The sequence below is a fragment of the Bradyrhizobium sp. CCBAU 21365 genome (assembly GCF_015291305.1).
Lineage (GTDB): Bacteria > Pseudomonadota > Alphaproteobacteria > Rhizobiales > Xanthobacteraceae > Bradyrhizobium > Bradyrhizobium elkanii.
This window is the reverse complement of sequence record NZ_CP030036.1, coordinates 7,996,414-8,050,185: the sequence shown is the minus strand read 5'-3', so window position 1 is coordinate 8,050,185 and position 53,772 is coordinate 7,996,414. Positions and strand designations below refer to the sequence as shown.

General features: G+C 64.7%; 58 protein-coding genes and 1 pseudogene (1 of these 59 only partly in view). 28 read left to right on the top strand and 31 right to left on the bottom strand.

What is annotated here, in order from left to right:
* Positions 1 to 15: 15 nt before the first annotated feature.
* A complete protein-coding gene (locus tag XI02_RS37960; protein ID WP_016841361.1) occupies positions 16 to 162 on the bottom strand; it encodes a hypothetical protein in 147 nt (48 codons plus the stop codon).
* A gap of 149 nt (positions 163 to 311) precedes the next feature.
* Positions 312 to 608: a DUF4282 domain-containing protein gene (locus XI02_RS37955; protein WP_026193358.1), complete on the bottom strand. Its 297-nt coding sequence runs from the start codon at positions 606 to 608 to the stop codon at positions 312 to 314.
* A gap of 322 nt (positions 609 to 930) precedes the next feature.
* On the opposite strand from XI02_RS37955, the gene XI02_RS37950 reads away from it, so the two are divergent.
* The 3 genes from XI02_RS37950 to XI02_RS37940 all read left to right on the top strand — a co-directional run bounded on the left by XI02_RS37950 (position 931) and on the right by XI02_RS37940 (position 2,196).
* Entirely contained in the window at positions 931 to 1,389 is a 459-nt protein-coding gene (locus tag XI02_RS37950) for a MaoC family dehydratase (RefSeq protein ID WP_016841366.1), read from the top strand.
* A gap of 8 nt (positions 1,390 to 1,397) precedes the next feature.
* Positions 1,398 to 1,880: a MaoC family dehydratase gene (locus XI02_RS37945; protein WP_016841368.1), complete on the top strand. Its 483-nt coding sequence runs from the start codon at positions 1,398 to 1,400 to the stop codon at positions 1,878 to 1,880.
* Positions 1,881 to 2,052: 172 nt separating this feature from the next.
* A complete protein-coding gene (locus XI02_RS37940) occupies positions 2,053 to 2,196 on the top strand; it encodes a hypothetical protein (protein WP_016841369.1) in 144 nt (47 codons plus the stop codon).
* 264 nt (positions 2,197 to 2,460) lie between these two features.
* Here the strand turns inward: XI02_RS37940 and XI02_RS37935 are convergent, their stop codons facing one another.
* The 6 genes from XI02_RS37935 to XI02_RS37910 all read right to left on the bottom strand — a co-directional run bounded on the left by XI02_RS37935 (position 2,461) and on the right by XI02_RS37910 (position 5,717).
* A complete protein-coding gene (locus tag XI02_RS37935; RefSeq protein ID WP_069276589.1) occupies positions 2,461 to 2,883 on the bottom strand; it encodes a hypothetical protein in 423 nt (140 codons plus the stop codon).
* A gap of 155 nt (positions 2,884 to 3,038) precedes the next feature.
* Positions 3,039 to 3,980 (bottom strand): hypothetical protein, encoded by a 942-nt coding sequence (locus XI02_RS37930; RefSeq protein WP_172646831.1) that lies wholly within the window; start codon positions 3,978 to 3,980, stop codon positions 3,039 to 3,041.
* Positions 3,981 to 4,206: 226 nt separating this feature from the next.
* Positions 4,207 to 4,641 (bottom strand): nuclear transport factor 2 family protein, encoded by a 435-nt coding sequence (locus XI02_RS37925; RefSeq protein ID WP_026193357.1) that lies wholly within the window; start codon positions 4,639 to 4,641, stop codon positions 4,207 to 4,209.
* An 86-nt stretch (positions 4,642 to 4,727) separates the two neighbouring features.
* A complete protein-coding gene (locus tag XI02_RS37920) occupies positions 4,728 to 4,868 on the bottom strand; it encodes a hypothetical protein (protein ID WP_172646832.1) in 141 nt (46 codons plus the stop codon).
* 57 nt (positions 4,869 to 4,925) lie between these two features.
* Positions 4,926 to 5,186 (bottom strand): hypothetical protein, encoded by a 261-nt coding sequence (locus tag XI02_RS37915; RefSeq protein WP_137479000.1) that lies wholly within the window; start codon positions 5,184 to 5,186, stop codon positions 4,926 to 4,928.
* A 60-nt stretch (positions 5,187 to 5,246) separates the two neighbouring features.
* Positions 5,247 to 5,717, bottom strand: a complete 471-nt coding sequence (locus XI02_RS37910) for a nuclear transport factor 2 family protein (RefSeq protein WP_172646833.1) — start codon at positions 5,715 to 5,717, stop codon at positions 5,247 to 5,249.
* Positions 5,718 to 6,023: 306 nt separating this feature from the next.
* On the opposite strand from XI02_RS37910, the gene XI02_RS37905 reads away from it, so the two are divergent.
* From XI02_RS37905 to XI02_RS37895, 3 genes are all read left to right on the top strand, one after another.
* Positions 6,024 to 7,145, top strand: a complete 1,122-nt coding sequence (locus XI02_RS37905; RefSeq protein WP_172646834.1) for an alpha/beta fold hydrolase — start codon at positions 6,024 to 6,026, stop codon at positions 7,143 to 7,145.
* Between the two features lie 411 nt (positions 7,146 to 7,556).
* Positions 7,557 to 7,796: a hypothetical protein gene (locus tag XI02_RS37900; protein WP_016841378.1), complete on the top strand. Its 240-nt coding sequence runs from the start codon at positions 7,557 to 7,559 to the stop codon at positions 7,794 to 7,796.
* 85 nt (positions 7,797 to 7,881) lie between these two features.
* The gene (locus XI02_RS37895; protein WP_172646835.1) at positions 7,882 to 8,073 is read left to right on the top strand and encodes a hypothetical protein; all 192 of its coding nucleotides are present in this window, start codon (positions 7,882 to 7,884) and stop codon (positions 8,071 to 8,073) included.
* A gap of 146 nt (positions 8,074 to 8,219) precedes the next feature.
* On the opposite strand, the gene XI02_RS37890 is transcribed toward XI02_RS37895, so the two are convergent.
* Positions 8,220 to 9,545, bottom strand: coding sequence for a TAXI family TRAP transporter solute-binding subunit (locus XI02_RS37890; RefSeq protein ID WP_172646836.1), 1,326 nt, complete (start codon positions 9,543 to 9,545; stop codon positions 8,220 to 8,222).
* Between the two features lie 344 nt (positions 9,546 to 9,889).
* Here XI02_RS37890 and XI02_RS37885 point away from each other — a divergent pair, with 344 nt between their 5' ends.
* Entirely contained in the window at positions 9,890 to 10,390 is a 501-nt protein-coding gene (locus XI02_RS37885; RefSeq protein WP_172646837.1) for a GNAT family N-acetyltransferase, read from the top strand.
* A gap of 27 nt (positions 10,391 to 10,417) precedes the next feature.
* Here the strand turns inward: XI02_RS37885 and XI02_RS37880 are convergent, their stop codons facing one another.
* The 7 genes from XI02_RS37880 to XI02_RS37850 form a co-directional block, all read right to left on the bottom strand.
* Positions 10,418 to 10,834, bottom strand: a complete 417-nt coding sequence (locus tag XI02_RS37880; RefSeq protein WP_172646838.1) for a pyridoxamine 5'-phosphate oxidase family protein — start codon at positions 10,832 to 10,834, stop codon at positions 10,418 to 10,420.
* Positions 10,835 to 10,837: 3 nt separating this feature from the next.
* Positions 10,838 to 13,750, bottom strand: coding sequence for an excinuclease ABC subunit UvrB (uvrB, locus tag XI02_RS37875; protein ID WP_194483273.1), 2,913 nt, complete (start codon positions 13,748 to 13,750; stop codon positions 10,838 to 10,840).
* Positions 13,751 to 13,864: 114 nt separating this feature from the next.
* On the bottom strand, positions 13,865 to 14,071 hold the full coding sequence (locus XI02_RS37870) for a zf-TFIIB domain-containing protein (RefSeq protein WP_370142560.1): 207 nt from the start codon (positions 14,069 to 14,071) through the stop codon (positions 13,865 to 13,867).
* The gene (locus XI02_RS37865) at positions 14,068 to 14,304 is read right to left on the bottom strand and encodes a hypothetical protein (RefSeq protein WP_172646840.1); all 237 of its coding nucleotides are present in this window, start codon (positions 14,302 to 14,304) and stop codon (positions 14,068 to 14,070) included. Before XI02_RS37865 ends, XI02_RS37870 begins: the two co-directional genes overlap by 4 nt.
* Before the next feature lie 454 nt (positions 14,305 to 14,758).
* The gene (locus XI02_RS37860; RefSeq protein WP_172646841.1) at positions 14,759 to 15,799 is read right to left on the bottom strand and encodes an acyltransferase; all 1,041 of its coding nucleotides are present in this window, start codon (positions 15,797 to 15,799) and stop codon (positions 14,759 to 14,761) included.
* Between the two features lie 167 nt (positions 15,800 to 15,966).
* Positions 15,967 to 17,187 (bottom strand): NAD(P)-binding domain-containing protein, encoded by a 1,221-nt coding sequence (locus tag XI02_RS37855; protein ID WP_172646842.1) that lies wholly within the window; start codon positions 17,185 to 17,187, stop codon positions 15,967 to 15,969.
* Positions 17,180 to 18,082: a LysR substrate-binding domain-containing protein gene (locus XI02_RS37850; RefSeq protein WP_069276582.1), complete on the bottom strand. Its 903-nt coding sequence runs from the start codon at positions 18,080 to 18,082 to the stop codon at positions 17,180 to 17,182. Before XI02_RS37850 ends, XI02_RS37855 begins: the two co-directional genes overlap by 8 nt.
* A 145-nt stretch (positions 18,083 to 18,227) precedes the next feature.
* On the opposite strand from XI02_RS37850, the gene XI02_RS37845 reads away from it, so the two are divergent.
* A complete protein-coding gene (locus XI02_RS37845) occupies positions 18,228 to 18,461 on the top strand; it encodes a hypothetical protein (RefSeq protein WP_172646843.1) in 234 nt (77 codons plus the stop codon).
* A gap of 81 nt (positions 18,462 to 18,542) precedes the next feature.
* Here the strand turns inward: XI02_RS37845 and XI02_RS37840 are convergent, their stop codons facing one another.
* The 3 genes from XI02_RS37840 to XI02_RS37830 are packed head-to-tail and all read right to left on the bottom strand — an operon-like array spanning position 18,543 to position 20,529.
* A complete protein-coding gene (locus tag XI02_RS37840) occupies positions 18,543 to 19,190 on the bottom strand; it encodes an SCO family protein (RefSeq protein WP_018273587.1) in 648 nt (215 codons plus the stop codon).
* Positions 19,187 to 20,302 carry an MBL fold metallo-hydrolase gene (locus XI02_RS37835; RefSeq protein WP_172646844.1) on the bottom strand — a complete coding sequence of 372 codons (1,116 nt, stop codon included), beginning with the start codon at positions 20,300 to 20,302 and terminating at the stop codon, positions 19,187 to 19,189. Before XI02_RS37835 ends, XI02_RS37840 begins: the two co-directional genes overlap by 4 nt.
* Before the next feature lie 47 nt (positions 20,303 to 20,349).
* On the bottom strand, positions 20,350 to 20,529 hold the full coding sequence (locus XI02_RS37830) for a hypothetical protein (protein ID WP_172646845.1): 180 nt from the start codon (positions 20,527 to 20,529) through the stop codon (positions 20,350 to 20,352).
* On the opposite strand from XI02_RS37830, the gene XI02_RS37825 reads away from it, so the two are divergent.
* Entirely contained in the window at positions 20,528 to 21,235 is a 708-nt protein-coding gene (locus tag XI02_RS37825) for a glutathione binding-like protein (RefSeq protein ID WP_172646846.1), read from the top strand. The two genes, XI02_RS37830 and XI02_RS37825, sit on opposite strands and share 2 nt — an antisense overlap.
* A gap of 113 nt (positions 21,236 to 21,348) precedes the next feature.
* Here the strand turns inward: XI02_RS37825 and XI02_RS37820 are convergent, their stop codons facing one another.
* The gene (locus XI02_RS37820; RefSeq protein WP_016846708.1) at positions 21,349 to 22,140 is read right to left on the bottom strand and encodes a crotonase/enoyl-CoA hydratase family protein; all 792 of its coding nucleotides are present in this window, start codon (positions 22,138 to 22,140) and stop codon (positions 21,349 to 21,351) included.
* 93 nt (positions 22,141 to 22,233) lie between these two features.
* Here XI02_RS37820 and XI02_RS37815 point away from each other — a divergent pair, with 93 nt between their 5' ends.
* On the top strand, positions 22,234 to 22,830 hold the full coding sequence (locus XI02_RS37815; protein WP_370142566.1) for a TetR/AcrR family transcriptional regulator: 597 nt from the start codon (positions 22,234 to 22,236) through the stop codon (positions 22,828 to 22,830).
* Between the two features lie 134 nt (positions 22,831 to 22,964).
* Here the strand turns inward: XI02_RS37815 and XI02_RS37810 are convergent, their stop codons facing one another.
* Together XI02_RS37810 and XI02_RS37805 are read right to left on the bottom strand one after the other, a co-directional pair.
* Complete coding sequence (locus XI02_RS37810; RefSeq protein ID WP_370143887.1) at positions 22,965 to 24,605, bottom strand: arylsulfatase; 1,641 nt, start codon at positions 24,603 to 24,605, stop codon at positions 22,965 to 22,967.
* 19 nt (positions 24,606 to 24,624) lie between these two features.
* Positions 24,625 to 25,546: pseudogene (locus XI02_RS37805) on the bottom strand (formylglycine-generating enzyme family protein).
* Positions 25,547 to 26,080: 534 nt separating this feature from the next.
* On the opposite strand from XI02_RS37805, the gene XI02_RS37800 reads away from it, so the two are divergent.
* Together XI02_RS37800 and XI02_RS37795 are read left to right on the top strand one after the other, a co-directional pair.
* Entirely contained in the window at positions 26,081 to 27,517 is a 1,437-nt protein-coding gene (locus XI02_RS37800) for an outer membrane protein (RefSeq protein ID WP_244980995.1), read from the top strand.
* A gap of 84 nt (positions 27,518 to 27,601) precedes the next feature.
* Positions 27,602 to 28,687: a transporter gene (locus XI02_RS37795; RefSeq protein ID WP_244980996.1), complete on the top strand. Its 1,086-nt coding sequence runs from the start codon at positions 27,602 to 27,604 to the stop codon at positions 28,685 to 28,687.
* Between the two features lie 155 nt (positions 28,688 to 28,842).
* On the opposite strand, the gene XI02_RS37790 is transcribed toward XI02_RS37795, so the two are convergent.
* A complete protein-coding gene (locus XI02_RS37790) occupies positions 28,843 to 29,517 on the bottom strand; it encodes an HAD family phosphatase (protein WP_016846703.1) in 675 nt (224 codons plus the stop codon).
* 339 nt (positions 29,518 to 29,856) lie between these two features.
* Between XI02_RS37790 and XI02_RS37785 the strand changes: the two genes are divergently transcribed.
* Positions 29,857 to 31,425, top strand: a complete 1,569-nt coding sequence (locus XI02_RS37785; RefSeq protein ID WP_172646848.1) for a DUF1800 family protein — start codon at positions 29,857 to 29,859, stop codon at positions 31,423 to 31,425.
* On the top strand, positions 31,422 to 32,651 hold the full coding sequence (locus tag XI02_RS37780) for a DUF1501 domain-containing protein (RefSeq protein WP_172646849.1): 1,230 nt from the start codon (positions 31,422 to 31,424) through the stop codon (positions 32,649 to 32,651). Before XI02_RS37785 ends, XI02_RS37780 begins: the two co-directional genes overlap by 4 nt.
* A 166-nt stretch (positions 32,652 to 32,817) precedes the next feature.
* Here XI02_RS37780 and XI02_RS37775 read toward each other — a convergent pair whose 3' ends face one another.
* The 3 genes from XI02_RS37775 to XI02_RS37765 form a co-directional block, all read right to left on the bottom strand.
* Positions 32,818 to 33,759, bottom strand: coding sequence for an aldo/keto reductase (locus tag XI02_RS37775; protein ID WP_172646850.1), 942 nt, complete (start codon positions 33,757 to 33,759; stop codon positions 32,818 to 32,820).
* 272 nt (positions 33,760 to 34,031) lie between these two features.
* Positions 34,032 to 34,493: a GNAT family N-acetyltransferase gene (locus XI02_RS37770; protein WP_172649052.1), complete on the bottom strand. Its 462-nt coding sequence runs from the start codon at positions 34,491 to 34,493 to the stop codon at positions 34,032 to 34,034.
* 103 nt (positions 34,494 to 34,596) lie between these two features.
* Positions 34,597 to 35,412, bottom strand: a complete 816-nt coding sequence (locus XI02_RS37765; protein ID WP_194483272.1) for a PAS-domain containing protein — start codon at positions 35,410 to 35,412, stop codon at positions 34,597 to 34,599.
* A gap of 212 nt (positions 35,413 to 35,624) precedes the next feature.
* Here XI02_RS37765 and XI02_RS37760 point away from each other — a divergent pair, with 212 nt between their 5' ends.
* On the top strand, positions 35,625 to 35,978 hold the full coding sequence (locus tag XI02_RS37760) for a DMT family protein (RefSeq protein ID WP_016846696.1): 354 nt from the start codon (positions 35,625 to 35,627) through the stop codon (positions 35,976 to 35,978).
* Between the two features lie 17 nt (positions 35,979 to 35,995).
* Here the strand turns inward: XI02_RS37760 and XI02_RS37755 are convergent, their stop codons facing one another.
* From XI02_RS37755 to XI02_RS37745, 3 genes are all read right to left on the bottom strand, one after another.
* Positions 35,996 to 36,148 carry a hypothetical protein gene (locus XI02_RS37755; RefSeq protein WP_210339758.1) on the bottom strand — a complete coding sequence of 51 codons (153 nt, stop codon included), beginning with the start codon at positions 36,146 to 36,148 and terminating at the stop codon, positions 35,996 to 35,998.
* A 63-nt stretch (positions 36,149 to 36,211) separates the two neighbouring features.
* Complete coding sequence (locus XI02_RS37750; RefSeq protein ID WP_016846694.1) at positions 36,212 to 36,388, bottom strand: hypothetical protein; 177 nt, start codon at positions 36,386 to 36,388, stop codon at positions 36,212 to 36,214.
* Between the two features lie 176 nt (positions 36,389 to 36,564).
* Positions 36,565 to 37,218, bottom strand: a complete 654-nt coding sequence (locus XI02_RS37745; RefSeq protein ID WP_026193353.1) for a glutathione S-transferase family protein — start codon at positions 37,216 to 37,218, stop codon at positions 36,565 to 36,567.
* 625 nt (positions 37,219 to 37,843) lie between these two features.
* Here XI02_RS37745 and XI02_RS37740 point away from each other — a divergent pair.
* From XI02_RS37740 to XI02_RS37730, 3 genes are all read left to right on the top strand, one after another.
* A complete protein-coding gene (locus tag XI02_RS37740) occupies positions 37,844 to 39,046 on the top strand; it encodes a pyridoxal phosphate-dependent aminotransferase (protein ID WP_018273579.1) in 1,203 nt (400 codons plus the stop codon).
* A gap of 244 nt (positions 39,047 to 39,290) precedes the next feature.
* Positions 39,291 to 39,812, top strand: coding sequence for a DUF992 domain-containing protein (locus XI02_RS37735; protein WP_016846689.1), 522 nt, complete (start codon positions 39,291 to 39,293; stop codon positions 39,810 to 39,812).
* 259 nt (positions 39,813 to 40,071) lie between these two features.
* The gene (locus tag XI02_RS37730; RefSeq protein ID WP_194483271.1) at positions 40,072 to 40,554 is read left to right on the top strand and encodes a DUF992 domain-containing protein; all 483 of its coding nucleotides are present in this window, start codon (positions 40,072 to 40,074) and stop codon (positions 40,552 to 40,554) included.
* Here XI02_RS37730 and XI02_RS37725 read toward each other — a convergent pair.
* On the bottom strand, positions 40,551 to 41,483 hold the full coding sequence (locus XI02_RS37725; RefSeq protein WP_172646853.1) for an alpha/beta fold hydrolase: 933 nt from the start codon (positions 41,481 to 41,483) through the stop codon (positions 40,551 to 40,553). The genes XI02_RS37730 and XI02_RS37725 overlap by 4 nt on opposite strands.
* Before the next feature lie 124 nt (positions 41,484 to 41,607).
* On the opposite strand from XI02_RS37725, the gene XI02_RS37720 reads away from it, so the two are divergent.
* The 6 genes from XI02_RS37720 to XI02_RS37695 all read left to right on the top strand — a co-directional run bounded on the left by XI02_RS37720 (position 41,608) and on the right by XI02_RS37695 (position 47,936).
* On the top strand, positions 41,608 to 42,522 hold the full coding sequence (locus XI02_RS37720) for a LysR substrate-binding domain-containing protein (RefSeq protein ID WP_069276574.1): 915 nt from the start codon (positions 41,608 to 41,610) through the stop codon (positions 42,520 to 42,522).
* Positions 42,523 to 42,681: 159 nt separating this feature from the next.
* The gene (locus XI02_RS37715) at positions 42,682 to 44,730 is read left to right on the top strand and encodes an elongation factor G (protein WP_069276573.1); all 2,049 of its coding nucleotides are present in this window, start codon (positions 42,682 to 42,684) and stop codon (positions 44,728 to 44,730) included.
* Between the two features lie 199 nt (positions 44,731 to 44,929).
* Entirely contained in the window at positions 44,930 to 45,571 is a 642-nt protein-coding gene (locus XI02_RS37710; protein ID WP_016846684.1) for a YoaK family protein, read from the top strand.
* A gap of 31 nt (positions 45,572 to 45,602) precedes the next feature.
* The gene (locus XI02_RS37705; protein ID WP_069276667.1) at positions 45,603 to 46,445 is read left to right on the top strand and encodes a shikimate dehydrogenase; all 843 of its coding nucleotides are present in this window, start codon (positions 45,603 to 45,605) and stop codon (positions 46,443 to 46,445) included.
* Positions 46,446 to 46,560: 115 nt separating this feature from the next.
* A complete protein-coding gene (locus tag XI02_RS37700) occupies positions 46,561 to 47,139 on the top strand; it encodes a hypothetical protein (protein WP_172649054.1) in 579 nt (192 codons plus the stop codon).
* A gap of 188 nt (positions 47,140 to 47,327) precedes the next feature.
* Positions 47,328 to 47,936 carry a hypothetical protein gene (locus XI02_RS37695; RefSeq protein ID WP_172646854.1) on the top strand — a complete coding sequence of 203 codons (609 nt, stop codon included), beginning with the start codon at positions 47,328 to 47,330 and terminating at the stop codon, positions 47,934 to 47,936.
* A 167-nt stretch (positions 47,937 to 48,103) separates the two neighbouring features.
* Here the strand turns inward: XI02_RS37695 and XI02_RS37690 are convergent, their stop codons facing one another.
* Positions 48,104 to 49,240, bottom strand: a complete 1,137-nt coding sequence (locus XI02_RS37690; protein ID WP_016846679.1) for an alpha-hydroxy acid oxidase — start codon at positions 49,238 to 49,240, stop codon at positions 48,104 to 48,106.
* A gap of 142 nt (positions 49,241 to 49,382) precedes the next feature.
* On the opposite strand from XI02_RS37690, the gene XI02_RS37685 reads away from it, so the two are divergent.
* The 4 genes from XI02_RS37685 to XI02_RS37670 all read left to right on the top strand — a co-directional run.
* A complete protein-coding gene (locus XI02_RS37685; RefSeq protein ID WP_170991523.1) occupies positions 49,383 to 49,556 on the top strand; it encodes a hypothetical protein in 174 nt (57 codons plus the stop codon).
* 216 nt (positions 49,557 to 49,772) lie between these two features.
* Positions 49,773 to 51,119, top strand: a complete 1,347-nt coding sequence (glmM, locus tag XI02_RS37680; protein WP_016846677.1) for a phosphoglucosamine mutase — start codon at positions 49,773 to 49,775, stop codon at positions 51,117 to 51,119.
* Positions 51,120 to 51,401: 282 nt separating this feature from the next.
* Positions 51,402 to 52,655 (top strand): MFS transporter, encoded by a 1,254-nt coding sequence (locus XI02_RS37675; protein ID WP_018273575.1) that lies wholly within the window; start codon positions 51,402 to 51,404, stop codon positions 52,653 to 52,655.
* A gap of 301 nt (positions 52,656 to 52,956) precedes the next feature.
* Positions 52,957 to 53,772: the 5' portion of an outer membrane protein gene (locus tag XI02_RS37670; RefSeq protein ID WP_172646855.1), read on the top strand. The gene runs 33 nt beyond the window's last position; the window shows 816 of its 849 coding nt (coding positions 1-816); it begins with the start codon at positions 52,957 to 52,959; its stop codon lies off the right edge, out of view.

Here is a 53,772-nt window from a genome sequence, read left to right as displayed (position 1 = left end):
CCCGGAATGACAACCTCACGCCACCATCAGCAGATAGAATGCGATCACCGGCACCAGGGTCAGGATCACCGACCAGATGCCGACAGCCCATAAAATATCCTCAGTCGTAAAGCCCGGCTCGGCACCCGGCCTCACGGCAACAAAGCCATTCCTCGAATTCACGACGCCCCCGCGTTGGTCTTGGCAATGCAGAGGCTGATACGCGAGCGGATTTAAGATCCCGGTCGGAATTTCGCGGGCATTTGCGCGCGGGTGCTACTTCGGATTAACCACGGCATGGGCGGGCCGCGTTCGGCTGGGTGCCGTTCGCCTCAGCGCATTGCTCCGTCCCGGTCGCGGATCGCGCCGAGATGCTCGTTGATCCGGAATACGATCAGGATGAACTCGGCGGCGATGCGCGAGAACACGATGCCGACGAAGACGCTGGCGATCGACGCGAGCAGCTGGATGAAGCCGACGAACGGGCTGATCGCCATCGCGGTGAGGCTCCACAGGATGCCGGAGATCCCGAACAGCACGATGACCGCGATCACCAGCCAGTAGAACGTCTTGATGATCGTGGGCGTGATGAAACGGTCCCACTGAAACAGATCCTGGAAATCGAACATCATGGTTCTCCCGGCCAGCCGAAATATGATTCGCGTCGCGTTCATCCTACTGCGTCACCGCCGGCGCGATCACTTCGTCGTGGAAGCCTGCGCCGCAGGCGTCCATTGGGACGAGGCTATTCGCCGGGCCAATGGTTTGGGACGACGCCAAAGCGCCTCCGCGACCAGAGGGATCGATACCGCAGAAGCCCAATCGGTCTCGCCAAAGGCGAGCCCCCGGACCGGGCGCCGGCGGTCCAGGGGCGAGCTATGCGAGTGGGCCGGTTGTGATTGCCGCAAATAACGGCCACAATCGGGCTTCCCTCCGGCATATCCTCACCCAATGACCACGCTGACCTTCGAAGACTTCAAGCCCGGCCGCTTCGGCACGTTCGGCCCGCGCCATGTTTCACGCGAGGAAATCCTCGCCTTTGCCGCCGAATTCGACCCGCAGCCGATGCATCTCGACGAGGAGGCGGCGAAGAAATCCATGCTCCGCGGCCTGTCGGGCTCGGGCTGGCATCTCGGCTCGCTGATGATGCGGATGCTGTTCGACGGCTTCATCGGCCGCACCGCCTCGCTGGGCGCGCCCGGGGTCAACGAGATGCGCTGGGTGGCGCCGCTGCGTCCGGGCGACGATTTGACGCTGGATGTCGATGTCGTCGAAGCGCGCGTCTCGAAGAGCCGTCCCGAGACCGGCATCGTCACCTTCAAGGGCACGATCCGCAACGCGCGCGGCGAGATGTTGTGCGAGATGGAGGCGCCGATCATGATCAGCCGCCGCGACGCTGCGAGCGCATAGGAGAGGTCATGCGCTTTTTTGAAGATATCGAGATCGGCGCACGGCGCGAGTTCGGCTCCTTCACCTTCACGCCTGAGGACATCAAGCGCTTTGCCGCGCAGTTCGATCCGCAGCGCTTCCATCTCGACGAGGAGGAGGGGCGCAAGTCGCTGTTCGGCGGGCTCGCCGCATCGGGCTGGCATGTCGCCAGCGTCTGCATGAAGCTGCTCGTCGCCGACGGCAAGCGGCTCGCCGCGGAAGCCGCCGCGCGCGGCGAACAGGTCGCGGTCTGGGGGCCCTCGCCGGGCTTCCGCGAGCTGCGCTGGATCCGCCCGGTGCTGGCAGGCGATACCATCAGCTTCACCAACCAGGTCGAGACCAAGCGCACGTCCGAGAAGCGGCCCGAATGGGGCATCCTCCAGGCCCGCAACATCGGCGTCAATCAGCGCAATGAGGTGGTGTTCTCGTTCCTCGCCACCGCCTTCGTGCCGCGGCGGAATCCCGGTTCCTGATGTTGCCCGCACGCCTCTGATGTTGCCCGGACGCCATGGTTAGCAGGTGACTTCTGCCGCCGACGCAGTTGTGCGTTGCGTGGAACTCATTTTTTGCTAACGCATTCTGAACCTTTGTCCCTGCCTTATGGTTTGAGGGCACGGACATCTGGCAAGAATGACTGGGGATACCATGGCAGATCGCAGCGCGCTGAAACTCGTCGGCATCATCTTCGCGACGGTAACGGTTGTGGTGATGCTGGCCACCGGAATGGTCGTGAAGGGCTTTGCCGACGGCAATTATTCCTTCGAGACTACCGCGAGCATCGATCGCTGACTGACCGTCTGTAACTGCCGGCGCTCGAGGGAGCGCCTGGTGCACGCCATTGCGCCTTCCAATGTGACTCGTCGGCTGGCTGCGTCACACTTCTCCTGATCAACCCCGCTTAACGATTCCAGATCAGCACCATCACGACGGTCGCGGCTACCAGGATGCCGATGAACCGGATCATGATCGTGCGCTGAATCGCGGCCGCAAAGCGAAGCCGCCGCCCCCTGTTCAGGAGGCGGCGGCTGCCAATCCTAAAAAGGCGGATCCGGATCAGCTGTTGCGCAGGCCGTCGGCAGCGCGCTTCCACTGCGAGACGTTGTCGGCGATCATGCGCGTCGACTTCATCGCGGCCTGGCTGAGCTGGGCATAGCCGGAGATCTCGCGCTGGACGCGCTGGCCCTCGGCATGCAGCAGGTCACGCAGGCTCTCGAGCTCGCCGATCAGCTTCTCGATCTCGGCGAGCGAGGTGCCGGCGACGCGCTGGATCAGCGAGTTGACGTTGCTGACGGTGGCATCGGTGTTGGTGTCGGTCGGCGCGGTCTCCGGGCTCGCCACCGGCCGGCGCAGATAGGCGATATCGTTGCGCACGAAGTCGCGGATGCCGGCTTCGACTTCCGAGACCGCGGCGAGGTTGGTGTCGACCTCGGACGTCGTTTCGGTTTCGGCTTCCTCGGTACGGTTGGTGGCGTTCATCGGCTTTCCCCTTGTTCGCAATGGCGAAGCGCGGCTTGTCCCCCGCACGACGAATTGATGAAGTTACGGACCTATCAGTGCCGCCGAATTTGACCGCATCTGGGCCAAGTTGCGGCAATGCCTGATCATTTAGCGCGATAGAGCTAACAGACCGTTCACCATGAGCGCTTGTAGCCGGCGCTGATGCTCTTGTTGGTCGCGCCCTGGGAGGTCTCGCCGACCGAGCCGGAGACAGTGACCCCGTCGAACAGCTTCTGCTCGGCGCCGATCCGGCGCAGCCATCTGTCGTCGGAGGTCGATAGCGTCTGGCCTGCCGTGATGCTGGTGCCGGTGTCGTTAACGGACAGGCTCGCCGACTGATCGGTGTCGTAGCTGCGCGAGGGGTGGCTGATGATGCCCGGCACCGGGACCACGCCCTGCTGGATGAGGTTGTAGCCGTTCTGCAGCGTCAGCGAATATTGCTCCGACAGCGGCACCGACTTGCTCAGGGAGGTGCCGACCTTGCTCTGGTCGGCGGAGGGATCGACCCGCGCCTCGACCGAGGTCTTGTCCCAGATCGAGGCCACGCCGCCGGTCGAGATCGCGGCCCAGGCCGTGCCGCCGGACTGCGGCAGGCTGCCGCCATTGGCGAGCCGCTCCGACAATTGCTCCGACGTCGTCATCGTGCCTTGCCTCGCGACCGTCATGTCGGCGCCGATGCGGGTGTCGAGGAAAGGCGAGATCGACTGCTTAACCGACACCGCCGACGAGCCGTTGGCGTTGTTGTTGGTTGACCAGGATGGATCGTTGCCGGCGACGCTGGCGGGCCTCGCCGCACGCTTCGGCGCCAGTGTGGGCAGGCTGGTGGAATCGGTGTCGAGCTGGCTCCAGTCGAGCTTGCTCTCGTCGATGTCCTTCAGGATGTCGGCGTCATTGGCATTGGCAGCCGGCGGCTCCTGGTCGGCAGCAACCTCGGCGTTATCGGCTGCGGTATCCTGGGCGGCGGGAGCGATCTGCCATGGCGGGGTTTGCGCGGCGGCCGACAGCGCCATCGCCAGACCGAAGCCGGCCGCCAGCACCGGCAGCCTTGCCCAGCCAAATCGTAATGTGAAAGTCATTCCCAGCCCGCAAATTCCAGAGCCGCAGCATGCGTTTGCCGTGGCGCAAAATTGTGGCATCGGCGCTCTGAAAGCAAGTGATCAACGCGTGATCGTCATGTCCGGGACAAACGCGCAGCGCGTTCGCGCGGCGCGTCCCGAGCGCGGCCGTTCGGGGCTGGCAAAACAGGCCGCCGCTGCCGGGGCAGTGCCCCGGACATGACGAAGGCGTGAAACCGAAAAGCCGTCAGACCGCGATGCGCGGCAGATGGATCGGGTAGCCGACGGTCTGCTCGACCAGGTCGAAACTGTCGACCAGCACGCGGAAGCTCGTCAGCTTGCCGGCCCTGAACTGCGCGAAATGCGCGATCCGGAGCGAGATCGGCTTGTTGGAGTCGAGAGCCGTCAGCGAATAGCGCAGCATCGAGGCTGCGGAATCCACGCCGAGCATGATCTGCTCCCGGTCGAAGCGGTGAACCCTGAGGTTCTCGCCGATCTGCCTGATCACCTCGAGCACCGCGGCCTTGCCGCGGCGCGCGCCGAAGAAGGAAAACAGGTCGATCGGCCCGTAGATGGACCATTCGACCTCGTCGTCGAGCAAGGGCTCGATATCTGCAAGCTGGCGTTCGTTGATCGCGCGATGCAATGCGCGCGAAAAACGCCAGAGACTATGCTCTGTCATTTTGGTCTTGTCCTGAAACTGGATTTTCAAACGCAAACGAATGGCAGGGGATCAGCGCCGACGCCTTGCCAGGTTGCTGCACATCGCTATTGCGGGCTGAAATAGTGCGGAACGGCAAAAACGCAAATGACTTTTTTGCAATGCACAATTGCGCGGAATTTTACCGGAATGTGACCGCCGACCTCTGGATTCTGGTTCTGACGCGCTTCTTTGATGCGAACCGGCATCCACCCCGCATCACGTGCGGAGCAGGCGTCGCGCGAAAACGCTCCGGTCGCCGCAATTCAGCGGTCGCGCTGCCGCACCGGTTGCCGCTCGATCACGATCTCGGCGTCGCGGATCGCCACCACCGCGAACAGCAGCGCGCCGCCGATGCCGCCGATCGCGGCGCCGAGCGGCATGAAGGTGAAAAACACCAGCGTTCCGCTGTCGATACCCGAGGTTCTGGCCAATCCGATCCAGCTAAGCCCGGCTCCGATGCCGAAGGCGGCGCCGCCAAGGGCGCCCAGCGCCAGGCCAAGCACAGCGAGCAATGCGACTTTCATGATGATTTCAGCCCCGACCGCAACAAGCCCAGTCATAGGTCAGCGCCGGGCCGTCGAGGTTCAACGCCGGCGTTGCGAATTTGCGTGAGCGACGTCGTCATGACCGGTCAGCGCCGCTGCGACGTCACGCTCCAGCACCTGCTGGACGAGGTCGAAGGTGTCGATGATCTCGCGGATCTCGGTGATCTTGCCGTCGCGCAGCGTGTAGAACACCGCGACGTCGAACTGCACCACGCGGGCGTTGTTGCGCTTGCGGAAGAACACGCGCAACTGCGCGGCGATCCGGTCGCCCTGGGTTACCACGATCGGCGCCTCGTAGCGCATGTCGGAATAGCGCTCGTGGATCGTGGTCCACATCTGGCGCAGCGCCGCCTTGCCGCGGTGCTGGCCCATATGCGGAAGAATGTCGATCGGGGCGTTGGCGAGAAACGCGACGTCGTCGCTGCAGCGATCGAGCGCGCCCTCGATGCCGCCGGCATAGTAGACGTCGAGGAAGTTCAAGACGCGTTGCCGGTTCAAATCCTCGCCCATGCTCGACTCCGCCGGTCCGACTCGCTCTGGCCCGGCATTGTGAACCGGAGCATTCCACAATCAAACAACATGTTTGACGCGCGAGACGCGATTAGGTTCGGCAACCAGCGCGTGCATTTTGGCACAAAATGCAGGCGGCGCGCCGGTTCGCACATTGCGTCGACGGCGGCCGTCGTGCAGGCCGCGGTTTATTCCGCGCCCACGCCACCTAAAACTTCGTGCCCGCGGCCTTGCCGCGGCACGGCCGGCCCGTATGCTTCGCGGCGGAAGGCGGCCGGACAGAGCCGCCCCGATGGGGAGAGACCAATGAGGCGCATCACCCACTTCTTCGCCGCGATCCTGTCGCTGCTGGCATGCCCGGCGATCCCGCCCGCCTTCGCACACACGCCGCAGCAGCCTGCCCACCAGCTCTACAATGAAGGCGACCTGAAGCTCGAGAGCGGCGAGGCGATCAAGGATTTCTCGATCTCCTACGTCACCCACGGCACGCTGAACGCGAAGAAGTCGAATGCCATCCTGATGGTGACCGCGATCTCGGGCAATCATCACCGGCTCGATTTCATGATCGGCCCCGGTAAGGCGCTCGACCCCGACAAGTACTTCATCGTCTGCACCGACGCGATCGGCAATGGGCTGACCACGTCGCCGAGCAATTCAAAGGTGCAGCCGCGGATGCAGTTCCCGAAATTCGCGATCCGCGACATGGTGGAATCGCAGTACCGGCTGATGAAGGAGAAGCTCGGCATCGACCATGTCGTCGCCGTGGTCGGCCCCTCGATGGGCGGCATGCAGGCGCTGCAATGGGGCGTCAGCCATCCGGACTTCATGGACGCGCTGGTTGCGATGGTGCCGCTCGCGAAGACGCCGGCCTGGTCGGTCGCGGTGATGGAGGCCTCGCGCAAGGCGATCATGAACGATCCGGCGTGGAAGGACGGGAATTACGAGGCGCCGCCGGAGAAAGGCCTCAAGCTGTTCCGCGATATCGTCGCGCTGCTCGCGGCGCGCACGCCCGACATGTATGCGGCGCAGTTCAAGTCCGGCCCCGACGTGCTGCCTTGGATGGCCGAGCAGGAGACCGCGCTGTGGAAATTGTTCGACGCCAACGACTGGATCTACCAGAGCTGGGCCTATGACCGGCATGATGTCGGCACCACGGCCGGGTTCGGCGGCGACACCGCGAAGGCGCTGGGCTCGATCAAGGCGAAGACGCTGATCCTCACCGGCACCAAGGACCTGCTCAATCCCGAATTCGAGCCGAACCAGATGGGCCAGAACATCGCAGGCGTGACCATCAAGACGATCAGCCCGGGCACCGTGACCGGCCACGCCTCGGCCGGCGGCTTCTTCCCGGCGGATGTCGAGTTTCTCAACCGCGAAACCGGCGTGTTCCTCGACGGCGTGACCGACGGCGGCAAGAAACTGAACTGATCGGCTGAACCGGCCGCGCCTCGCAGACGTGCGGCGGCAGCTGTCAGCGAGTTAATGAAACCTCCGCCCGCGCGCCCGGTTGGTTCGGCGTGGGCGACGCATCCGCGATCAGGAGTTCCTTATGAGAAACACCATGCCGCTTGCCGTCGCCGCCCTGGTTGTCCCCAAATAGATCATGCGAGCGCGCACCGCGCGACGGTGAGCCGGCGCCGACGCCGGCCAAGAGGCCTTGAGCTCCTCCGGGGCCGGCCGGTGAAATCGCGCCGGCTCGCTGTCGCGGTGCGTTCGATGACAGCTAATCCAACGACGCCGCCTTGCCGGCGGGGAGGTCGATGGTGAACCGCTTCTTCTTCCCGGAACCGGCGGTGCCGCTTCGCCGTTGATGCGGCAGCATTGCATTGGAGCCGCATCATGAAATCGATTGTTCTCGCGTCCGTTATTGCCGTCAGCGCGCTCGTCGCGGCGTCGCCGGCCGACGCCAAGGGCTGCATCAAGGGCGCGATCGTCGGCGGCGTCGCCGGTCATTATGCCGGCCATCACGGCATGCTCGGCGCCGCCGCCGGTTGCCTCTACGGCCGCCATCACGCCAAGGAGCAGGCGCGGCAGCGCCAGCAGCAACAGGCACAGCCGTCGCAGCAGGAGAAGCTGTGAAGCCACATCTCCTGGAACGTGAAGTCTCGTTCCGGGAACGCCGTCCACACCGGCTGCGTTGTCTCCGTGCGTAACGGAGACAACGATGACGAAACCTAAGACAAAGACCATCCAGCCCGTTCCGGACGACAACAAGAGCCACAAGGGCCCCGGCAGCACCCCCAGCGTTCCCATCGACACCACCAAGGGCCATCGCGACGACGAGAAGCACAACATCCGCGAGCAGGCCGCGCACGGCAATCTGACCCAGAACACCAGCAACAAGCGATCGGGGTAGGGTGATGTCGTCCTGGCGAAAGCCAGGACCCATAACCACCCAATTCGGTAATGTGCGGGATGCCGGCCCAATGTCGCGCAGCAATTGAGATTTGGGATAATGGGTCCTGGCTTTCGCCAGGACGACGATGAAAATCCGATTCTCTCCTAGGCCACCGACACGATCGGGGGTTTTGCCAACAGCGCCGCTCTGCGGTCATGAACCAGATTTTCCAGGCGGTGGGCCACGACGTTCAGCGTCGCGGGGTCGACCGCATTTTCATCGCCCGCCTCGGCCTTGAGGCGTTCGCCCTTCAGGATATTGTCTATCTCATCCTCGATGGCCGAAAGTTCGCTCTCGAAGCTGACCGTGCGGATCCGGCGCGCAAGGCCGTAAAGGGTGTCGAGGGGCCCCTCGCGGAATTGGGGCTGGCCGATGCCCAAGAACTTCCATGCGGCAGCAAGGACGGAAGCAATGCCTCCAAGGATCATCGGGCCCAGATAGATGTAGTTGCTGTACTCATCGAGGAAACTCTGTGTCGTGCCGTTGTACACGGCCAGAGCTCCAGGATGAACGGGAAGGTAGGCGTCCGCGTCGGTGCTGGGAGACGAGATCTGGGCGAACAGAGGATTCTCCCGCAGCAGTTCCCTCCGCACCTTCAGGATGCTCTGGGTCAGATTCGTCGCAACGTCGGTGCTGAGGCTCTTTTGCGCGACAAGATAGAGCGACGTCCGCAGTGTCGTCACATCGTCATCGGGGACAGGAGGCGATCCGCGCAGGGTGCCCTTGGGCACGTCGAAACTCTCATAGGCGCGATTGCCGTCAGCAATGGCCGCGGCCGCGTCGATCGGGATCAGCACCGGAGTGGCTTTGGTACCTTGCGGGAAAAAGCCCTTCACCAGCGCAATGTATTTCCCGGTCAGGGGGATGACGACAAGCAGGGCGTTGACCTGCTTTGACTGAACGGCTTTCCGGGCATCGGGCAAGCTGAGGTTCCTGAAAACCGTCTTGTTGCGGGCAAGGTCGTAGGCATTATTCAACACATCGACGATTTTGGCGTTTGCATCGCCTCCGAGCACGCCCACGGTCTGACCCTTGAGCTTGCTGATGCTGTCGATGGATGAACCGGGGGGAGCGATCAGAAGTACGGTCATGTGCGACAGCACGACAATGGCCTGCGCCTTGGACACGTCGCCGACGTCGCCGCGAACGGCAGCGAGATCGACAGCTCCCGCAGCGAACTGCTTGCCCGATTCCACGGCTGTTCCGGTGTCGATGACCTTCAACCGCACCGAAGCGCCGTCTGAGACAAGCTGATTGGCGATCGCCGACATCGCGCTGGCTGCTTCTCCGTCGATCGAGCCGACCGCCACCGTTAGCGTGACCGGACGACTGTACCAACGATATCCATAGAGCCCGGCTGCCGTGCAGAGCAGGACCACGCCAGCCAGCGAAATAACACGGAGCCAGAGCGGCATTCTGACCGAAATCATGACGACTTCCCCGATGCCGGAACAACTGCGATTTTAAAATCTATCGGGCAGGGGGTGTCGATGATTGATACAGGTCAAGGGAGCTTTGGCCAAACGGCGCCCCGGGGACGCGACGAGTGAGCCGTCGTGACCCCCATTACGTCTCGGGTGGAAGCGCACAGCTGGATTGGCGGCATCGGATCATCCGATTGCCTGAACCAAAAGACCGCTGCCATGACGCTATTGCCGGCCAACGGTCGCGCTGCAGCTCGTAACGATGATGATCAGGATGTCGCTGCTGGCGGTCGCGGTGGTCAGTGTGGGCTGAGCTTGCGCTTCGCCGCCGATCGGCCCTATCTGCGCGCATGCAGATCAGGGACGAACGCGATGAAGACGCCGTCGCGATCAGCCGCATCACGGCGGCGGCATTCGCGGAGGCGCCGCACAGCAGCGGTACCGAAGCCCGCATCGTCGAGGCGCTGCGCGCAGCCGGCGCGTTGACGCTCTCGCTGGTGGCCGTATCCGATGATGGCCACATCGTCGGTCACGTCGCCTTCTCGCCGGTGCAGATCAATGGCGCATCAGGACGCTGGCACGGCCTCGGCCCGGTCTCGGTCGCACCGGATATGCAACGCCAGGGTATCGGCGGTGCGCTGATACGAGACGGACTTGCTCGTCTCGTGACGCAAAATGCCGATGGCTGCGTCCTGCTCGGCGATCCCGCCTATTACAGCCGCTTCGGCTTTGTCAGCGATCCCGCGCTGACCTACGGCGGTGAGCCGAGCCCGTATTTTCAGCGGCTGGTGCTGAACGGCAAGGCGCCCGAGGGGGATGTGAGCTACCATTCGGCGTTCGATGTCGTGTGATCGAGGAGAGGCTGAAGATGAAGCTGTCTATGGCAGCGTCATCTCCTCGATCCGCGCCGGCACCGCGCCAAAATCGCTGAACCGCGCCCAGTTCGGCCGTATCCGCACATAGCCGATGTTCGGCCATGTCTCGCGCTCCGGCCCGTCGGGCCACGCCGCGAAATACACCTGCTTGCAGGCGGTGAGCTCCGCGCCGCTCGGGAAGTCCGCGACGCCCTCGACCTGTGCGGTCTGCTCGGCGTCCCAACCGATCACCAGCGCCGCGCGCGGATCGCCGCGGAGGTTCTGGTATTTGCGCGAGGTGGTCAGCGTGTCGAAGATGATCTCAAGATTGTCGCTGACCGCGATGCCGACGACCGCCGCCTGGGGCGCGCCGTCGTGAACCGTGCTGACCACAGCGAGCCGATGCATCCGCAGGAAGGCGAGAAGCTCGGCGCGCGTCATGATCTACCTCTTCTTCCACCCGCCCCGTTTCCCCGGCGCGCCGCCGCTGCTCCTCGGCGACGGCCCGAACTCCGGCCCCGACTGCCGTGAGTCGGTAGGCTGGATGATGCGGCTCGTGGTGCCGAACGGCTTTGCGGGCAGCGCACCGCTGGGGCGGAAGGGCAGCGATTCCGGGCCGTGCATCTCGTCGAGGTCGGGCTTGTGCACGCGCGAGCCGGACTTGCCGCGGCGGCTTGCCTTGAGCGAGGTCTGCGCGATCTTGTTCTTCAGCGCGGCGACCGGCAGGTTGGCGGCATCGCCGTATTTCCGGGTGCCGGCATAGGCGCCGGCCTGTTTCTGCACGTTGCGCTGCTTGGCGGTGGGATCGTCGACCACGGCCATCTCGGTGGCGCGCAGCCGCTTGACCTCGTCGCGCAGGCGGGCCGCTTCCTCGAAGTTCAGGTCGGCCGCGGCCTCGCGCATCCGCGTTTCGAGGTCGCTCAGCACGGCCTCGAAATTATGCCCGATCGAGATCACGTCGTCCGCCATGCCGCCGTCGCCGATCTCGACCAGCACATGGTCGCGCTCATAGACGGAGTTGAGGATGTCGCCGATCGACTTCTTCACGCTCTCCGGCGTGATGCCGTTGGCCTCGTTGTACTCGACCTGCTTCTCGCGGCGGCGCGTGGTCTCGGCCATCGCGCGCTCCATCGAGCCGGTCATGCTGTCGGCATAGAGGATCACCTTGCCGTCGACGTTGCGCGCGGCGCGGCCGATGGTCTGGATCAGCGAGGTCTCGCTACGCAGAAAGCCTTCCTTGTCGGCGTCGAGGATCGCGACCAGCGCGCATTCGGGAATGTCGAGGCCCTCGCGCAACAGGTTGATGCCGACCAGCGCGTCGAACGCGCCGAGCCTGAGATCCCGGATGATCTCGATGCGCTCGATCGTGTCGATATCCGAGTGCATGTAGCGGACGCGGATGCCCTGCTCGTGCAGATATTCGGTGAGGTCCTCCGCCATGCGCTTGGTGAGCACCGTGATCAGCGAGCGATAGCCGGCCGCCGCGGTGGCGCGCACCTCGCCGACGAGATCGTCGACCTGGGTGCGGGCAGGGCGGACGTCCACGGGAGGATCGATGAGGCCGGTCGGACGGATCACCTGCTCGACGAACACGCCGCCGCTTTCGTTCAGCTCCCAGCCGCTCGGCGTCGCCGACACCGCCACCGTCTGCGGCCGCATCATGTCCCACTCCTCGAAGCGGAGCGGGCGGTTGTCCATGCAGGAGGGCAGGCGGAAGCCGTATTCGGCGAGCGTCGCCTTGCGGCGGAAGTCGCCGCGGAACATGGCGCCGATCTGCGGCACGGTGACGTGGCTCTCGTCGGCGAAGATCAGCGCGTTGTCCGGCACATATTCGAACAGCGTCGGCGGCGGCTCGCCGGGGCGGCGGCCGGTGAGGTAACGCGAATAGTTCTCGATGCCGGCGCAGCTTCCGGTCGCTTCCATCATCTCGAGATCGAAGGTGGTGCGCTGCTCGAGGCGCTGCGCTTCCAGCAGGCGGCCCTGGTCGGTGAGCTGGTCGAGCCGCTGCTTCAGCTCCGATTTGATCGACTTGATCGCCTGCACCAGCGTCGGGCGCGGCGTCACATAGTGCGAATTGGCGTACATCTTGATGAATTCGAGCTCGTCCTGCTTGTGGCCGGTGAGCGGATCGAACTCCTCGATGGTCTCGATGGTGTCGCCGAACAGGTTCACGCGCCAGGCGCGGTCCTCATAGTGTGCCGGGAAGATGTCGATGACGTCGCCGCGGACGCGGAAGGTGCCGCGGGTGAACTCGGCCTGGGTGCGCTTGTATTGCAGCGCGACCAGGTCGGCGATCAATTGCCGCTGGTCGATGCGCTCGCCCTTCTTCAGCGCGAACGTCATCGCGGTGTAGGTCTCGACCGAGCCGATACCGTAGATGCAGGACACGGAAGCGACGATGATGACGTCGTCGCGCTCGAGCAGCGCACGCGTCGCCGAGTGGCGCATGCGGTCGATCTGCTCGTTGATCGAGGAATCCTTCTCGATATAGGTGTCGGTGCGCGGGACGTAGGCTTCCGGCTGGTAGTAGTCGTAATAGCTGACGAAATACTCGACGGCGTTGTCGGGGAAGAAGTTCTTGAACTCGCCATAGAGCTGGGCAGCCAGCGTCTTGTTCGGCGCCAGGATCAGCGCCGGTCGCTGCGTCGCCTCGATCACCTTGGCCATGGTGTAGGTCTTGCCAGAGCCGGTGACGCCGAGCAGCACCTGGGTGCGGTCGTTGCGGTCGATGCCCTCGACCAATTCGGCGATCGCGGTCGGCTGGTCGCCTTTCGGCTGGTAGTCGGACTTGATCTCGAAGCGCACGCCGCCTTCGGATTTCTCCGGGCGCGGCGGGCGGTGCGGGGTCCACACCCGCATCGAGCCGTCGTCCTTGCGGAATTCCGGACGGCCGTCGCGGATCAGGTTCTCCAGCGCGTCGGCGGTCGCCTTGACGCCGAGCGCCTCCATCTTGCTGCGCGGCGGCCGCGCCAGGGCTTCCTCGTCGTCCTCGGCGGTCGGCAGGCCGAGCTGCCGTGCCAGTTCCGGATCGAGCGTCGGGATGGTGGCCGAGGTGCCGTAATTGGCCTGCGGGGCCTCGCCGAGGCCCGAAGTATCGCGCCTGGCGACGCCCTCGCTGGTCTCGCGCGTCGACGCCCGCGCGCGATGCGCGGCGGCCTCGCCGCCGGCGCGGCGGTCCCAGGAATTGTCCGGCGGCGGCTGCAGGCCGGTGCCCGAACCCATGCCGGCATCGCCTCGGTTGATCGCCGGATTGAGCAATTCGGCAAGCGCGGGCCCGATCGGGAGGACCTCGGGCCGGTGTGCTTTGGATTTGGGGGTTTTGCCGGGCTTTTTCGGAGTGTTCGGTGTCTTCGCCATGCCCCGAATATGGGACGACTCCGGCAGCGAGAAAAGGGTAAACGACGGCCGGACTTGCGTCTCGGCGAGGCTGCTGACAGCAGGGTGTCAGCAGGGGGCGCGCGGTCGCGGAGTTCAGGCCCGCGGCAGGTCGACGATGTCGAGATGGATCCCGCCGCAGCCGTCGCAGCGCATGGTCCAGTATTCGGCGGCGCGGCCGGGGATCACGCGCAGCAGCGAGAGCGGAGCGGCGCATTCCGGGCAGCTGGTGCGGACCTGCGCCGGCCAGACCGGATCCGGCTCGCATTGCGGGACGGCGGCAACCACGACGTTGCCGGTCACGCCGACGCTTCGGCCGCCGGCATTGTCATGCCATAGTGTTGCGGGAACCGGTCGATAGCCCGCTTCGCGTCGGCGATCGCCGCATCCGGATCGGACCACGCAAAGCCGATGTCGAGCATCGGAAACAGCATGCCATCGATGACGACCGGCCTTTGATCGACCCGTTGAACCCTGGCGTGCCATTGCCCCTTCCCCACTTCGAACGACTTGATCTCAAAACCGCTGTAAATCATGTGCGACCTCGAAATGCCCCTTTCTCATAGGAAGCACGGGCGCGCTGCGCTAAATGTGAAGCAGTTCACAACTCGCCGGGTTTATTTCCGCGCAGCAAAGGAACCGGGAGCCATGAGCGCGTGGAGATGGTCGAATAGCGGCTGCGACGGCGGTGCGCTCCCTCTCCCGCTTGCGGGGGAGGGTTGGGGTGGGGGCTCTCTCCACGAGTCACAGTGTGGAGAGAGCCCCCACCCGTATCGCATCTTCGATGCGATACGACCTCCCCCGCAAGCGGGAGAGGTGCAGCGATGTGCAACGAGCACACCGCGAAGCATGAACCGAGCGGGACCAATCTGTTCGACGCCCAACAGGCGACTGCCATGTTGCGCCACATGATTGAGGGAATGCCGCCAGCCGGCAATCTGTAGCGTTTGTGCCTGCGGCGTCGCCATGCCCGGCGGCGCGGCCATCCTGCTAAGCCCGCGACGCTTCGGCGTTCGCAGGCTTTCTTGTGTCGCACCGACAGCAGGCCGGCCGCGCGACCGGCCGAACCCGCGCAAACCGGCGTTTCGCGTAGTCGATGAGCGGGGATTCGATCGCGCGCCAGCTGATCTCGGCAAGGACGCAGACGATCGGAAGCGCGATGAGACCCGACCATGCACCAAAATCGAGGGACAGGAAGATGTTCAGCACGATCAGGTGGAAGAGATAGAGCGCATAGCAGCGGCGCCCGGGCCAGATGAACGGCTTGAGCAACACCGTCTTCTGTACGTTGATCCCGGCCCACACGATGACGCCGCAGGCGAACGCCGATATCCCGAGGAAGGAGAACGGTCCAAACGCCGCTGCATAGGTCAGATCGCAAAGCATCGGCGCGCAGGCGAGCGCTGCCCACACTGGAGGGGAGCGGCAGTGGCCGCGCACAAAGCACGCCAGCAGAACGCCGCCGAACAGCTCGTCGAGCCGGCAGGGCAGCAAGAACTCCCAGGAGAGGTCGGGCAGGTGCGCGTGGAACAGCCAGCGACAGACCGGGGCGATCAGCACGCCGCACCAGAGGACGCGGACCAGCCATTCCCGCGGCAGCGACCAGATCAGGAGCGGCAGGATCAGGTAAAACTGCTCCTCGATCGCGAGTGTCCAGCTGACGAATGTCGGCTCGGTCATGGGATAACTGAACTGCAACCACGGCACGGCCTGCAGGAAGAATAGGTAATAGCCCCAGTGATCGGGCGTCGCGATCAACAGCAGCAGCCAGTACAGCGGCAGGATCCGGAACGCGCGCCGGCCATAGAACGACGAGAAGTAACCGGGCTGTTCGCGGCTATCGAGCAGGATGCCGCCGATCAGAAAGCCGCTGACGACGAAGAACAGGTCGACGCCCAGCATGCCGTACTTGAATTCGAAGTAGTGGCGGGCAATGACCGCCGAGATCGCGAGGCCCCTTAGCGCATCGAGCGATTCGGAGCGTGGCCCGGCAGAATCCTCCTCCGGGCGCGGACCAGCAATTGGACCCATGCTCAACCTGATATCAATTTCAATATGCGGCCACCCGTTGAGGTGGTTTGCAACCCTTGCATCCGTCAGGTTTATTTGACAACTGAAGCGAGCAACGACCTTTCGTCTAAGGTTACCGGCCGTGGCAGCCTCGGGCTGCTCGATATTGCCCGGTCTTCCGCCTCCCGCTAGCCGCGGCCGGCGATGTGGTCGGCGAGCACGGCGGCGTCGTCGCCGACGCCTGACAGGAACGAGGATTTCATCTTCGACAGCCACTGCAGGCCGAGGAAATAGAGGCCCGGCACGTCGGAGACGCCATGGCGGTGTCGCGGCGCCCCGTCGGCATCCAGCACCGGTATGTCGATCCAGTTCAGATCGAGGCCGTAGCCGGTGGCCCAGATCACGCTCCTGATCCGCGCGGCACGCAGGTCGATCGCATCGAGCGGCGCGGTGAGGCACGGCGGATCGGGCAAACGGAGGCGCGCCAGGGGATCTTCGGGATGATCGAGGCCGCGCGCCGCGACGAAGTCGTCGACGATCCCGAGGAAGGTCGCGTAATAGGCGTCGCCATTGGCGATGTTGGCGGCGAGGTCGGGCGCGATCTCGAGCACGCCGTTGCGCGCCGCCGTCACGCGGCCAAGCAAAGTCACTCCGCCGGCGGCGAAACGGCGGAAATCGACGGTGTGGCCGCCATGGGCGCCGGAAATCACCGGCAGCAGCCGCGACGGTCCGCGCTGCTCGACCGGCGTCCGGTCGATGCCCATCTCGGCCAGCCACCAGATCAGGTCGCGGCCGCGATAGCGGCGCGGCAGGCGGTTGTGACGTCCGACCGAGAGGAAGACATCGCGGCCGGCGCGCATCAGCTCTTCGGCGATCTGCGCACCCGAGGCGCCGGCACCGACCACCAGCACCGCGCCGTCAGGCAATTGCGCGGGATTCCTGTAGCCGGCGGCATCCACTTGAAACAGGCAGGGTTGATCGCGCAGCAGGTCGGGCCGCAGCGGCCGTTGATAGGGGCCGGTGGCGATGACGACGTTGCGGGCGGCGATGCTGCCGCCGGCAAATTCGGCGAGGAAGCCGCCGGCATCGCGGCGCAGCCTGGTGACCGCGACGCCGCAGCGGATCGGCGGCGCGACGAACGCGGCGTAGTCCTCGATGAAGGCGATGATGGCAGCGGTGCCCGAGAAGCCGTCGGGATCGCTGTGCGGAAACGCAAATTCCGGCAGCCGCACCGACCAGTTCGGAAACTGGAACATGAGGCCGTCCCAGCGTTCGCTGCGCCAGCGCTCGGCGATGCGGCCTCGCTCCAGCACCAGATGGGCGATGCCGCGCTGCTTCAGCCGGTGGCTCATGGTGAGCCCGGCCTGGCCGCCGCCGATCACCAGCGTATCGATGGTCTCGTCAGGCACTGCGCGATCCCTTGCGGCGGGCGGCGGGCTCCGCCGCGGCGCGGATGATCCAGCGCCGGAACGCGGCGAAATCGCGCTGCTCGGCGTGGAAGCCGCGATAGACCAGATACCAGCGCATGCCCTTGGGCACGCTGAGCGCAAACGGCGCCACCAGCCGGCCGGCGGCGAGATCGTCGTCGATATAGGGCCGGATGCCCATCGCGATGCCGAGCCCGTCGCTGGCTGCCTGCAGCGCCTGGCCGTAGAACTGGAATTCCGGCCCGCGCGCGGTCAGGCGCGGCACGCCCGCGGCCTTCAGCCAGGACGGCCAGTCGTCGGGCGAATGCGCGACGCGGATCAGGCTCGGGCCCTTGAGGTCGGCGGGGCGCTTCAGGGTGTTGGCGAGCCGCGCCGTGCACACCGGCATCAGATCGGCGGCGAACAGCGGCTCGGCGACGAGGCCCGGCCACTGGCCGTCGCCGAGCTGGATGCCGCAGCTCCAGTCGTCGGCGAACGGCACCGCCATGCCGCCGGTCGTGATCCGTACCTCGATGTCGGGCTCCGCTTTGCGGAACTCGGCGAGGTGCGGGATCATCCATTTCAGCGCAAAGGTCGGTCCGACTCCGACGGTCAGCACCCGCGCGCTGGCGGACGCCGTGACCTGCGCGGTGAGGCTCGCCAGCGCGTCGAAGATCGGCGTCAGCCCGCCCTGATAGGCGCGCCCGGCCGGCGTGGTGACGAGGCGGTTGGCCTTGCGCTCGAACAGCGCGACGCCGAGCCGCTCCTCCAAAAGGTGCACCATTCGGCTGATCGCGGCGGCCGAGACGTTGAGCTCGCTGCCCGCCGCCGCGAAGCTGCCGGTCCGCGCCGCGGCTTCGAACGCCTTGATGCCGTTGAGAAAGAGCAGCCGCCGCATGAACCCTCAGGAAAACTGATGCAAGGGCAAGATAACTCGGTTTGCGGCGAGAGGCCAAGCGGCGCAGAAATACCGGCAGAGACATTGCATGAGTCCCTCCCGATCGCAGCACCTGGTGCGATCGCGCAACGACGGGAGACGTTCAATGAGCGAGACCACCGATGCCCTGGTGCTCGATCTTGTCGAGTGGGTCGCGCGCGAGCCGCGGCACTATGCCGAGGTGCTCGAGGTCTGGCGCACCTCGTGCCCGCGGCTGACGATCTGGGAGGACGCCGTCGACCGCGGCTATGTCGCGCGCCGACCCTCGGTCGAGGGCATGCGGGTGATGGTGACGGAGAGCGGCGCGAGCTTTTTGCGCGCGCATGGGCGGATGCAGTGAACCTGAGCGCGGCGATCACCGACCTCTCCCCATTGGGGAGAGGTGGACCGATCGAGCGGCTAGAATTGCCAATCTCCACCGTCAGTGTTCGAGCCTTGGCCGGATGATCTCGACCATCCGGTCGGCTGACGTCCCCGGCGGAAAGAAGCCGAGATAATTGCCTTCGCGGTCCATCAAATAGATGTAGGCGGTGTGATCGACGGTGTAGTCGGCGCCGTCCTTCAGCGGCACCCGCGCGAAATAGACCTTGTAGGCATCGGCGACCTTGCGGATCGCATCAAGATTGCCGGTCAGCCCGATCAGGCGCGGGTGAAACATCGGCACGTAGTCTGCGAGATGCGCAGAGGTGTCGCGCTCGGGATCGACGGTGATGAAGATCGGTTGCACCTGGTCGTCGTCGCGGCCGAGCTTGTCGAGCACAAGCCCGATCGCCTGCAGATCGGTCGGGCAGACGTCCGGGCAGGTAGTGAAGCCGAAATAAACCAGCATCAGCCTGCCGCGGAACTCTTTGTCGGTTCGCTGATGGCCGGCCTGATCGGTCAGCGCGAACGGGCCGCCGACCGGCTCCCTGTTCCACATCAGGATGTCCATGATCTCGGCGGCCGAGCGCGCCGATTGCGGCGGCGCATCGGCAGCCAGCACCGGCGCCAGCGTCAGCCACAGGCCGGTGCCGGCGCTCGCCAAGCCCGCGCCAGCGAATGCAATGCCGCGCAGGATCGGCGCGATCATATGCCGAAGGCGAGGCGGCTGCCCGTCGTCGTGACCAGCACCTTGTCGCCCATCTGCGCGGTCGCCTCCTGCACGAAGTTGAGCCCGGAGCAATGCATCGGGATCAGCACGTCGGGGTCGAGCTTCTTGATCTCGGCGACGACCTCGGTGAGGTAGTCCTTCGGCGCCGGCCCGAGATGGAAGCCGCCGACGATGGCGTGCACCTTCCGGATGCCGGAGACCTCCTGCGCCTGCTTCACCGAATTGACGATGCCGACATGGCCGCAGGACGAGATCACGACGAGGCCGAAGTCCCGCACGTTGAAGCAGGTGGCGTGCTCATGGATGTGTTCGTCGGGCACGATCTTGCCGTCCATCTCGGCCGGCAGATAGTGGCTGGCGTTGCAGCCGAGCCCGTCCTTGATGCCGAACTCGACCCAGGTCTGCGGCAGCACACGCTCGATGCTGCGGCGGGTGATCTTGCCGGTGGTGAAGGCATGGCCCGCGATCACGGTCGGGGTCTCGCACAGCACCGTGGTGACGCGCTGCGCCGCGAGCTGGCGGCGGTCGAGCGTGCCGAAATCGCTGAACTGGCCCTTGGTCGGCGTCGCGCTGACGCGGTGGCAGAAATTGTCCTCGCCGCCGGCATAGAGCTTCACGTCGGCCGGCAGCTTGTCGCGGAATTTGTCGAGGAAGCCGTTGAGGCCGCCGAAATGGTCGTAGTGGCCGTGGCTCACGATCAGCGCGTCGAGCTTCGCCGGGTCGACGCCGACCAGCGCCATGTTGTTGAGCAGGACTTCCGGCGTGTAGCCGTAGTCGAGCATCAGCGTGCGCTGCGCGCCCTTGGCCTCCGACTCCAGCCACAGCGACAGGCCCCATTCATTGTGCAGCGACTTCTGGTAGTCGGCGGAGCGCGGCGGCGACGCGATGGTGACGCCGCCCGCCTGCTTCGGCTTGAAGAACAAATCGAAGCTGGAATCGACCAGCACGCGGATCGAGAGCTTGTCGACGGTCGGCACCTCGATCGGTGCGGCGCTGGCGATCTCGACGCAGGAGAAGGCGCCCGCGGCCGCAGCGCCGGCAATCGCTGCCGAGCCCTTGAGGAAATCACGCCTTGCCAAATCATGTGTCATTGCAATGCCCCATGTTTGAAAATTCGTCACGCGATCCCTTCGGCAGCCTAGGAGCAATCGGGACGGGGCTCAATCGGGCATTTGCGCTGCCCGCAGATCACATTCGCGCGCGGTGCATTGCGCACGGCATTGACTTGGGCGCGGTTATGCGCCCAACTCCATGCATTCGCATCTTTCTCGCCGATGCACGACATCGGCAGTCCCTGGCAACGCAGGATCACGCCCATGATCGATCTCCACTACTGGTCCACGCCGAACGGTCACAAGATAACGATGTTCCTTGAGGAGACCGGATTGGAGTACAGGATTTTCCCGGTAAACATCGGCAAAGGCGATCAGTTCAAGCCGGACTTCCTGCAGATCGCGCCGAACAACCGCATCCCCGCAATTCTCGATCACGCGCCGAAGGGCGGCGGCAAGCCGCTCTCGCTGTTCGAGTCCGGCGCGATCCTGCTCTATCTCGCCGAGAAGACCGGACAATTCCTGCCAGCCGATATCCATGGCCGCTATGACGCGATCCAGTGGACATTCTGGCAGATGGGCGGGCTCGGGCCGATGGCCGGACAGAACCATCACTTCCGCAACTACGCCGTCGAGAAGCTGCCTTACGCGATCGATCGTTACGTCAACGAGACCAACCGGCTCTACGGCGTGCTCAACAAGCGGCTGGCCGACCGCGAATTCATCGCCGGCGACTATTCGATCGCCGACATGGCGAGCTATCCCTGGGTCGTGCCCTACAAGAACCAGGGCCAGGAGATCGACGATTTCCCGCATCTGAAGCGCTGGCTGGAGACGATCGGCAAGCGTCCGGCGACCGAGCGCGCCTATGCCAGGGCGAAGGAGGTCAATCCGAATTTCGGCCAGCCTGCGATCCGCACCGAGGAAGAGCGCAAGCTCTTGTTCGGGCAGACCGCGGCAGTGGTGCGGTAGGGCACGACTGTCCGACATCTCGCCGTCGTCATGGCCGGGCTTGACCCGGCCGTCCACGTCTTGGGGCGCGGGAAGTCGTGAATGCCCGGGCATGACGAACTGATCGATTGACGCTACGCCCCGACATATTTCGCCGGCCGCCGTTCCTTCCACGCCGCAAGCCCCTCGGCGAGATCGCGGCTCGGCACCAGCGCGGCGAACTGCTCGCTCTCGACCAAAAGGCCCTCGGCGATCGGCATGTTGAGCCCGCGCGTCACCGCGGTGATTGTGCCGGCGACGGATCCGGGCGAATGCCTGGTGATGCGGCCGGCGAGTTCGCGCGCGGCGGTCAGCAATTGATCGTGCGGCACGATCTGGTTGATCAGCCCGATCTCGCGCGCATGCTCGGGCGGGAACGGATCGCCCGCCAATAACAGTTCGAGCCCGCGCTTGCGTCCCGCCAGCCGCGGCAGCCGCTGCGTGCCGCCGAAGGTTGGAGGCATGCCGAGCTTGATCTCAGGCTTTGCAAATTGCGCGCGGTCGCTGGCGATTGCGAGGTGCACGGCTTCGGTGATCTCGCAGCCGCCGCCGAAGGCGAGCCCGTTGACCGCGGCGATGATCGGTTTCTTGAACGCCTCGAGCCGTGCGGTCATGGCCTGTCCCCGGCGGACGAAATCGCGCACAGCGACGGCTGCGCCCTGCTTGACGCTCTCGGAAAACTCCTTGATGTCGGCGCCGGCCGAGAAGGCGCGCGCGCCGGCGCCGGTCAGGATCACCGCGCGCACGTCAGCGTCGCCCTCGATGCGGTCGAGTGCCGCCATCAACTGATCGATCAGCGCGTAGTTCAGCGCGTTGAGCTGCTCCGGACGGTTCAATGTGATCAGGGCGATCCCGTCGGTAATCTCGAGCAGGATGGGTTCGGGCATGTTGCGCTCTCCGGCATGGCTGTTTGGTGTCAGCGCCGAATGTAGGGCTGGCCGCGATTTGTGTATATTCACTGGTTAGTATACATACGTCTGATGCCCAGACCCTCCGAGCCCACCCGCGAGCGCATCGTCCAGGCGGCGAGCGCGCTGTTCTACAATGAAGGCATCCGCCGCGTCAGCGTCGACGAGGTCGCAGCCAAGGCCGGCCTCACCAAGCGCACGCTGTATTATCACTTCAAGAGCAAGGATGACCTCGTCGCTGCCTATCTCGCCGCGCGCGATCAGCCCAATCTCGCGCTGTTCCGAAAGTGGTTCGCGGAGGCCGAGGGCGGCCTGGCGGCCAAGGTCGAGGCGATCTTCAAGAACCTTGCGCGCTCGGCGCGGCATCCGAAATGGAAAGGCTGCGGCTTCCTGCGCACCTCCGCCGAGCTCGCCAACATGCCCGGGCATCCCGCGATCAGGATCGGTGCCGCGCACAAGAAGAAGTTCGAGGACTGGCTGCGCACGGCCTTCGCGGACGAGGGGATCGCCGATCCGCTCAGGCTGGCGCGGCAGATCCTGCTGTTGCTGGACGGATCATTCGCCGTGGTGCTGCTGCACCGCGACGCGAGCTATATGGAAACCGCCGGCGAGGCTGCGCTCACGTTGATCGAGACGGCGCTGGCGAAGCCGGCGCGCAAACGGGGTTAGAGCTCATGGAGGCCCGTCCGCTATTGGCCCACTCCGCTTCCGGAAGCGGATTTCGGTAAACCGATCTGCAATATCGAAAGGCCGGAGAGGACTGCGTTGGGCGGCATGGACGCCGCCCAACACGATCATGAGTCTCACTTTGCCATTGCCGTCCTGGCGGCCTCGATTTTCGCCTTCACGGAATCGAGGTTGAAGCTCGCGCCCTTCTGCATCGGCGGAAACTCGATTGCGGTCATGGCCAGCTTCTCGACCTCCTGCTGAACGAACACGAAGCGCCAGAACTCATATTTGAACCAGTCGAAGTATTGTTGCGCGCCGTATTTGGTCCCGCTATCGGGCCAGCCCGTTCGCTCGAACGGATCCAGGCGAAGGTTGGTCAGGTAGGGCACGTCAACCTTGCTTTTTTCGCCCAGCCAGCCCCCGGGCTGGTCGATGAAACGATACTTGTAGTCGTCGATGCGCACGGCCCCGAGCTCGCTCTCACCGAAGTACCAGATTTCGTGCCGGTTCGATGGCCCCTTGCCGGTGATCATGTCCATCTGATTATAGCCATCCAGATGGCACTTGTAGGTGCGATCGCCGATCTGCTTGCCCTTCTTCAGTTCCTCGGCAATGTTCGGATTGCCGGCAGCCGCCAGCAAGGTCGGGAACCAGTCCAGCCCGGAGATGATGCCGTTCTCGACCTTGCCCGCCGGCACCTTGCCCGGCCAGCGGATCATCGCCGGCGCGCGGAAGCCGCCTTCCAAGACCGTACCTTTGCTTTGAGCGAACGGCGTCTGTCCGCCATCCGGCCAAGTGAAGACCTCGGTGCCGTTATCAGTGGTGAAGATGACAATGGTGTTGTCGTCCACGCCCATGTCCTTGAGTTTTTGCATGACGAGGCCGACATCGTCGTCGAGCTGTGCCATGCCGGCTTCATGAATCGACCAGCCGTTCTTGGAGTTGCGCATCGCCTGGTACTTCGGCGACAAATGCGTGACGATGTGCATGCGGGTCGGATTGAGCCACAGGAAGAACGGCTTGTTATCGGCCTTGGCCCTTTCAATGAACGACAAGGCGAAGTCTCGGATTTCATCGTCCACCGTTTCCATCCGCTTGGGATAGAGCGTTCCGGCGTCTTCAATCCTCTGCTTGCCGACCTTGCCCCAGCGGGGATCCACGGTGGCATCGTCCACATTGGTCGCCCACGAATGGATCATGTTGCGCGGGCCGACCTTGTTCAACAGCTCCTGCGGATAAGCAGGGTGAGCCGGATCTTCCATCGCGTCGAGGTGATACAAATAGCCGAAGAACTCGTCGAAGCCGTGCACTGTCGGCAGAAACTCGTTCTTGTCGCCAAGGTGGTTCTTGCCGAATTGGCCGGTGGCATAGCCCATGCCTTTGAGCGCGGTGGCAATGGTCACGGCCTCCGCCGGCAAGCCTGTGGGGGCGCCGGCCTGACCGACCGTTGTCATGCCGGTGCGGATCGGCAGCTCGCCGGTGATGAAGTTGGCGCGGCCTGCGGTGCAACTCGCTTCGGCGTAATAATCGGTAAACAGCATGCCTTCTGCGGCGATCTTGTCGAGGTGCGGCGTCCGGCCGGCCATCATGCCGCGATGGTAAGCACCGATATTCCAAATGCCGATATCGTCCCCCATGATGACGACGATGTTGGGCCGCTGACCGCTCGGTGCCTGCTGCGCCTGGGCCAGTGCCTTTTCGACCGATGCGGCAGCGCCTAACGCGGATGCTGCCGCCAGGCTCGTCGTCGCGAGCAAAACATTTCGACGGCTCATATCGCGTGAGACGTTATCCTTATCGTCGCTCATCGCTTGCTCCCTTCCTTATGATGCATCGAAAGCCAACATGGCTCGTGGACGTATCCACCGCTTCCGCATGGCGCGCAGCCGGGCGATAGCGACGGCAGTAGTTCGGCGCGCAGAGATGCGAGCCGCCTTTGAGAACCTTGCGGGCAATCTTGATCTTGGGCAGAGACGGATCGTGGCTGTCTTGCTCTCGCCCGCCGCGTGGATCCCGAGGAACGCAGCACGCCTTGGCCGCGTCGGGCGCATGCCTGGTGGACCACCAATCGGTGGTCCACTCCCAGACGTTGCCGATCATGTCGTGAAGACCGTAGCCATTCGGCGGGAACGCCATCACCGGCGAGGTGCGCGTGACCATCGCCGCTAAGATTCTGGTACGGAAAAACACCTTGCCAGGTATTCGCCATTGGCCTGCCGCCGGGCATGAACTCGTCGCCCCAGGCGAACTCGGCGCCGTCGAGGCCGCCGCGCGCGGCAAACTCCCATTCGGCTTCGGTCGGCAAGTCCTTACCAGCCCATGTCGCGTAGGCCTCGGCATCGCGATAGGCAATGTGGACCGCGGGATGATCGTCGAGGCCGCTGATCGAACTGCGGGGGCCGTATGGCCGGCGCCAGTTGGCGCCAAACTTGAAATTCCACCATTGCGACCAGTCGCGCAGATCGACCGGACGCTTCGGTGGTGTGAAAATCAGCGAGCCGGCCTTGAGCATGTGCGGCAGCGCGCCCGGATAATCCTTGGCTTCTGGCCGCGTCTCCGCTGACGTCACGTAGCCTGTTGCGTTGACGAACTTGCGAAATTCGCGATTGGTGATCGGCGTACGGTCCATCCAGAAGCCGCTCACCGAGACGCGATGGACCGGCGCCTCTTGCCTGTCGGAGCCCATGCGGAACGTGCCGCCCGGAATCCAGACCATACTCCCCTCACTGGGCCCATCCGACAAAGGTTCGGCTGCCGCAACGCCAACGCCGTGCATGGGCTACTCGCTGTACGAGCTTCAAGGTCACGAGCGCCCCGCCCCCAAGAATCTCTCGGCAGCTTCCTGGCGCCGATTCAGCCGGGGAGGAGCGCGGCTTAACATCTTCGTCGGTCTACATGACAATCGAACATCTGAAGCGGTGGCACGTTCGCAGCGGCACAACCTTCTTCTATTGATCTAGATCAAACCAGCCAGGCGCCTCTTGCTTGTCGAGAGTCCATGGGACTATGCAAAAAGTGCCAGGGTTGTGGCTCCATGGACACAACCGTTCAATAAACCTCCGGCTGTACGCAAGTGTGCCGATTTCGCATGGACGAACGGCGACGTCAGCTTATTGTTTCGGGGTTCTACCCCGCCAGGGCGATGGCGGGCTCGCGAGAGTCGAGGACCGGCGATGCGGTGCTTTGGACCGGGTTTGGGACGCAGGTTTTTTTCGCAGTGGCAGCATCATTCCCCTTTTTGGGAGGCTCCATGAAATCATTCCTTGCAAGCGTTGGTCTGCTTGCAGTTTGCGTGAGTCTCACAGCGCGTGCCGCGGATTTGCCGGTGAAGGCTCCGGCCGCTTTACCGCCACCCTACAATTGGTCGGGATTTTATCTCGGTCCAAATCTCGGTGGAGCGTGGACCAGCGGCAGCCTGCCTATTTCAGTTAACAACTTGTATGGCGGCATCACCGAATTCATCGGTGGTGGTCAGGCCGGCTACAATTTTCAAGCTGGCCATTTCTTGGTTGGTGTGGAAGGCGATTTCGATGGGGCGACTTTTGGTCATTCCGTGCTCCCGACACCTACGCTCGGCACCGTGAGGCAGAACTGGACGGGAACGATTGCAGGCCGCTTTGGCCTCGTGGAGGATAAGTGGCTCCTCTACGCCAAGCTAGGCGGCGGCTGGGTGCACAGCAATGCAACGCTGAACTTCCCGGGTGTTACCTGGCAGGGGTCCAACACCAGCTCCGGCTGGTTAGCTGGAGTGGGTGTCGAGTACGGCTTCAAACCGAATTGGACGCTCAAACTCGAATACGATTACATTGGGCTGGGAAACTGGACTTCGCCCACCGTTCCGCCAATCCAATTGAACCGTGACCTTCAAATGGTCAAGTTCGGCGCAAACTACAAATTTGAGCGCGGCATTGCCGATACGGTCGCGCCGACAAGAGCCGCGCATTCTGCTGAACGCTCCGAAAACGAAGACCTCGCCCAAAAATCGCAGAATCCTATCGCCGATCTCGTCAGCGTTCCCTTCCAAAGCAATACGAATTTCAACGCTGGGCCGTTCAACCGCACCCAAGAAGTGCTTAACATTCAACCAGTCATACCGCTGCGCATCAACGCGGACTGGAACGTGATCTCGCGCACTATCATCCCCGTAGTCAGTCAGCCCAATCCGTTCTTCAACAACAACACGAATGGAATTGGCGACATCACTCAGCAGTTCTTTTTCACCCCCACGCATCCTGGCGCTCTGATCTGGGGCGTCGGCCCCATCTTTACGGTTCCGTCCGCGACCGATCCAATTCTCGGAACCGGTAGAGTGTTGTTCGGTCCAACCGCCGTTGCGCTCGTAACGCCCGGACATTGGGTCATTGGTGTGCTGGTCAACAATCAGTGGTCAGTTGGCGGCAATCCATTGCGCCCGAATGTGAATGCGTTTCTCGCTCAGCCGTTTGTCAACTACAACATGGCGCACGGGTGGTACCTGACAAGCTCACCAGTTATCACGGCAGACTGGCTTGCCGCGCCGGGGCAGCAGTGGACCGTACCGATCGGTGGCGGCTTTGGTCGAATCTTCAAGCTCGGTGACCAGCCGGTGAGTGCAAATATAGCCGGCTATTACAACGTCGTTCGTCCAACCGGCGCGTCAAATTGGCAGTTGCGAGCCCAACTGTCTCTACTATTCCCGGAGAGATAGAAGCCGTCTGCGAGTGGTTTCCAGAAAATTTCTGGTCGTGCAATCTCGGTCCGTTCTGGGCCGTGGAGGGGTGGGAGATCCGCGATGAAGGGCAGGAAATCGATATTCAGGACTACTTTGTTTTTGCGGTTGGGCGCGGCGGCAGTCGCCGCCGTACTTGGACTTCCCATTGATGCGGCCCGCGCCGACGAAAATGGCATCAGCTTCTGGATACCCGGCTTCTTTGGCAGCCTCGCGGCCGCCCCCTCGCAGGCCCCGGGCTGGTCGGTGACCACGATGTATTATCACACCTCGGTTTCCGCTGGCGGTGACGTAGCGCGGTCACGAGAGATCACCATCGGTCGCATTCCCGCAAATCTGAACGTCAACGTCAACGCCAGCGTCAATGCCAATGTGGATCTTGGCCTTGTGGCCGGGACCTACACCTTTGCAACGCCGGTGCTAGGTGGGCAGGCCTCGGCCAGCCTGCTGGGAGTCTACGGCTCCAATTCGACATCGCTGGCGGGATCGCTGGTAGGGACAGTGACGGGACCAGGCGGTGGAGCAATTCCATTCTCGCGCTTCGACAGCATCGACAGCTCGCTCATTGCTTTTGGTGATTTGCTCCCGATGTTCCAGTTGAAATGGAATGCCGGTGTGCACAACTACATGACGTACATCACCGGAGACATCCCGGTCGGCGCCTATCAGTCGGACCGCCTGGCGAATTTGGGGCTTGGGCACTGGGCGGTCGACGCGGGCGGCGGCTACACCTATTTCGATCCAAAGACCGGGCATGAATTTTCGACGGTGCTGGGATTCACCTACAACTTCGTCAACCCCTCCACCCAATATCAAAGCGGCGTCGACATGCACCTCGACTGGGGCGCGTCGCAATTCCTGACCAAGCAGTGGCAGGTCGGTCTGGTCGGTTACCTCTATCAGCAACTCGGCTGCGACAGCGGCTCGGGCGATCGTGTCGGCTGCTTCCGGTCGCGCGTGGCGGGCGTCGGCCCGCAGGTCGGCTACATTTTCCCGGTCGGAGACATGCAGGGATATCTGAGCCTGAAGGGCTACGGCGAGTTCGCCAATGAAAATCGGCCAGCAGGTTGGAACGTCTGGCTGACGTTCAATCTTCAGCCCGCGGCGCCAACGCCGCCGACATCCACGAGGCCCAGAATCACGAAATAGCAGTGCGGGTGATGCCGCCACCGGCGCGGTGCTGAAGGTTCAATCTGGCGCGGCGGTAGCAACTCAACCAGCCAATGGACACTCGCGATCGTGCGGACAACATGTCCGGGCATACGCGGGACGATGGATTGCTTCGCTGACGCTCGCAATGACAATCAGAGCGCGCCGCGCTCTTGCAGCAGCGCCAGCACGGCGTTGAGGTCCGGCAGTACGGCTGCGCATTTCGCGCGCGTCTCGTCGGTCGGCGGCGCCATGTCCGGCACCATCAGCGTGATGGCGCCGGCGGCATGGGCGGCAGCGACGCCGTGGTTGGAATCCTCCACGGCGATGCAGGACGCCGGCGTCACGCCAAGCCGCGCGGCTGCCTTGAGGTAGAGCTCCGGATCCGGCTTGCCCTGCGCGACATCGTCAAGCGTCAGCAACGTGTCGAAGCGCGCGCGGATGCCGGCGAGGGTGAGGTTGCGCTCGGCCGAACGGCGCGACGACGAGGTGACGATCGCCATCGGCCGTTGCGCGGCGGCGATGGCGTCGAGCAGATCGAGCGTGCCTGATTTGAGCGGCAGGCCCAACCGCATCATCCGATCGCGATGGTCGAGAAAGGCGAGGTTGACCGCCTCCAGCGGAAACGCCGCGCCGTAATGATCGCGCAGCATCGCTTCGCAGGCCGGGCCGGGAAGGCCGACCATGGAGTGACACAGCGCGACGACGTCGTCGGTGTAGCCGCATGCATTCAGCGCCGCGACCAGGCTGTCGAAATAGACCTTCTCGGTGTCGAGCAGCGTGCCGTCCATGTCGAGCAGGACGGCGTCGACGGTCCAGCGTGCGTTCACGTGGCACTCACCGCTGCTTGCTGTTCCGCGAGCTTGCGCAAGCATGCGGGGCACAGGCAATCGCCGCCGTCGGTCGGCATCGGCAGGTGAAAACTCTCATCGGAGCACCAGCATGCGCCCGTGAGCGAGCAGGAAAATTCGCTGCCGCATGCCGTGCAGGCAAGCCGGCGCGGAGTTGCTGGTTCCGAACGATCGTTTGACGAGAGGTCCATTCTAACCGCGATTTAATGCGCGAATTAATCTCGGGTTCATCCCGGACCGCGCTATGATGCCGTGCGACAGATATAGCCGGGATAGGCGGCCAGGGAAATCGCCCGGGGAATGGTCGAGGGAATTCTGATGGCCCGTGATTCGCAAGCCGCGCTGGTTGCCCTCAACCGGTTTGGATTCGGCGCCCGCGGCGGGGCGTCCGGCGACTTCATCAACGCGGCCTCCGATCCGCGCGGTTTCGTGCTCGCGGAACTGGCGCGTCCGAACGGCGCGCTGCTCGAAGTGCCGGGCCTGCTCTCGACACCCGAACTCGGCAAGCAGGTGTTCGACTATCAGTTCGAGATCCAGCAGGCGCGTAACGCCGCGAAGCAAGGCGCGAGCGAGACGCCGCCGCAACGACCGGACGCCAAGCCGCAGCCGCGGCGCAACCTGTCGCTGCCCACCGCCGCCAAGGAGATCGCCGGGAAGGATTCGGCGATGCAGGCGCCTGACAACGCCAATGCGGCGATGACGCCGTCGGCTCCGATGCAGCCTCCGACGATACAGCCGCTGGCCGGTCCGCCCAAGCCGCCGGCGCAGCCGCTCAACATCATCCAGAAGACGTTCCGCGCCGAGGCGCTGGCACGGCTGCAACGCGGCGTGGTCGCCGATTGCGGCTTCGTCGAGCGTCTCGTGGTGTTCTGGTCCAACCACTTCTGCATCTCCGCCAACAAGGGCGCGCTGGCGCGGATGTGGGCCGGCTCGTTCGAGCGCGAGGCGATCCGTCCCCATGTGCTCGGCCGTTTCCCGGACATGCTGAAGGCCGTCGAGCAGCATCCGGCGATGCTGTTCTTTCTCGACAACCAGCAATCGCTCGGCCCGGAGTCGCGCGCCGGCATCAACCGCAATCGCGGCCTGAACGAGAACCTCGCGCGCGAGATCATGGAACTGCATACGCTCGGCGTCGGCGGCGGCTACACCCAGGACGACGTGACGGCGCTGGCGCGCGTCATCACCGGCTGGACCTTTGCCGGCCGCCGTGGCCAGTTAGGTGTGCCCGGCAGCTTCGTGTTCAACGCCAATGCGCACCAGCCCGGACCGCAGCAGGTGCTCGGCAAGACCTACGCGCAAGCCGGCGTCGCGCAGGGCGAGGCGGTGCTGTCGGACATCGCCCAGCATCCCTCGACCGCAAAATTCATCGCGACCAAGTTCGCGCGCCACTTCGTCGCCGACGATCCGCCGCCGGCGCTGGTGGCGAGGCTGCAGGATACGTTCACGAAGACAGACGGCGATCTCAGGGCGCTGGCCACCGCGCTGGTTCAGTCTAACGAGGCCTGGCAGGCGCCACTGACGAAGATGCGTTCGCCTTACGAATTCCTGGTCGCATCCGGCCGCCTGCTGGCGCGCAATCCCGAGGATCCGGGCCGCTATCTCAACGGCCTCAACGTGCTCGGCCAACCCTTGTGGTCGCCGGCCGGGCCGAACGGATTTCCGGACATCGCCGCGGCCTGGGCGGCACCTGAAGGCGTCAAGCTCAGGCTCGACATTTCGGCGCAAGTCGCCTCCCAACTCGCCGACCGGTTCGACCCGCGCGACCTGCTCGAGCTCATTGCCGCCGATGCAGCCTCGCCCGAGACACGGCGCACCATCGAGCGTGCGGAATCGCGGCAGCAGGCGCTGGCGCTGCTGTTGATGTCGCCCGAGTTCCAGAGGAGATGACGATGGAATGCTCTGAGAGCATGATGCTGCAGGCGACGTCGCGGCGCGCGCTGCTGCTCGGCGGCGCCTCCTTTGCAGCCTGGGCCTATTTGCCGAAATTCGCGCGCGCCGCCGATGGCCGCGATCCGCGCTTCGTCACCATCATCCTGCGCGGTGCGCTCGACGGCCTTGCCACGGTTGCCCCGGTCGGTGACCCTGACTATGCCGGCCTGCATGGCGCGATCGCGCTGCGCCCCGATGGGCCGAACGCAGCGGTGATGCTCGATCCGTTCTTCGGCCTGCATCCGGCGATGCCGGAATTTTCGCGGATGTATCGCGCCAAGCAGGCTGCGGTGGTTCATGCAGTGGCGACCTCCTATCGCGATCGGTCGCATTTCGATGGCCAGGATGTGTTGGAGAGCGGCTTCCCCGGTCCGGGCCGCGTGCAGTCCGGCTGGCTCAACCGCGCGCTGGAGGCGCTGCCGAAAGGCGAGCGGGTGACGAGCGCGCTCGCGGTCGGCCCGACCACGCCGCTGGTGCTGCGCGGCGCGGCGCCGACCGTCGGCTGGGCCCCGACCGCTCTGCCGCAAGCCGCTGACGACACCGCGATGCGGCTGCTCGATCTCTATCAGCACCGCGATCCGGCGCTGGCGAGCGCGCTGACGCAAGGCTTGCAGCTCGAGAAGCAGGCGCAGGGCGACGAGATGAAGCCGGAGCAAGGGGCGGGCGGCGTGGCGGCGATGCGCCTCGTGGCGCGCGGCGCCGCGAAATTGATGGCGGCCGATGACGGCCCGCGGATCGGCGCGCTCGCCTTCGACGGCTGGGATACCCATGCCAATGAAGGCGGGCCGGTCGGCCGCCTCGCGCAGCTGCTCGGCGGCCTCGACGGCGCGCTGGCGGAATTCCAGAGCGGGCTCGGCGCGCGCTGGCGCGACACCGTGATCGTGGTCGCGACCGAGTTCGGCCGCACCGCGCGCATCAACGGCACCGAAGGCACCGACCACGGCACCGGCACCATCGCGCTGCTCGCCGGCGGCGCGGTGAATGGCGGCCGCATGATCACCGACTGGCCCGGCCTCAAGCCCGCCAATCTCTACCAGGCCCGCGACCTCGCCCCGACCACCGACCTGCGCGCAGTGATCAAGGGCGTGCTGCACGACCAGTTCGGCCTCGGCGAGCGCGTGCTGGCTGATGCCGTGTTTCCGGACAGCGCCCCGGTAAAGCCGATGAAGGGGCTGGTGGCTTGACGGCGAGCCTCAATCACGATGTCGTCCCGGCGAAGGCCGGGAGCCATTACCACCGCTGGTGATTGTTGGGGCGCGCTGGAGCCACAGCATGGCGTAACCACGCGCATTTGTGGTTATGGGTCCCGGCTTTCGCCGGGACGACGCTGCGGTTACACGACCGCAAGTGTCACCCCTTCGTTATCCCATCGATCTCCGCCATCTCCTCCGCGGAGAGCCTCCAGCTGATCGCCTTGACGTTCTGCTCGATCTGCTCGGGACGCGTCGCCCCGGCGATGACGCTTGCGACTTGCGGGCGGGCGGCGAGCCAGGAGAAGGCGAGCTCGAGCATGGAGTGGCCGCGCTCCTTCGCAAATGCCTGCAGCTTCTCGACGATGTCCTCGTTGCGCGGCGTGACGTAGCGATCCTTCAGGGTCGGCGCCTTGGCGAAGCGGGTGTCGGCGGGTGCAGCGGCGCCGCGCTGGTACTTGCCGGTCAACAGGCCGCTGGCGAGCGGGAAGAAGGGCAGCAGGCCGAGATTGTATGCTTGCGCCGCCGGCAGCAGGTCCTTCTCGATGTCGCGCACCAGGAGGCTGTATTCGTCCTGGCAGGACACGAAGCGGTTCACGTTCATCTGGCGCGCGACGTGCTCGGCTTCGGCGATCCGCCAGGCCGGGAAGTTGGAGTTGCCGATGTAGCGCACCTTGCCCTGGCGCACGAGATCGTCGAGCGCGCGCAGCGTCTCATCGATCGGTGTGAGCGGATCGTAGTCGTGCTGCTGGTAGAGATCGATATAGTCGGTCTTCAGGCGGGTGAGGCTCGCTTCGACCGCCGACATGATGTAGCGCCGCGAGGCGCCCTGTTTGGTGCCGTCGGTCGCCATCGGCTTGGAGAATTTGGTGGCGAGCACGATGTCCTTGCGGCGGTCGCCCAGCACGGTGCCGAGCACGGTCTCCGAGCCGCCCATGCCGGCATAGATGTCGGCGGTGTCGAACAGGGTGATGCCGAGATCGATCGCCTTGTGGATCACCTTGCGCGAGGTTTCGAGGTCGGTGCGCTGGCCGAAATTGTTGCAGCCGAGGCCGACCGCGGACACGCGCAGCCCGGAGCCGCCGAGATTACGAATTTCCATGAGACAATCCTGTGGGATAGGCGAGGGGTGCCGCGCATTTTGACAAGCACGCCAAGGCCCGGCAAGGTGCCGTTCTACCGCCAATCACGCATGGCGATGTCGCAAAATGAGATGTCGCAAAAAAAGCGGTCCCGGTCAGACGCGGCGACTGACGGGGACCGCTCGGCGAAGATCTGAGACGGGGGGCCTGATCTTACGCGAGCGGAAGCCTAGCCGGGCTTTGTAACGTGCCGGTGACACCTCTGTTCAATCCACAGGCCGCGAAGATCCGCTCAGACAATCTTGCGATAGATGACAAAGCCCGGCTTGTCCGCGACCTTGTCATAAAGCTGCATCGCGGTGTGGTTGGTCTCATGCGTCTGCCAGTAGACGCGTGGCGATCCCGCGAGCCTGGCCTGCGCGTAAACTCCGTTGATCAACGCGCGGCCAACGCCCTTGCCGCGTGCGGCTTCGCTGGTGAACAGATCCTGCAAATAGCAGGTTGGCGCGATCGCCGTGGTCGAGCGGTGAAACAGATAATGCGTCAGCCCGAGCAATCTGCCACCGGCGTCGGCGACCAGTGCGTGCACCGGCTCATAGGCATCGAAGAAGCGCTCCCACGTCATCGCGGTGATCTCGGGCGCAAGCGCGGTCGGTCCGGATCGCTCATAGAAGGCATTGTAGCCGTCCCACAGAGGAAGCCACTGGGCGTAGTCGTCGCGCGTGACGAAGCGGATGGTGACGTCGTCGGCCATGGACATCCCTGGATGATCCTGCGGTTGCGGGCGATGCCTCCGCACCGCTCGCAAGATTCTACCGTCGCTGTCTCGCAGGATCAATCGCGGACGCGGCCGCGCCTCACTCGGCGGCGCGCAGCAGTCGCGCCAGACGGCGCTCGCGCCCGGCGCGCTGCGCCCGATATTCATCGGCCTTCGCGGGATCGTCGGTGTGCCGCACGAGGTCGGTCACCGGCGTGTAGCTCAGCATGCGGCCGCCGTCCGGCAGCGCGGTGCAACTGAAGCGCAGCACCTGGCCGTCGGCGAGGTTGAGATTGATCGGCGTGGAGTCGCCGGCGCGCATCATCGCGATGCGCTCGGCGATGAATGCGCTCAGCTCGTCCTCCGGCAGTTCAAAGGCGCCGGTGTCGCGGCCGTGATACATCAGCGCGACGAAGGGCGGCTTGCTCTCGGCCTGCGCATCCGATAGCGCGAAATAGTCGCGGAAGGCGCGGTTGATGAATTCGGCGCGGGTGTCGGCGTCGAGCAGCACGATGCCGATGTCGACCTGGTCGAGCGCGGCGGCGAGCCGTTCCGCGGTGGCGTGATGCTGCTGGTCCGCGGCAAAGGCGTCGATCCATTTCTGCCGCAGCATCCCAGTGATCACAGCGGTGCCGGCCGCAGTCGCCGCCAGCATCAGCATCCGCGCGACGTCGGCGGTGTCGTAACCGGGCAGCGCGCGATGACCGAGGAAGAACAGCGCCGAGGCGGCCACCGCGATCGCGGCGGAGATCAGCCCGGAGGTGATGCCGCTGATCGAACTCGCAAGCGCCACGATGCAGACGAACAGCGGCGCGGGATTGGGGACGGCGACAACGAGGCGATCGAGCAGGAACGCGGCGGATGCCGTGATCGCCGTCAGGGCCGGACCTGAAATTGCACGCCAGTCGAACCGCATGCGCGTCCTCGCTATCTATCAAACGAACGATAAAGCCGCAGTTTGACGACAGGGCCGCAACCGCGCCGGCATTTCCGTCCCGACCGTTAAGCGGGCGTTGCGGGGGCCGAACCAGCTTTCGCTGCTTTCAAATCAAATGATATGCAGATCGGCGCGGAACCCGGTTCCGTGCCTGCGGGTTACCGCGTGCTTTGCTTGCAAAAGGACAATCGATGCCCGCCATTTCGCCGTCGCTGCTGCCGATCCTGATGCTGTTCGCCTCGAACGTCTTCATGACCTTCGCCTGGTACGGCCATCTCAAGTTCAAGGGTCATTCGCTCCCCATCGTCATCATGGTGAGCTGGGGCATCGCCTTCTTCGAATACTGGCTGGCGGTGCCGGCCAATCGCTGGGGCAGCGCGGTCTACTCGGCGGCGCAGCTCAAGACCATGCAGGAGGTGATCACGCTGGTCGTGTTCGCCGCCTTCTCGGTGTTGTACCTGAAGGAGCCGCTGGGCTGGAATCACGCGCTCGGATTTGCCTTCATCGCCGCCGGCGCGTTTCTGATCTTCCACAAATGGGGGTAATGCGCTTTGCGCCTGAGCTAGTGGGGCGGGGCCGGCTTGGCGGTGGGCGTCGTGACATGGGCGGGGCGTGCGTGGTCTTCGCCTTGCGTGCCGGTCACGATCAGGAGCGATGCCGCCAGCAGGATCGCCGCCGACAGCGTCACGGTCACAAGTCCGACTGGGGTCTTCATCATGTCGCGCCGCTGTCTCTCCCGCGCCTTGCCGCGGATCAGGTGCCAACCGAAATTGCTTGATTACGCCGGGATCGCCGTTGCCATGGTGACGTTGCTCGACAGCACGGTCACGGCGACGACCAGGCACAGCGTCAGCGCGCCAAGCGCGAGCGACGCGGCGATCGCGTTCGTCAGCCGGGATGATGCCACCGGGGCAGGGCGGCCATCGAAGCCTGCCGTGCCGGACCACCGTTTCATGGTCTAAATCCCTCAGGCCGCGAGCGAATCACTCGCGACAACCGCGCGAATCTGCCGGTTGCGACCGGCAACATTGCGGCGGTGGCGCCGTCCAAAATGGCTAAAATGCGGCGGTGGCGCGGGTTTTGCCCGTTATTTAGGCAGTTTCCCCGTTATTCCCTGGATTCACCAACCGGTCAGACGCCGGCCGCGAGGTGGGGCTCAGGCTCGGCCTTGGTACCGGGCTGCCAGTCCATCGAGACAAATCCGGGGGTCTGCTCGACCCGCTTGAGCCAGGCGCGGATCGACGGAAAGGTCGCCAGGTCGAAGTCGCAGCGGTCGGCGACGTGGGTGTAGCCGTAGAGCGCGATGTCGGCGACGGTGAGCTGTCCGGCGGCGAAATAGGTGTGGTCCTTGAGGTGATTCTCCATCACCTGCAGCGCCGCATAGCCGCGCTCCATCCAGTCCTCCAGCGCGTGCGTCTGCAGGTCGCGTCCGCCCTTGACCAGCGACAGCCAGAAATAGGCGGCTCCGATGTTCGGCTCCAGCGCGTGCTGCTCGAAGAACATCCACTGCAGCGCCTCGGCGCGCTCGATCCGCGACTCCGGCGCCAGCGGTGTGCCGATTGCGACGTACCAGAGGATGGCATTGGACTCGGCGAGATGGCGGCCTTCGGCGACCTCGAGCAACGGCACCTGGCCGCTCGGATTCTTGGCCAGGAATTCCGGGGTGCGGCTCTCGCCGCGCAGGATGTCGATCTCGACCGCCTCGTACGGCGTGTTCAGCACGGCAAGCGCCAGCCGGACCTTGTAGCTGTTGCCGGAGCGCTGCATCGAATAGAGCTTGTACATTGCGTCGGTGTTCACTCGGGTCAGGGAGACGGTACGCTCGAATTGCGCGGCCTGTCACACCGCAACGCCGCTAAACAATGATGCCGACGGGGGTGCGTCGCAAGCCCTGCAGTGTGGAAAAAGTCGAAACGTCTACCGCACTGCACGCGTGCAGAACGATTCCATCAACACGGCAGAACAACTCGGATCACGCCTGTGCGACGCTCTGCACGGTGCCGGTCGATGGCAAGGTTGATACCAAGGTCGCGACCATGGCCGGCGCGCTGCAATTCGCAAACCTTAACGCGCCATCCTTGGCGGCACGACGCGCCGGCCGGCGTTGACGGCCCGCCGCCAGCGCTGTGCGGCTGGTGCCGCGCGGCATTGTCCTCGGAGCAATCCGCGCCGGCGCATACCGCGGAGGCCCTGCCGGCAAGGCCAGAGCTGTGGTCACCGGGCTTGCCGGATATGAGTCATCCGGCGCCGGAACTTGCGGAAAATTGCGCGCGCGGCGAGCCATGCGCGAAAGTTTTCGTGCTTTACCGCCAAGCTTCTTGCGGTGCAGCGGCGACAGGCCTAGGGTGCCGCGATCCCATTCAAATCAAGTCGTGGCCCAACGGCTCACGACGTTTGCCAGGAGATGATAATGGCCTTCCTGTCCGCTGCGCTCGACCGTGTGAAGCCGTCCGCGACGATCGCGGTCACGGACAAAGCACGCGCGCTGAAAGCCGCGGGCCGCAACGTCATCGGTCTCGGCGCCGGCGAGCCTGACTTCGATACGCCCGCCAACATCAAGCTGGCAGCGATCCACGCGATCGAGGCCGGCAAGACCAAGTACACCGATGTCGGCGGCATTCCGGAGCTCAAGGAAGCCATCATCAACAAGTTCGCGCGCGAGAACGGCCTGACCTACAAGCCGAACCAGGTCATCGTCGGCACCGGCGGCAAGCAGGTGCTCTACAATGCGCTGATGGCGACCATCAATCCGGGCGATGAGGTGATCATCCCGGCGCCGTACTGGGTCAGCTATCCCGAGATGGTGGCGCTCGCCGGCGGCGAGTCGGTGCCGGTGGTTTGCCCGGCCTCGACCGGCTTCAAGCTGCGTCCGGAAGATCTCGAGAAGGCGATCACGCCGAAGACCAAATGGGTGATCCTGTGCTCGCCTTCGAACCCGACCGGCTCGGCCTATACGAAGAGCGAGCTCAAGGCGATCACCGACGTGCTGGTCAGGCATCCGCATGTCTGGGTGATGACGGACGACATGTACGAGCACCTCGTCTATGACGACTTCGTCTTCACCACGGCGGCGCAGGTCGAGCCGAGCCTGTACGATCGCACGCTGACCGTGAACGGCGTGTCGAAGGCCTACTGCATGACCGGCTGGCGCATCGGCTATGCCGGCGGCCCGGCGCAGTTGATCAAGGCGATGGCGACGATCCAGTCGCAGTCGACCTCGAACCCGTCGTCGATCGCGCAGTGGGCTTCGGTCGAGGCGCTCAACGGTCCGCAGGACTTCATCGCCGCGAACAACAAGGTGTTCAAGGAGCGTCGCGACCTCGTGGTGTCGATGCTCAACCAGGCGAGCGGCATCGAGTGCCCGCGGCCGGAAGGCGCATTCTACGTCTATCCGTCCTGCGCCGGCACGATCGGCAAGAAGGCGCCGTCGGGCAAGCTGATCGACAACGACGAGGCGTTCGTCACCGAATTGCTCGAGAGCGAAGGCGTCGCCGTGGTGCAGGGATCGGCGTTCGGGCTCGGACCCGCGTTCCGCATTTCCTACGCCACCAAGACCTCCGATCTCGAGGATGCCTGCAAGCGCATCCAGCGCTTCTGCGGTAATCTGCGGTAGTTCGATCCGAACTTGAAAAACGCTCCCGCACTTGGTGCGGGAGCGTTTTTTTTGCGTGCTGAAATCGCGCACCGGTAAAATCGACGAGTCAAATCACATCCTGCTCACCTCACGCGCGTGTGTGCGAACATCGATGCCACACGCGGGAAGTTTTTACGGCGTCTTTGCGCACTGCCTTGTTTTGGACACGAGCCTTCCTTCCTGTCCGCCGCGCAAATTCAGTTCACCTTGCGGAGACAGTTCAATGCGACTTTCGACCCTCACCCTTGCAGCGCTTGCGTTGCTGGCGCCGTTCGCCACCGCCAACGCGGCGCCTCAGGTTCAAGCCGGGGTCCTGCAATGCCAGGGCGGCGAGAATGTCGGCTTCGTTGTCGGCTCTGTCGCGCGCCTCGAATGCGTGTTCCAGAGCGGCGGCCGTCGGCCCGAGCCCTATGTTGCGACCGTGAAGCGGATCGGCGTCGACCTCGGCGTCACCGCGACGACCCAGCTCGCCTGGGCCGTGAGCGCGCCGACCACCCAGCTTCCGCGCGGTGCGCTGGCCGGCAGCTACGGCGGCGTCGGCGTCAACGCCTCGGTCGGCCTCGGTGCCGGCGGTAACTTCCTGTTCGGCGGTCCGAACAACGCCTATGCGCTGCAGCCGATCAGCGTGCAGGGCCAGACCGGCCTCAACGTCGCGGCCGGCATTGCCGGCATCGATCTCGAGCCGGTCCGCTACAACGGTCCGCGCCGGCATCACCGTCACCACCGTCATCATCACCACCACTAAGTTGGTTGGTGCCTGATCAAGGGGCCCGCGAAAGCGGGCCTCTTTTTTGTTGTCCGTTGTTTGCTGTCCGTTGCTCGACCACATCGGCAGGCCGAAAGGAACATAGCAGCGCCGCAACATCTCCTGACAATCGGTGGCCGGGCACCGCAAATTCTGGCCGGACAAGCGGTGTTGTGGCATAGGATGCGGACGGCGCCGCAGACACGGCGCCGTTCTGTTCTCTGCTCGCGTCATGCCTTTCAGCCGGAGACTCCCCAACATGCATCGCTTCACTCTCCTCGCCGGTGCTGCCATTGCCATGCTGAGCGTAGTCGTCGGCGCCAGCGCCCAACAGCCGATCCAGCGCGTGCAGGTCGGCGTCCTGGAATGTCGCGGCGGCGCGAGCGTCGGCTTCATCGTCGGTTCCGTGACCCATCTCGGTTGCGTGCTGCGCGCCAATGGTCTGCCTGAGGATCGCTACATCGCGACCATCCAGAAGGTCGGCATCGATCTCGGCATCACCCAGGAATCGGCGCTGGCCTGGGGCGTCTACGCACCGGTGGAGCGGCTCGGGCCGGGCGCGCTCTCCGGCAACTATGCCGGCGCGCAGGGCAGCGCGACGCTCGGCGTCGGCGTCGGCGGCAACGTGCTGGTCGGCGGCTCCGACAACACGATCGCCCTGCAGCCGCTCAGCGTGCAAGGCCAGGTCGGCATCAACATCGCCGCCGGCCTCGAGAGCCTCGAGTTGCGGCCGGGTCGCTAACGCGCGCCCTTGCGGTTGATCAGCTTGCCGAAGAAGCCGCTTGCTTCTTCGGCAACGATCCCTGGCGCCTCGGCGTGAACATAGTGCCCGGTGTCGACGAACCTGATCGACGGTTCGCTCCAATAGTCTCCCAGCCTGTCCGACCATTCGGGCGCGATCAACGGATCGCGGCGGCCCCAGAGAAAGCGCGAGGGCACGTCGATGCGCGGCTGTGGCGGCAGTTTGCCTTCCAGCCAGCGCCGGCGATTGGGCGCGGACGAGAGATACCAGTCGAAGCCGCCCTGGATGTTGCCCGGCTTCATGAAGTTATCGACATAGGCTTCCAGCAGATCGCCGAACACGGCGGGATCATCGCCCGACCAGTGGTCGAGGAAATGTCGGAAGTAGAGCCGGCATGACTCGCGCGAGCTTCCGACCAATTGCGCGGCCCATGGCAGCTGCTGGAAGTATTGATACCAGACCTCGATCAGGTGACCGGGCTGGCCGTAGCGGTGGCCGAGGCCCGGATAGGGCGTGCAGAGATAGAGCGTGCCGGTCAGCCTCTGCGGCTGTCGATGCGACATCGCCTGCATGACATAGGCGCCGAGATCGCCGCCGATCACGCCGAAGCGGTCATGACCGAGCGCGTCCATGACAGCAAACATATCCAGCGCGTGGCGCTCCGCGGTGGCGGACGCATCGGGCCCCGGCGTCGGCTTGCCGGTGTTGCCGCAGCCGCGCAAGTCGGGCGCGATCAATTCAAAACTGTCGCCGAGGCGTAGCATCAGCGGGCGCCACACCAGCCAGAATTCCGGCCAGCCGTGAAGCAGCAGCAGCGGCGCGCCCTTGCCGAAGCGCGCGACGTTGACGCGCAGGCCGCCGATATCGATCTTCTGTTGCGTGATGCCTGCCGCGGCTGCTTCCGCGAAGGCTTTTTCCAGCGCCGTCATGGGGACTCCCTGTGGTTTGCCGCAGGCTGTCCGCGTTCGCGCGTCCGGTCCAATACTCGTTCGATACGGTTGCAGAGCTATTGCGTATGACTGGCGGCACCCGCCGCCGTGCTATACCGCCAGCATGGAACTGCGACATCTCAGATATTTCGTGGCGCTCGGCGAGGAATTGAACTTCACCCGCGCGGCCGAGCGGCTGCACATCGCGCAACCGCCGCTGAGCCAGCAGATCCGTCAGCTCGAGGACGAGCTCGGCGTGACATTGCTGCAGCGGAATAGCCGTCCTGTTCGGCTCACCGAGGCGGGCGAACTGCTGCTTGCGCGCGCCCGCTCCCTGCTCGCAAATTTCGAGGACGCGGTTGCGGACACGCGGCGCGTCGGGCGCGGCCAGGCCGGCAGGCTCGCGATCGGATTCGTCGGCTCCGCGATGTTCGCCGGTCTGCCCGATCTCATCGGCAGCTATCGCGACGCCTGTCCCGACGTCGAGCTCGTGCTCGACGAGATGCTGGCGGCCGAGATTGCCGAAGCGCTGCGGCGACGCCGGATCGATGTCGGCTTCGCACGCCCGGCGCTAGTGCCGGAGGCGGGTCTTGCCCAGCGCCTGATCCTGGAGGAGCCCTATGTCGCGGCGTTGCCGCGCGCGCACCCACTTGCCGAGCGGGACGACATTGCGCTTGCCGAATTGTCCGACGACGCCTTCGTGCTGTATCCGGCGCGACCGGAGCCGTCGGTCACCGGACTGATCGTCGCCGCGTGCCAGGCCGCCGGCTTCACGCCGCGGCTCGCGCAGGAGGTGCTGCATCTGCAGACCGCGATTGGCCTGATCGCCGCCGGCGTCGGTGTATCGCTCGTCCCGGAGGCCGCGGCACGCGCGCAGACCGGTCGCGGCGTGGCCTATGTCCGGCTTGCCGCGCCGGCAGTGACGGCGCCGCTCACGATTGCGTGGCGCGATGAAGGTGTCTCGCCCGCCGTGCAGCGTCTGCTCGACCTTGCGACGCGCTTGCGCGAGATTGCTCCGGGACTTGCGCGAAGGAACTGACGCAGCGGCCGCAATTGTCCGGACGATGGCTCGGGATTGCAAACTTACGCGACGCCGCACCGCAGCGACGTTTTCCCGCTTGCCAAATGTCAAACGCAGGCAGAGCATAAACGGTCGCCGACCCAATCATGGGCCGAGCTCCAAAACGAGGAGGCGGCAATGGGACAAGACGTCAGAAGTCCCCGAGGTCCACGGTGCATCGCATTGGTGGGCCCTTTCCAAAGCGGTAAAACCACACTTCTGGAAGCGATCCTGGCGCGAACTGGCGCCATTAAGAATGCCGGCAGCGTCGATGCCGGAACCTCCGTCGGCGATGCCAGCCCCGAGGCGCGTCAGCACAAGATGGGCGTAGGCCTGACAGCCGCCACCACCACCTTTATGGGGGACAGCTACACCTTTATCGATTGTCCCGGCTCGATCGAATTCGCGCACGATATGCGTGCAGCGTTGCCGGCGGTCGATGCCGCGGTCGTGGTCTGCGAAGCCGATGAGAAGAAGCTGCCGCAGCTGCAGATCATCCTGCGCGAGCTCGAGGAGCTCGGAATTCCCCGTTTTCTATTCCTGAACAAGATCGACCGCGCCAACAAGCGCGTCCGCGAGACGCTTGCGACGCTGCAGCCGGCCTCGCGCGTGCCGCTGGTGCTGCGCCAGATCCCGATCTGGAACGGCGATCTGATCGAAGGCTTTGTCGATCTCGCGCTGGAGCGCGCCTTCGTCTATCGCGAGCACAAGCCGTCGGAGGTGATGGCGCTCGAGGGCGGCAATCTCGATCGCGAGAAGGAAGCGCGCTTCTCGATGCTGGAGAAGCTTGCCGATCATGACGACGCGCTGATGGAGCAATTGCTGGAGGACATCCAGCCGCCGCGCGATGCCGTGTTCGACGATCTCGCCCGCGAGCTGCGCGAAGGGCTGATCTGCCCGGTGCTGCTCGGTGCTGCGAGCCGCGAGAACGGCGTACTTCGCCTGATGAAGGCGCTGCGCCATGAGGCGCCCGGCGTTGCCGAGACCGCCAATCGGCTCGGCATCAAGGATCAGAAGGATGCGCTGGCCTATGTGTTCAAGACCGTGCACTTGCAGCACGGCGGCAAGCTGTCGCTGGCGCGCGTGCTTGCGGGCCGGCTCGACGACGGCGCGACGCTGCAATCTTCAAGCGGCGAGAGCGGGCGGGTCTCCGGCATCCTCGCGGTCTCGGGCGCGCATGACAGCAAGCGGCCGCAGGCCGAGGCCGGCGACACTGTCGCGCTCGGCAAGCTCGATGCGATCAAGACCGGCGATACGGTCTCGAGCGGCAAGACGGCGCCGGCCTCGCTGGTCAAGGTCGAGCCTGCCGCGGCGGTGCTGTCGATCTCGATTGCCGCGACCGACCGCAAGGACGACGTCAAGCTGGGCCAGGCGCTGCTGCGGCTCAACGAGGAAGATCCCTCGCTGACGATGATCCAGAACCCGCGCACCCACGACACCGTGCTGTGGGGGCAGGGCGAGATGCATCTGCGCGTGGCGCAGGAGCGGCTGAAGGACCGTTACGGCGTCAACGTCAAATCGCATCCGCCGGCGATCGGCTACCAGGAAACCATCCGCAAGCCGATCACCCAGCGCGGCCGGCACAAGAAGCAGTCCGGCGGCCACGGCCAGTTCGGTGATGTCGTGCTCGACATCAAGCCGAAGCCGCGTGGTTCTGGCTTCGAATTCCACGAGAAGGTGGTCGGCGGCGCGGTGCCGCGCAACTATATCGGCGCGGTGGAAGAGGGCGTCGTCGACGCGCTGGCGCGCGGCCCGCTCGGCTTCCCCGTGATCGACGTCGATGTCACGCTGACCGACGGCTCCTATCACAGCGTCGACTCGTCCGATCTCGCGTTCCGCACCGCGGCGCGGATCGGGGTCAGCGAGGGGTTGCCGCAGTGCCAGCCGGTGCTGCTGGAGCCGATCCATATGGTCGAGATCGTCTGCCCGACCGACGCCACCGCCAAGATCAACGCGATCCTGTCGGCGCGCCGCGGCCAGATCCTCGGCTTCGACACCCGCGAGGGCTGGAGCGGCTGGGATTGCGTCCGCGCCACGATGCCGGAATCCGAGATTGGTGACCTGATCGTCGAGCTGCGCTCCGCCACCGCCGGCGCCGGCACCTTCACCCGCCAGTTCGACCGCATGGCCGAAGTGACGGGCCGCGCCGCCGACCAGATCATTGCCGCGCATCGCGACGCGGCCTGATCCAATTGTCATTCCGGAGCGCTCGCGCCAGCGAGCGAATCCGGAATCTCGAGATTTCCCAATGCGCAATTGCGCATTGGGATTCGATGCTGTCGCATCGCCCCGCAATGACGGGGAGACTGCTTCGCTCCCTTTCTTCCCAAGCCGACTACTTTCATGAACATTGTCGTTCTGAACACCGGGAGCGATTCCCACCGTCATGCTTGAATCCCGCCGTAAACTGGCGCTGGCCTGCGCGCTCAGCGCGCTGGCCGGCTATGTCGATGGCATCGGCTATCTGCATCTCGGCGGGTTGTTCGTCTCCTTCATGAGCGGCAACTCGACGCGGCTTGGCGTGACGCTGGCCGAGGGGCATTGGCAGCACGCCTTGGAAGCGCTGGCGCTGATCGTGCTGTTTGTCGCCGGCGCCGCAGCCGGCAGCCTCATCGTGCTCAGCGCGCTGGCGCATCGCCAGCCCCTGCTCCTGCTCTTCGAGGCGTGGCTGTTGACGGCGGCGGCGGTGGCCTATGCCTACGGCCTGCCGAGCGCCGCGGTCGCCGCCATCGTGCTGGCGATGGGACTCGAGAACGCCGTATTCCAGCTCGAAGGCGGCGCCGGGCTCGGCCTCACCTACGTCACCGGGGCGCTGGTGAAGGCCGGTCAGCTGATCGCCGCCGCGCTCACCGGCGGCGCGGGCTGGGCCTGGCTGCCGAACCTGCTGCTATGGGCGGCGCTGGTCGCGGGTGCGCTCGCCGGGGCGATGGCCTATGGCTGGATCAACCTCGCCGCGATCTGGTTCGCCGCAGCCGCTGCGTTCGCCCTCAGCGCGCTGGTTGCCGCAACCGCGAAGCGGACGGATTGACAGCGCGCCCGCCTTGGCCGATGTCACGATCATGACGTCCTCAAGCAAAACCCGCGCCGCGTGCCTGATCGGCTGGCCCGCCGCGCATTCCCGCTCGCCGTTGATCCATCATTACTGGCTGCGCACGCTCGGCATCGAGGGCGGCTATGTGATCGAGGCGGTGCCGCCGGAGGATTTCAAGGATTTCCTGTTTCGCCTGTCGCTGCGCGGCTTCGTCGGCGCCAATGTCACCCTTCCGCACAAGGAGCGCGCGCTGGCGCTGTCGGCGCCGGACGAGCGCGCCCGTGCCGTCGGCGCCGCCAACACGCTGTGGTTCGCCGATGGCGAGTTGCGCTCGACCAACACCGATGTCGAAGGCTTCATCAACAATCTCGACGCCTGCGCGCCCGGCTGGGACAAGACCGAAGACGCGCTGGTGCTCGGCGCCGGCGGCGCGGCCCGTGCGGTTGTGTTCGGCCTGATCGAACGTGGGATCGCGCGCGTGCATCTGGTCAACCGCACCATCGACCGTGCCCGTGCGCTGGCCGACCAGTTCGACGCGCGCGTTCATCCCGCGACGTGGGACACGGTCGGCGAGCTGCTGCCGCGCGCAGGGCTGCTGGTGAACGCCACGTCGCTCGGCCAGCATGGCCAGCCCGCGCTCGAGGTCGATGTGGGGTTGCTGCCGCAAAATGCGGTTGTTTCCGATATTGTCTATGTGCCGCTGGTGACGCCGCTGCTCGCGGCGGCGGAGGCGCGTGGCCTGAAGACCGCTGACGGGCTCGGCATGCTGCTGCATCAGGCGGTGCGCGGTTTTGAATTGTGGTTCGGCCAACGCCCGCAAGTTACAGCGGAACTGCGTGGGCTGGTCGAAGCCGATCTCACAAAGACTTGAGGCCTGGAATAGCGTCTCCGGCACGGTGTCTCGTGTTAGTCCCCCGCGTTCCCTCCCGGAGATCACCATGCCTGCCAGCCGTTCCCATCTCATTCGTCCGTGCATCGCGCTCGCGATGGTGACGGCATCCACGCTTTATGCGCTTGCGCAGCAGCCGCCGACGCCGACGCGGGTGCGTGGAACCGTCGAGAGCGTCGATGGCGATACGCTGGCGGTGAAGTCGCGCAGCGGCGAGGACGTCAAGCTGCACATGGCGGGCAATATGGTGGTGCTCGGCCTCACCAAGATCGCGCTGTCCGACATCAAGGTCGGTTCCTTCATCGGCACCACCACGGTGCCCGGCCCTGACGGCGTGCCGAAGGCGGTCGAAGTGCATGTCTTCCCGGAGAACATGCGCGGCACCGGCGAAGGCTCGCGGCCCTATGATCTCAAGCCGAACAGCAGCATGACGAATGCGACCGTCGCGCAGTCCGTGGTCAGCAATGACGGTCATACATTGCAGGTCAAGTACAAGGACGGTGAGAAGACGGTCCAGGTCTCACCCGACACGCCTGTCGTGACCTATGTTCCCGGCGACAAGGCGGACCTCAAGGCCGGCGCCAAGGTGATCGCCTTCATGAAGAAACTGCCCGACGGCTCGCTTGAGACCGACCGCGTCAGCGTCGGCCGCGACGGCCTCACGCCGCCGATGTGACGCACGATCTGAACGGGCTACATCGGAACACGCGAGCGCATCACCTGTCCGTTATCGCAGTAACGGCCCCCTCATCCGGTCCGTAGTTGTTGAACAGTCACCTTTCCCGCGAACTGGAGGTAGCCGCACGGAATACCTTCAACTCCCCGGTGTTCCCTGATTCGCCAGCCAAACCCATGAGGGACACCATGCCGAAATCGCAGCTGTTCGCCGCATTGCTTCTCGTTGCCTTTGCCTCGGCTGCATCCGCACAGCAGCCGCCGGCGGTGCGCATTCGCGGCACCATCGAGGCCGTCGACGGCGCCATGCTGTCGATCAAGTCGCGCGACGGCGCCGACATGAAGGTGCGGACCACCGACAACGTCGCGGTGTTCGGCGTCGCCAAAACCGATCTGTCGGAGATCAAGCCCGGTTCCTATATCGGCGTCACCGCGATGCCCGAGCCCGACGGAACGCAGAAGGCGATCGCCGTTCACATCTTCCCGGAGAACCAGCGCGGCGCCGCCGAAGGCTTCCGCCCCTGGGACCTGCGCGCCAACTCGACCATGACCAACGCCACCGTCGCCGAGACCGTGAAGGGCACCGACGGTCAGAACATCACGGTGAAGTACAAGGACGGCGAGAAGAAAGTCGTGGTGCCGCCGGCCACCCCGGTCGTCACCTTCGTCGCCGGCGACAAGTCGGAGCTGAAGCCTGGTGCCAAGATCATCATCTTCGGCGCAGTGAAGAAGGACGACGGCACGCTGGAAGCCAACCGCGTCAATGTCGGCCGCGACGGGATTACGCCGCCGATGTGAAGCGCAACCTCTCTCAACACGTCGTCCCGGCGAAAGCCGGGACCCATAGCCGCCGATGACGATTGTTGAGAAGAGCTGTGGCCACAGCCGTGTTCTAGTCTCGCACGGCTGTGGTTATGGGTCCGGCTTTCGCCGGGACGACGACTGTGGGCCGGATGGCGATTGCCTCACACCGCGAGCACGTGATCGTCGATCTCGGCGATGGTGTTGACGCCGCACAGCCCCATCGTGGTGGTGAGTTCCTTGCCGAGGATATCGATCGCCTTGGCGACGCCTTCCTGGCCGCCGGCGCCGAGGCCATAGGCATAGGCGCGGCCGATCATGCAGGACTTTGCGCCGAGCGCCAGCGCCCGCATCACGTCCATGCCGGTGCGGATGCCGCCGTCGAACATGATCTCGAGCTTCGAGCCGACCTCATCGACGATCTCCGGCAGCACCTCGATCGAGGACGGTGCGCCGTCGAGCTGGCGGCCGCCATGGTTGGAGACCACGATCGCCTGCGCGCCGGTCTTGGCGGCAAGCTCGGCGTCCTCGACGTCGAGGATGCCTTTAAGGATCAGCTTGCCCGGCCAGATGCTGCGGATCCAGTCGATGTCCTTCCAGTTCAGCGAGGTGTCGAACTGCGAGGCGGTCCATTCCGACAGTTTCGTCAGATCCTCGGTGCCTTTGACGTGGCCGGCAATGTTGCCGAAGGTCCGGCGCTTGCCTTGCAGCACGCCTGACACCCAGGCGGGCTTGGTCGCGAAGTCGATCAGCTTCGACAGCGACCATTCCGGCGGCACCGTCATGCCGTTCTTGATGTCCTGGTGGCGCTGGCCGATCACCTGCAGGTCGACGGTCAACACCAGCGCCGAGCATTTCGCGGCGATCGCGCGCTCGATCAGCGACTTGATGAAGCCGCGGTCCTTCATGACGTAGAGCTGGAACCAGAACGGCTTGTCGACGGCGGCCGCGATGTCCTCGATCGAGCAGATCGACATCGTGCTCTGGGTGAAGGGAATGCCGGCCGCCTGGGCGGCGCGGCAGGCGTAGATCTCGCCGTCGCCATGCTGCATGCCGAGCAGGCCGACCGGCGCCAGGATCAGCGGCATCGCGGCCGGCTCGCCGAGGATCGTGGTCGCCAGGGTGCGCTTGGACACATCGACCAGGATGCGCTGGCGGAACTTGATCTGCTGCAGATCTTCCGAATTCGCGCGCAGCGTGTCCTCGGTGTAGGAGCCGCGGTCCGCATAATCGAAAAACGCCTTCGGCACCCGGCGCTTGTGCAGCTGGCGCAGATCTTCGATGCAGGTAATGTGCTTCATGGACGGTCCCGGCCCTTCTTCTGTGTCGCAAGTTCGATGTCGCGAGCCTTGTTTTAAGCAGCAAGTCTTGCGGGTGTTCGATCTTGTCGTCATCTAGCATGGATGGGGGGCCTGCCAAATCGAAGACGGATGGGAGAGCGCGATGACCCAATCAGGCTCCAAGCCGAAAGCAGACGAGAACGCCGAGAAGCGCCGGCTCGACGAGGCCCTGGAAGAGGGGCTGGAGGAGACGTTTCCCGGTTCCGACCCGGTCAATGTCACCCAGCCGGCCCCCACCAAGGGCGACCAGCACGTCAAGCGCAACGGCAAAGGGTAGGGGACGACGTTCGTTCCCCAGGTTGCCGAAAGAGTAATAATGTTATATCTTTCAGTGCGTTAATGTCGAAGCACGGGGTTTGGCCCCGGTAATGATTCATCATATTTTTTGAAGTCATTTTAGCGCCTGGCAGTCTATAAGGCCGATGCACGCTAGACTGGTAGGCGTTCGGGACTCTCTCGCCGGGTGGTTCGAGAGGTCCGTGTTGGGGGTTACATGAGCCGCAAATATTTCGGGACCGATGGAATTCGGGGCCGCGCCAATGGACTGATCACGCCGGAGCTCGCGCTCAAGGTGGGGCAGGCCGCGGGATTGGTGTTTCAGCGTGGCGACCATCGCCATCGCGTCGTGATCGGCAAGGACACGCGGCTGTCCGGTTATATGATCGAATACGCCATGGTCGCGGGTTTCACGTCGGTCGGTATGGACGTGCTGTTGGTCGGCCCGATGCCGACCCCGGCGATCGCGATGCTCACCAAGTCGATGCGCGCCGACCTCGGCGTCATGATCTCGGCGTCGCATAATCTGTTCGAGGACAACGGCATCAAGCTGTTCGGCCCGCAGGGCTTCAAGCTGTCCGACGATGTCGAGAAGCAGATCGAGCAGCTGCTCGACGAATCGCTCGACCGCCGCCTGGCGCAGAGCGCGAGCCTCGGCCGCGCCCGCCGCATCGACGGCGTCCATGACCGCTACATCGAATTCGCCAAGCGCACGCTGCCGCGCGATCTCTCGCTCGACGGCCTGCGCGTCGTGGTCGATTGCGCCAATGGCGCCGCCTACAAGGTGGTGCCGGAAGCGCTGTGGGAGCTCGGCGCCGACGTGGTGCCGATCGGGGTCGAACCCGACGGCTTCAACATCAACAAGGAATGCGGCTCCACTTCGCCGGAAGCGCTGTCGCGGAAGGTGCGCGAGATGCGCGCCGACATCGGCATCGCACTCGACGGCGATGCCGATCGCGTCATCCTGGTCGACGAGCGCGGCCACATCGTCGACGGCGACCAGCTGCTCGCGGTGATCGCGCAGAGCTGGAAGGAAGAGGGGCGCCTCGCCAAGCCCGGCATCGTCACGACCGTGATGTCCAATCTCGGGCTGGAGCGCTTCCTGCAGGGTCTCGGGCTGCAGATGGTCCGCACGCCGGTCGGCGACCGCTACGTGCTCGAGCAGATGCTGAGCGGCGGCTACAATCTCGGCGGCGAGCCGTCGGGCCATATCATCATGTCGGACTATTCGACGACCGGCGACGGTTTCGTCGCGGCGCTGCAGGTGCTGGCCGTGGTGCAGAAGCTGCGCCGCCCGGTGTCGGAGATCTGCCGGCGTTTCGATCCATTGCCGCAAATCCTGAAGAACGTGCGCTATCGCAGCGGCAAGCCGCTCGACGACGCCGAGGTCAAGTCCGCGATCACCGACGGCGAGAAGCGCCTCAACGGCCATGGCCGTCTGTTGATCCGCCCCTCCGGCACCGAGCCGGTGATCCGCGTCATGGGTGAGGGCGACGATCGCATCCTGGTGGAAGAGGTCGTCGACAACATCGTCAGCGCACTCGGCCACGCCGCCGCGGCATAGGACTGCTGATTCCATATCGAGCTGCCCGTCATCCTGAGGTGCGAGCCTTGCGGCGCAATTGCGCCGCTGGGCGAGCCTCGAAGGGTGTACGACCCGGCTGGTGGCCGATTCATCCTTCGAGACGCGGCCAAGCGGCCGCTCCTCAGGATGACGGGGAGGCGGGACGGTTGTTGCTGAGAACCACACAGCGCATCGCTGCCATCGGCTAACGCAACTGGTCCGGCTCACCTCCGCGTCGTACGACACGGAGGTATTTTTGCGAATCTGTCCGGGAATGCTGCATTGAACAAACCCGTCGTGAGCAAACAGGCGCTGGGCGAGCCGGTGCCGGTGCCGGTGCCGGAGTTGACGGCTGCGAAAGCGGCCGTGGCGGGGCCGGCCTATGTCGTGCTTGCCGGCATCAGCTTCTCGCACTTCCTCAACGACACGATGCAGTCGCTGATCGCTTCGGTCTATCCGATCCTGAAGGACAATTACGCGCTCGACTTCGCGCAGATCGGCATGATCACGCTGGCGTTCCAGTTCACGGCATCGCTGCTGCAGCCGCTGGTCGGGCATTTCACCGACAAGAAGGCGCAGCCGTTCTCGCTTGCGATCGGCATGGGCTTCACCTTCTTCGGGCTGTTGCTGCTCAGCGTTGCGCACACCTATGGGGTGATCCTGATCGCGGCTTCGCTGGTCGGCCTCGGCTCCGCGGTGTTCCACCCGGAATCGTCGCGCATCGCGCGGCTGGCGTCAGGCGGACGTTACGGTTTCGCGCAATCGGTGTTCCAGCTCGGCGGCAGTTTCGGCACCTCGATGGGACCGGTGCTCGCAGCACTGATCGTGGTGCCGTTCGGCCAGCCCTCGATCGCTTGGTTCTCCTCGATCGCGTTCCTTGCCATCGTGATCCTCTGGCGCATCGGCGTCTGGTACAAGCCGCAGATATCGGGCAGGAAGGCGGCCGCCAGCGCGCGGCATCCCGACCATCCGGATCAGCGGCGCGTGAGGATCGCGCTCATCGTGCTGGTGGCGCTGCTGTTCTCCAAGCAGCTCTATGTCTCGAGCCTGTCGAGCTATTACATCTTCTATCTGATCGACCGGTTCGGTGTCTCGACGCAGGCGGCACAGCTCTATCTGTTCGTCTTCCTTGCCGCCAATGCCGCGGGCGCGTTCATCGGCGGGCCGCTCGGCGACCGCTTCGGCCGCAAATACGTGATCTGGTTCTCGATCCTCGGCGCGCTGCCGTTCACGCTGGCGCTGCCCTATGCCGGCCTGTTCGCGAGCGCCGTGCTGACGGTGGTGATCGGCTTGATCATCTCGTCGGCGACGTCGGCGATCATCGTGTTCGCGCAGGAATTGATGCCGCATCGCTTCGGCATGATCTCCGGCGTGTTCTTCGGCGTCGCGTTCGGGATCGGCGGTCTCGGCGCCGCCGTGCTCGGCAAGCTCGCCGACCACACCTCGATCGCCTTCGTCTATCAGCTCTGCGCCTTCCTGCCGGCGATTGGCCTGCTCGCGGTGTTCCTGCCGAAGATGCCGAAGGCCGTGCGCTGAACGCTCGGCCGCAGACGCGACGCCCGCGTTAAGCATTCGCTAACACACGCCCGCTCGCGTGCGCTGCGAACGGCGCGCATGCGTCAACGCTTCATTAGCACTTGTGGCGAGATCGCGATGTTTCGCCGCTTCCTGCGCCATTTTATGGACCCATAAGCGAAAGCCGCAGAAAAAGGTGAGAGAAAATCAACCTTAAAAATTAGGGTTAAGTGCCGCTTAAACATTTCCTGCCATCGTCCGGCCGTGAGTTTCAGACGTGGGGCTTTCGTGTCGCCTCACTTGGCCCAAAAGGACGAAGCCAATGCGTAGCGTAAAGACCCTGATTGCCGCCGGTGCGGCATCTCTGTTGTCCTCGGCGGCGTTCGCTGCCGACATGCCCATCATGCCGCCACCTCCGATGGCGTATGCTCCTCCGCCGGTCCAGGATTTCGGCGGCTGGTATCTGCGCGGCGACATCGGCATGACCAACACCCAGGCCAAGCTGCACGTCAACGCCTACGACACACTGCCGGCCGGCACCGCCTTCAACCAGTTTGGCCACGGCTTCGACGGCGGTGTGCTCTACGGCATCGGCGTCGGCTATCAGTTCAACAGCTGGTTCCGCGCCGACATCACCGGTGAGTATCGCTCGAAGGTAAGCTTCAACGGCACCGATCTCTTCACGTTCCCCGGGCCCAGCCCGCTGAGCGACGCCTATCATGGCGGCATCCAGAGCTGGGTCGGCCTCGTCAACGTCTACGCCGATCTCGGCACCTGGGGCTGTTTGACGCCGTTCATCGGTGCCGGTGTCGGTGCCGCGACGCTCAAGACCTCGGCCTTCTCCGACGTCGCGACGTTCCCGAGCGGGTCGGGCCTCACCAGCTCCTTCATCGCGGATGGCGCCACCAAGACCAATTTCGCCTGGGCGCTGCATGCCGGTGTCGCCTACAAGGTCACCAACAACTTCACGGTCGAGCTGGCCTATCGCTACCTCGATATGGGCACTGCCGGCCACGGCCAAGGTCACTTCTTCGACGGCACGCCGGCCGGTCCCTCGAGCTTCCAGTTCCGCGACATCACCTCGCAGGACGTGAAGCTCGGTGTGCGCATGGCCTTGCCGTGCTGCGACGTGCCGCCC

Excerpts from the sequence above, each read along its gene's own strand:
- XI02_RS37955 (WP_026193358.1), bottom strand. The coding sequence starts at position 608 with ATGTTCGATTTCCAGGATCTGTTTCAGTGGGACCGTTTCATCACGCCC.
- XI02_RS37950 (WP_016841366.1), top strand. The coding sequence starts at position 931 with ATGACCACGCTGACCTTCGAAGACTTCAAGCCCGGCCGCTTCGGCACG.
- XI02_RS37945 (WP_016841368.1), top strand. The coding sequence starts at position 1,398 with ATGCGCTTTTTTGAAGATATCGAGATCGGCGCACGGCGCGAGTTCGGC.
- XI02_RS37940 (WP_016841369.1), top strand. The coding sequence starts at position 2,053 with ATGGCAGATCGCAGCGCGCTGAAACTCGTCGGCATCATCTTCGCGACG.
- XI02_RS37935 (WP_069276589.1), bottom strand. The coding sequence starts at position 2,883 with ATGAACGCCACCAACCGTACCGAGGAAGCCGAAACCGAAACGACGTCC.
- XI02_RS37930 (WP_172646831.1), bottom strand. The coding sequence starts at position 3,980 with ATGACTTTCACATTACGATTTGGCTGGGCAAGGCTGCCGGTGCTGGCG.
- XI02_RS37925 (WP_026193357.1), bottom strand. The coding sequence starts at position 4,641 with ATGACAGAGCATAGTCTCTGGCGTTTTTCGCGCGCATTGCATCGCGCG.
- XI02_RS37920 (WP_172646832.1), bottom strand. The coding sequence starts at position 4,868 with ATGCCGGTTCGCATCAAAGAAGCGCGTCAGAACCAGAATCCAGAGGTC.
- XI02_RS37915 (WP_137479000.1), bottom strand. The coding sequence starts at position 5,186 with ATGAAAGTCGCATTGCTCGCTGTGCTTGGCCTGGCGCTGGGCGCCCTT.
- XI02_RS37910 (WP_172646833.1), bottom strand. The coding sequence starts at position 5,717 with ATGGGCGAGGATTTGAACCGGCAACGCGTCTTGAACTTCCTCGACGTC.
- XI02_RS37905 (WP_172646834.1), top strand. The coding sequence starts at position 6,024 with ATGAGGCGCATCACCCACTTCTTCGCCGCGATCCTGTCGCTGCTGGCA.
- XI02_RS37900 (WP_016841378.1), top strand. The coding sequence starts at position 7,557 with ATGAAATCGATTGTTCTCGCGTCCGTTATTGCCGTCAGCGCGCTCGTC.
- XI02_RS37895 (WP_172646835.1), top strand. The coding sequence starts at position 7,882 with ATGACGAAACCTAAGACAAAGACCATCCAGCCCGTTCCGGACGACAAC.
- XI02_RS37890 (WP_172646836.1), bottom strand. The coding sequence starts at position 9,545 with ATGATTTCGGTCAGAATGCCGCTCTGGCTCCGTGTTATTTCGCTGGCT.
- XI02_RS37885 (WP_172646837.1), top strand. The coding sequence starts at position 9,890 with ATGCAGATCAGGGACGAACGCGATGAAGACGCCGTCGCGATCAGCCGC.
- XI02_RS37880 (WP_172646838.1), bottom strand. The coding sequence starts at position 10,834 with ATGACGCGCGCCGAGCTTCTCGCCTTCCTGCGGATGCATCGGCTCGCT.
- uvrB (WP_194483273.1), bottom strand. The coding sequence starts at position 13,750 with ATGGCGAAGACACCGAACACTCCGAAAAAGCCCGGCAAAACCCCCAAA.
- XI02_RS37865 (WP_172646840.1), bottom strand. The coding sequence starts at position 14,304 with ATGATTTACAGCGGTTTTGAGATCAAGTCGTTCGAAGTGGGGAAGGGG.
- XI02_RS37860 (WP_172646841.1), bottom strand. The coding sequence starts at position 15,799 with ATGGGTCCAATTGCTGGTCCGCGCCCGGAGGAGGATTCTGCCGGGCCA.
- XI02_RS37850 (WP_069276582.1), bottom strand. The coding sequence starts at position 18,082 with ATGCGGCGGCTGCTCTTTCTCAACGGCATCAAGGCGTTCGAAGCCGCG.
- XI02_RS37845 (WP_172646843.1), top strand. The coding sequence starts at position 18,228 with ATGAGCGAGACCACCGATGCCCTGGTGCTCGATCTTGTCGAGTGGGTC.
- XI02_RS37840 (WP_018273587.1), bottom strand. The coding sequence starts at position 19,190 with ATGATCGCGCCGATCCTGCGCGGCATTGCATTCGCTGGCGCGGGCTTG.
- XI02_RS37835 (WP_172646844.1), bottom strand. The coding sequence starts at position 20,302 with ATGACACATGATTTGGCAAGGCGTGATTTCCTCAAGGGCTCGGCAGCG.
- XI02_RS37825 (WP_172646846.1), top strand. The coding sequence starts at position 20,528 with ATGATCGATCTCCACTACTGGTCCACGCCGAACGGTCACAAGATAACG.
- XI02_RS37830 (WP_172646845.1), bottom strand. The coding sequence starts at position 20,529 with ATGGGCGTGATCCTGCGTTGCCAGGGACTGCCGATGTCGTGCATCGGC.
- XI02_RS37820 (WP_016846708.1), bottom strand. The coding sequence starts at position 22,140 with ATGCCCGAACCCATCCTGCTCGAGATTACCGACGGGATCGCCCTGATC.
- XI02_RS37815 (WP_370142566.1), top strand. The coding sequence starts at position 22,234 with ATGCCCAGACCCTCCGAGCCCACCCGCGAGCGCATCGTCCAGGCGGCG.
- XI02_RS37810 (WP_370143887.1), bottom strand. The coding sequence starts at position 24,605 with ATGAGCCGTCGAAATGTTTTGCTCGCGACGACGAGCCTGGCGGCAGCA.
- XI02_RS37800 (WP_244980995.1), top strand. The coding sequence starts at position 26,081 with ATGAAATCATTCCTTGCAAGCGTTGGTCTGCTTGCAGTTTGCGTGAGT.
- XI02_RS37795 (WP_244980996.1), top strand. The coding sequence starts at position 27,602 with ATGAAGGGCAGGAAATCGATATTCAGGACTACTTTGTTTTTGCGGTTG.
- XI02_RS37785 (WP_172646848.1), top strand. The coding sequence starts at position 29,857 with ATGGCCCGTGATTCGCAAGCCGCGCTGGTTGCCCTCAACCGGTTTGGA.
- XI02_RS37780 (WP_172646849.1), top strand. The coding sequence starts at position 31,422 with ATGACGATGGAATGCTCTGAGAGCATGATGCTGCAGGCGACGTCGCGG.
- XI02_RS37775 (WP_172646850.1), bottom strand. The coding sequence starts at position 33,759 with ATGGAAATTCGTAATCTCGGCGGCTCCGGGCTGCGCGTGTCCGCGGTC.
- XI02_RS37770 (WP_172649052.1), bottom strand. The coding sequence starts at position 34,493 with ATGGCCGACGACGTCACCATCCGCTTCGTCACGCGCGACGACTACGCC.
- XI02_RS37765 (WP_194483272.1), bottom strand. The coding sequence starts at position 35,412 with ATGCGGTTCGACTGGCGTGCAATTTCAGGTCCGGCCCTGACGGCGATC.
- XI02_RS37760 (WP_016846696.1), top strand. The coding sequence starts at position 35,625 with ATGCCCGCCATTTCGCCGTCGCTGCTGCCGATCCTGATGCTGTTCGCC.
- XI02_RS37755 (WP_210339758.1), bottom strand. The coding sequence starts at position 36,148 with ATGAAGACCCCAGTCGGACTTGTGACCGTGACGCTGTCGGCGGCGATC.
- XI02_RS37750 (WP_016846694.1), bottom strand. The coding sequence starts at position 36,388 with ATGAAACGGTGGTCCGGCACGGCAGGCTTCGATGGCCGCCCTGCCCCG.
- XI02_RS37745 (WP_026193353.1), bottom strand. The coding sequence starts at position 37,218 with ATGTACAAGCTCTATTCGATGCAGCGCTCCGGCAACAGCTACAAGGTC.
- XI02_RS37740 (WP_018273579.1), top strand. The coding sequence starts at position 37,844 with ATGGCCTTCCTGTCCGCTGCGCTCGACCGTGTGAAGCCGTCCGCGACG.
- XI02_RS37735 (WP_016846689.1), top strand. The coding sequence starts at position 39,291 with ATGCGACTTTCGACCCTCACCCTTGCAGCGCTTGCGTTGCTGGCGCCG.
- XI02_RS37730 (WP_194483271.1), top strand. The coding sequence starts at position 40,072 with ATGCATCGCTTCACTCTCCTCGCCGGTGCTGCCATTGCCATGCTGAGC.
- XI02_RS37725 (WP_172646853.1), bottom strand. The coding sequence starts at position 41,483 with ATGACGGCGCTGGAAAAAGCCTTCGCGGAAGCAGCCGCGGCAGGCATC.
- XI02_RS37720 (WP_069276574.1), top strand. The coding sequence starts at position 41,608 with ATGGAACTGCGACATCTCAGATATTTCGTGGCGCTCGGCGAGGAATTG.
- XI02_RS37715 (WP_069276573.1), top strand. The coding sequence starts at position 42,682 with ATGGGACAAGACGTCAGAAGTCCCCGAGGTCCACGGTGCATCGCATTG.
- XI02_RS37710 (WP_016846684.1), top strand. The coding sequence starts at position 44,930 with ATGCTTGAATCCCGCCGTAAACTGGCGCTGGCCTGCGCGCTCAGCGCG.
- XI02_RS37705 (WP_069276667.1), top strand. The coding sequence starts at position 45,603 with ATGACGTCCTCAAGCAAAACCCGCGCCGCGTGCCTGATCGGCTGGCCC.
- XI02_RS37700 (WP_172649054.1), top strand. The coding sequence starts at position 46,561 with ATGGTGACGGCATCCACGCTTTATGCGCTTGCGCAGCAGCCGCCGACG.
- XI02_RS37695 (WP_172646854.1), top strand. The coding sequence starts at position 47,328 with ATGCCGAAATCGCAGCTGTTCGCCGCATTGCTTCTCGTTGCCTTTGCC.
- XI02_RS37690 (WP_016846679.1), bottom strand. The coding sequence starts at position 49,240 with ATGAAGCACATTACCTGCATCGAAGATCTGCGCCAGCTGCACAAGCGC.
- XI02_RS37685 (WP_170991523.1), top strand. The coding sequence starts at position 49,383 with ATGACCCAATCAGGCTCCAAGCCGAAAGCAGACGAGAACGCCGAGAAG.
- glmM (WP_016846677.1), top strand. The coding sequence starts at position 49,773 with ATGAGCCGCAAATATTTCGGGACCGATGGAATTCGGGGCCGCGCCAAT.